At 39.3% G+C, this 57,671-nt stretch carries 61 protein-coding genes, 1 tRNA gene and 1 pseudogene (2 of these 63 only partly in view); 48 read left to right on the top strand and 15 right to left on the bottom strand.

The genetic code is table 11. From position 1 onward, the window contains the following. The 9 genes and pseudogenes from ssb to FGD67_RS09940 all read left to right on the top strand — a co-directional run. Positions 1–137, top strand: the end of a protein-coding gene (ssb, locus tag FGD67_RS09980) for a single-stranded DNA-binding protein (protein ID WP_306556796.1). 547 nt of this gene lie to the left of the window's left edge; 137 of the gene's 684 nt are visible here — the last part of the coding sequence; its start codon lies beyond the left edge, outside the window; it ends in the stop codon at positions 135–137. A 149-nt stretch (positions 138–286) separates the two neighbouring features. Beyond that, positions 287–1,630 carry a site-specific integrase gene (locus FGD67_RS09975; protein WP_257174853.1) on the top strand — a complete coding sequence of 448 codons (1,344 nt, stop codon included), beginning with the start codon at positions 287–289 and terminating at the stop codon, positions 1,628–1,630. Further along, complete coding sequence (locus FGD67_RS09970) at positions 1,620–3,227, top strand: site-specific integrase (protein WP_257174852.1); 1,608 nt, start codon at positions 1,620–1,622, stop codon at positions 3,225–3,227. Before FGD67_RS09975 ends, FGD67_RS09970 begins: the two co-directional genes overlap by 11 nt. Next, positions 3,220–5,463, top strand: coding sequence for a hypothetical protein (locus FGD67_RS09965; protein WP_257174851.1), 2,244 nt, complete (start codon positions 3,220–3,222; stop codon positions 5,461–5,463). Before FGD67_RS09970 ends, FGD67_RS09965 begins: the two co-directional genes overlap by 8 nt. Before the next feature lie 2 nt (positions 5,464–5,465). Continuing rightward, positions 5,466–5,963 (top strand): hypothetical protein, encoded by a 498-nt coding sequence (locus tag FGD67_RS09960; protein WP_257174850.1) that lies wholly within the window; start codon positions 5,466–5,468, stop codon positions 5,961–5,963. A gap of 469 nt (positions 5,964–6,432) precedes the next feature. Beyond that, on the top strand, positions 6,433–7,977 hold the full coding sequence (gene istA, locus FGD67_RS09955; protein WP_257173761.1) for an IS21 family transposase: 1,545 nt from the start codon (positions 6,433–6,435) through the stop codon (positions 7,975–7,977). A gap of 28 nt (positions 7,978–8,005) precedes the next feature. After that, entirely contained in the window at positions 8,006–8,770 is a 765-nt protein-coding gene (istB, locus tag FGD67_RS09950; protein ID WP_257172029.1) for an IS21-like element ISShfr5 family helper ATPase IstB, read from the top strand. Positions 8,771–8,937: 167 nt separating this feature from the next. Further along, positions 8,938–9,327, top strand: a complete 390-nt coding sequence (locus FGD67_RS09945) for a hypothetical protein (protein ID WP_257174849.1) — start codon at positions 8,938–8,940, stop codon at positions 9,325–9,327. Between the two features lie 94 nt (positions 9,328–9,421). Beyond that, positions 9,422–10,071 (top strand): annotated as a pseudogene (locus tag FGD67_RS09940) (transposase). Between the two features lie 59 nt (positions 10,072–10,130). Here the strand turns inward: FGD67_RS09940 and FGD67_RS09935 are convergent. Both FGD67_RS09935 and FGD67_RS09930 read right to left on the bottom strand, forming a co-directional pair. Beyond that, positions 10,131–10,568, bottom strand: a complete 438-nt coding sequence (locus FGD67_RS09935) for a hypothetical protein (protein ID WP_182760706.1) — start codon at positions 10,566–10,568, stop codon at positions 10,131–10,133. A gap of 281 nt (positions 10,569–10,849) precedes the next feature. Beyond that, a complete protein-coding gene (locus FGD67_RS09930) occupies positions 10,850–11,413 on the bottom strand; it encodes a hypothetical protein (RefSeq protein WP_257174848.1) in 564 nt (187 codons plus the stop codon). A gap of 429 nt (positions 11,414–11,842) precedes the next feature. On the opposite strand from FGD67_RS09930, the gene FGD67_RS09925 reads away from it, so the two are divergent. Beyond that, on the top strand, positions 11,843–13,351 hold the full coding sequence (locus FGD67_RS09925) for an ISNCY family transposase (protein WP_257173546.1): 1,509 nt from the start codon (positions 11,843–11,845) through the stop codon (positions 13,349–13,351). 123 nt (positions 13,352–13,474) lie between these two features. On the opposite strand, the gene FGD67_RS09920 is transcribed toward FGD67_RS09925, so the two are convergent. Further along, a complete protein-coding gene (locus FGD67_RS09920) occupies positions 13,475–14,653 on the bottom strand; it encodes a HEPN/Toprim-associated domain-containing protein (RefSeq protein ID WP_257174847.1) in 1,179 nt (392 codons plus the stop codon). A 352-nt stretch (positions 14,654–15,005) separates the two neighbouring features. Here FGD67_RS09920 and FGD67_RS09915 point away from each other — a divergent pair, with 352 nt between their 5' ends. From FGD67_RS09915 to FGD67_RS09905, 3 genes are all read left to right on the top strand, one after another. Then, positions 15,006–15,323 (top strand): hypothetical protein, encoded by a 318-nt coding sequence (locus tag FGD67_RS09915; RefSeq protein WP_257174846.1) that lies wholly within the window; start codon positions 15,006–15,008, stop codon positions 15,321–15,323. A gap of 159 nt (positions 15,324–15,482) precedes the next feature. Next, on the top strand, positions 15,483–15,923 hold the full coding sequence (locus FGD67_RS09910) for a hypothetical protein (protein WP_257174845.1): 441 nt from the start codon (positions 15,483–15,485) through the stop codon (positions 15,921–15,923). Beyond that, a complete protein-coding gene (locus FGD67_RS09905; protein WP_257174844.1) occupies positions 15,920–18,094 on the top strand; it encodes an ATP-dependent RecD-like DNA helicase in 2,175 nt (724 codons plus the stop codon). Before FGD67_RS09910 ends, FGD67_RS09905 begins: the two co-directional genes overlap by 4 nt. A gap of 702 nt (positions 18,095–18,796) precedes the next feature. Here FGD67_RS09905 and FGD67_RS09900 read toward each other — a convergent pair. The 5 genes from FGD67_RS09900 to fusA all read right to left on the bottom strand — a co-directional run bounded on the left by FGD67_RS09900 (position 18,797) and on the right by fusA (position 23,113). Continuing rightward, positions 18,797–19,375, bottom strand: a complete 579-nt coding sequence (locus FGD67_RS09900; RefSeq protein WP_306556800.1) for a methyl-accepting chemotaxis protein — start codon at positions 19,373–19,375, stop codon at positions 18,797–18,799. A gap of 122 nt (positions 19,376–19,497) precedes the next feature. After that, positions 19,498–19,929 carry a methyl-accepting chemotaxis protein gene (locus FGD67_RS09895; RefSeq protein WP_257174843.1) on the bottom strand — a complete coding sequence of 144 codons (432 nt, stop codon included), beginning with the start codon at positions 19,927–19,929 and terminating at the stop codon, positions 19,498–19,500. Between the two features lie 33 nt (positions 19,930–19,962). Then, positions 19,963–20,142, bottom strand: coding sequence for a hypothetical protein (locus FGD67_RS09890; RefSeq protein WP_257174842.1), 180 nt, complete (start codon positions 20,140–20,142; stop codon positions 19,963–19,965). 15 nt (positions 20,143–20,157) lie between these two features. Beyond that, positions 20,158–20,796 carry a PDC sensor domain-containing protein gene (locus FGD67_RS09885; RefSeq protein ID WP_257174841.1) on the bottom strand — a complete coding sequence of 213 codons (639 nt, stop codon included), beginning with the start codon at positions 20,794–20,796 and terminating at the stop codon, positions 20,158–20,160. A 220-nt stretch (positions 20,797–21,016) separates the two neighbouring features. Further along, on the bottom strand, positions 21,017–23,113 hold the full coding sequence (fusA, locus tag FGD67_RS09880; protein ID WP_257174840.1) for an elongation factor G: 2,097 nt from the start codon (positions 23,111–23,113) through the stop codon (positions 21,017–21,019). 529 nt (positions 23,114–23,642) lie between these two features. On the opposite strand from fusA, the gene rpsJ reads away from it, so the two are divergent. The 29 genes from rpsJ (at position 23,643) to FGD67_RS09735 (ending at position 38,575) form a co-directional block, all read left to right on the top strand. Beyond that, positions 23,643–23,954 carry a 30S ribosomal protein S10 gene (rpsJ, locus tag FGD67_RS09875; RefSeq protein ID WP_070375080.1) on the top strand — a complete coding sequence of 104 codons (312 nt, stop codon included), beginning with the start codon at positions 23,643–23,645 and terminating at the stop codon, positions 23,952–23,954. A gap of 13 nt (positions 23,955–23,967) precedes the next feature. Next, complete coding sequence (gene rplC / locus FGD67_RS09870; protein ID WP_257174839.1) at positions 23,968–24,606, top strand: 50S ribosomal protein L3; 639 nt, start codon at positions 23,968–23,970, stop codon at positions 24,604–24,606. Positions 24,607–24,621: 15 nt separating this feature from the next. Next, on the top strand, positions 24,622–25,227 hold the full coding sequence (gene rplD / locus FGD67_RS09865) for a 50S ribosomal protein L4 (protein ID WP_257174838.1): 606 nt from the start codon (positions 24,622–24,624) through the stop codon (positions 25,225–25,227). Further along, positions 25,224–25,526, top strand: a complete 303-nt coding sequence (gene rplW, locus FGD67_RS09860; RefSeq protein WP_081179727.1) for a 50S ribosomal protein L23 — start codon at positions 25,224–25,226, stop codon at positions 25,524–25,526. The genes rplD and rplW overlap by 4 nt, the downstream gene beginning before the upstream one ends. 12 nt (positions 25,527–25,538) lie before the next feature. After that, a complete protein-coding gene (rplB, locus tag FGD67_RS09855; RefSeq protein ID WP_126667307.1) occupies positions 25,539–26,363 on the top strand; it encodes a 50S ribosomal protein L2 in 825 nt (274 codons plus the stop codon). A 28-nt stretch (positions 26,364–26,391) separates the two neighbouring features. Then, positions 26,392–26,667: a 30S ribosomal protein S19 gene (gene rpsS, locus FGD67_RS09850; protein WP_077287496.1), complete on the top strand. Its 276-nt coding sequence runs from the start codon at positions 26,392–26,394 to the stop codon at positions 26,665–26,667. Between the two features lie 10 nt (positions 26,668–26,677). After that, positions 26,678–27,010: a 50S ribosomal protein L22 gene (gene rplV, locus FGD67_RS09845; RefSeq protein ID WP_077287494.1), complete on the top strand. Its 333-nt coding sequence runs from the start codon at positions 26,678–26,680 to the stop codon at positions 27,008–27,010. An 11-nt stretch (positions 27,011–27,021) separates the two neighbouring features. Next, positions 27,022–27,720, top strand: coding sequence for a 30S ribosomal protein S3 (gene rpsC, locus FGD67_RS09840; protein ID WP_126667309.1), 699 nt, complete (start codon positions 27,022–27,024; stop codon positions 27,718–27,720). 11 nt (positions 27,721–27,731) lie between these two features. Further along, positions 27,732–28,145, top strand: a complete 414-nt coding sequence (gene rplP / locus FGD67_RS09835; protein ID WP_077287491.1) for a 50S ribosomal protein L16 — start codon at positions 27,732–27,734, stop codon at positions 28,143–28,145. Next, positions 28,145–28,336: a 50S ribosomal protein L29 gene (gene rpmC, locus FGD67_RS09830; protein ID WP_126667310.1), complete on the top strand. Its 192-nt coding sequence runs from the start codon at positions 28,145–28,147 to the stop codon at positions 28,334–28,336. The genes rplP and rpmC overlap by 1 nt, the downstream gene beginning before the upstream one ends. Next, positions 28,336–28,587: a 30S ribosomal protein S17 gene (gene rpsQ / locus FGD67_RS09825; RefSeq protein WP_257174837.1), complete on the top strand. Its 252-nt coding sequence runs from the start codon at positions 28,336–28,338 to the stop codon at positions 28,585–28,587. Before rpmC ends, rpsQ begins: the two co-directional genes overlap by 1 nt. 403 nt (positions 28,588–28,990) lie before the next feature. Beyond that, positions 28,991–29,359, top strand: a complete 369-nt coding sequence (gene rplN, locus FGD67_RS09820) for a 50S ribosomal protein L14 (protein WP_257174836.1) — start codon at positions 28,991–28,993, stop codon at positions 29,357–29,359. A 12-nt stretch (positions 29,360–29,371) separates the two neighbouring features. Beyond that, entirely contained in the window at positions 29,372–29,686 is a 315-nt protein-coding gene (rplX, locus tag FGD67_RS09815; RefSeq protein ID WP_257174835.1) for a 50S ribosomal protein L24, read from the top strand. A 12-nt stretch (positions 29,687–29,698) separates the two neighbouring features. Then, positions 29,699–30,244, top strand: coding sequence for a 50S ribosomal protein L5 (gene rplE, locus FGD67_RS09810; RefSeq protein ID WP_257174834.1), 546 nt, complete (start codon positions 29,699–29,701; stop codon positions 30,242–30,244). Positions 30,245–30,248: 4 nt separating this feature from the next. Further along, positions 30,249–30,554 (top strand): 30S ribosomal protein S14, encoded by a 306-nt coding sequence (rpsN, locus tag FGD67_RS09805; protein WP_126667315.1) that lies wholly within the window; start codon positions 30,249–30,251, stop codon positions 30,552–30,554. Positions 30,555–30,573: 19 nt separating this feature from the next. Beyond that, positions 30,574–30,963 (top strand): 30S ribosomal protein S8, encoded by a 390-nt coding sequence (gene rpsH / locus FGD67_RS09800; protein WP_143323570.1) that lies wholly within the window; start codon positions 30,574–30,576, stop codon positions 30,961–30,963. An 11-nt stretch (positions 30,964–30,974) separates the two neighbouring features. Then, complete coding sequence (gene rplF, locus FGD67_RS09795; RefSeq protein ID WP_257174833.1) at positions 30,975–31,508, top strand: 50S ribosomal protein L6; 534 nt, start codon at positions 30,975–30,977, stop codon at positions 31,506–31,508. A 9-nt stretch (positions 31,509–31,517) separates the two neighbouring features. Next, the gene (rplR, locus tag FGD67_RS09790; RefSeq protein WP_077287473.1) at positions 31,518–31,871 is read left to right on the top strand and encodes a 50S ribosomal protein L18; all 354 of its coding nucleotides are present in this window, start codon (positions 31,518–31,520) and stop codon (positions 31,869–31,871) included. Between the two features lie 9 nt (positions 31,872–31,880). Next, on the top strand, positions 31,881–32,390 hold the full coding sequence (rpsE, locus tag FGD67_RS09785; protein WP_077287471.1) for a 30S ribosomal protein S5: 510 nt from the start codon (positions 31,881–31,883) through the stop codon (positions 32,388–32,390). A 6-nt stretch (positions 32,391–32,396) separates the two neighbouring features. Next, a complete protein-coding gene (rpmD, locus tag FGD67_RS09780) occupies positions 32,397–32,576 on the top strand; it encodes a 50S ribosomal protein L30 (RefSeq protein WP_077287469.1) in 180 nt (59 codons plus the stop codon). Between the two features lie 2 nt (positions 32,577–32,578). Then, positions 32,579–33,013: a 50S ribosomal protein L15 gene (rplO, locus tag FGD67_RS09775; protein WP_077287467.1), complete on the top strand. Its 435-nt coding sequence runs from the start codon at positions 32,579–32,581 to the stop codon at positions 33,011–33,013. 6 nt (positions 33,014–33,019) lie between these two features. After that, complete coding sequence (gene secY, locus FGD67_RS09770) at positions 33,020–34,345, top strand: preprotein translocase subunit SecY (protein WP_257174832.1); 1,326 nt, start codon at positions 33,020–33,022, stop codon at positions 34,343–34,345. Positions 34,346–34,373: 28 nt separating this feature from the next. Next, a complete protein-coding gene (gene rpmJ, locus FGD67_RS09765; protein WP_077287462.1) occupies positions 34,374–34,487 on the top strand; it encodes a 50S ribosomal protein L36 in 114 nt (37 codons plus the stop codon). 154 nt (positions 34,488–34,641) lie between these two features. Then, positions 34,642–34,998: a 30S ribosomal protein S13 gene (rpsM, locus tag FGD67_RS09760; RefSeq protein ID WP_081151060.1), complete on the top strand. Its 357-nt coding sequence runs from the start codon at positions 34,642–34,644 to the stop codon at positions 34,996–34,998. 13 nt (positions 34,999–35,011) lie between these two features. Beyond that, on the top strand, positions 35,012–35,401 hold the full coding sequence (gene rpsK / locus FGD67_RS09755; RefSeq protein WP_076420861.1) for a 30S ribosomal protein S11: 390 nt from the start codon (positions 35,012–35,014) through the stop codon (positions 35,399–35,401). Positions 35,402–35,434: 33 nt separating this feature from the next. Beyond that, complete coding sequence (rpsD, locus tag FGD67_RS09750; RefSeq protein WP_257174831.1) at positions 35,435–36,055, top strand: 30S ribosomal protein S4; 621 nt, start codon at positions 35,435–35,437, stop codon at positions 36,053–36,055. Between the two features lie 24 nt (positions 36,056–36,079). After that, positions 36,080–37,069: a DNA-directed RNA polymerase subunit alpha gene (locus tag FGD67_RS09745; protein ID WP_257174830.1), complete on the top strand. Its 990-nt coding sequence runs from the start codon at positions 36,080–36,082 to the stop codon at positions 37,067–37,069. 42 nt (positions 37,070–37,111) lie between these two features. Then, a complete protein-coding gene (gene rplQ, locus FGD67_RS09740) occupies positions 37,112–37,519 on the top strand; it encodes a 50S ribosomal protein L17 (RefSeq protein WP_257174829.1) in 408 nt (135 codons plus the stop codon). A gap of 156 nt (positions 37,520–37,675) precedes the next feature. Beyond that, positions 37,676–38,575, top strand: coding sequence for a phosphoribulokinase (locus FGD67_RS09735; protein WP_257174828.1), 900 nt, complete (start codon positions 37,676–37,678; stop codon positions 38,573–38,575). Positions 38,576–38,694: 119 nt separating this feature from the next. Here the strand turns inward: FGD67_RS09735 and FGD67_RS09730 are convergent, their stop codons facing one another. Next, complete coding sequence (locus FGD67_RS09730; RefSeq protein ID WP_257174827.1) at positions 38,695–39,105, bottom strand: OsmC family protein; 411 nt, start codon at positions 39,103–39,105, stop codon at positions 38,695–38,697. A 114-nt stretch (positions 39,106–39,219) separates the two neighbouring features. Further along, positions 39,220–39,296, bottom strand: a tRNA-Arg gene (locus FGD67_RS09725). Positions 39,297–39,582: 286 nt separating this feature from the next. Here FGD67_RS09725 and FGD67_RS09720 point away from each other — a divergent pair. From FGD67_RS09720 to prsR, 4 genes are read left to right on the top strand one after another with little or no spacing between them, the layout of a single operon-like run. Continuing rightward, on the top strand, positions 39,583–40,575 hold the full coding sequence (locus FGD67_RS09720; protein ID WP_257174826.1) for an efflux RND transporter periplasmic adaptor subunit: 993 nt from the start codon (positions 39,583–39,585) through the stop codon (positions 40,573–40,575). A 5-nt stretch (positions 40,576–40,580) separates the two neighbouring features. Then, a complete protein-coding gene (locus FGD67_RS09715) occupies positions 40,581–43,616 on the top strand; it encodes an efflux RND transporter permease subunit (RefSeq protein ID WP_257174825.1) in 3,036 nt (1,011 codons plus the stop codon). Positions 43,617–43,619: 3 nt separating this feature from the next. Then, positions 43,620–45,677: an XrtA/PEP-CTERM system histidine kinase PrsK gene (gene prsK / locus FGD67_RS09710; RefSeq protein ID WP_257174824.1), complete on the top strand. Its 2,058-nt coding sequence runs from the start codon at positions 43,620–43,622 to the stop codon at positions 45,675–45,677. Between the two features lie 13 nt (positions 45,678–45,690). Then, positions 45,691–47,040 carry a PEP-CTERM-box response regulator transcription factor gene (prsR, locus tag FGD67_RS09705; protein WP_257174823.1) on the top strand — a complete coding sequence of 450 codons (1,350 nt, stop codon included), beginning with the start codon at positions 45,691–45,693 and terminating at the stop codon, positions 47,038–47,040. 94 nt (positions 47,041–47,134) lie between these two features. Here the strand turns inward: prsR and FGD67_RS09700 are convergent, their stop codons facing one another. The 5 genes from FGD67_RS09700 to FGD67_RS09680 are packed head-to-tail and all read right to left on the bottom strand — an operon-like array spanning position 47,135 to position 52,877. Next, positions 47,135–48,175: an XrtA/PEP-CTERM system-associated ATPase gene (locus tag FGD67_RS09700; RefSeq protein WP_257174822.1), complete on the bottom strand. Its 1,041-nt coding sequence runs from the start codon at positions 48,173–48,175 to the stop codon at positions 47,135–47,137. 4 nt (positions 48,176–48,179) lie between these two features. Further along, complete coding sequence (locus tag FGD67_RS09695; RefSeq protein ID WP_257174821.1) at positions 48,180–49,802, bottom strand: TIGR03016 family PEP-CTERM system-associated outer membrane protein; 1,623 nt, start codon at positions 49,800–49,802, stop codon at positions 48,180–48,182. Further along, a complete protein-coding gene (locus tag FGD67_RS09690; RefSeq protein ID WP_257174820.1) occupies positions 49,765–50,619 on the bottom strand; it encodes an XrtA-associated tyrosine autokinase in 855 nt (284 codons plus the stop codon). The genes FGD67_RS09695 and FGD67_RS09690 overlap by 38 nt, the downstream gene beginning before the upstream one ends. Before the next feature lie 3 nt (positions 50,620–50,622). After that, the gene (locus FGD67_RS09685) at positions 50,623–52,215 is read right to left on the bottom strand and encodes an XrtA system polysaccharide chain length determinant (RefSeq protein ID WP_257174819.1); all 1,593 of its coding nucleotides are present in this window, start codon (positions 52,213–52,215) and stop codon (positions 50,623–50,625) included. Positions 52,216–52,253: 38 nt separating this feature from the next. Next, complete coding sequence (locus tag FGD67_RS09680; RefSeq protein WP_143323569.1) at positions 52,254–52,877, bottom strand: XrtA/PEP-CTERM system exopolysaccharide export protein; 624 nt, start codon at positions 52,875–52,877, stop codon at positions 52,254–52,256. 248 nt (positions 52,878–53,125) lie between these two features. Here FGD67_RS09680 and FGD67_RS09675 point away from each other — a divergent pair, with 248 nt between their 5' ends. Together FGD67_RS09675 and FGD67_RS09670 are read left to right on the top strand one after the other, a co-directional pair. Continuing rightward, a complete protein-coding gene (locus tag FGD67_RS09675) occupies positions 53,126–54,535 on the top strand; it encodes a TIGR03013 family XrtA/PEP-CTERM system glycosyltransferase (protein WP_257174818.1) in 1,410 nt (469 codons plus the stop codon). 45 nt (positions 54,536–54,580) lie between these two features. After that, positions 54,581–57,671: the 5' portion of an Ig-like domain-containing protein gene (locus FGD67_RS09670; protein ID WP_257174817.1), read on the top strand. It continues 665 nt past the right edge of the window; the window shows 3,091 of its 3,756 coding nt (coding positions 1–3,091); it begins with the start codon at positions 54,581–54,583; its stop codon lies off the right edge, out of view.

Below are 57,671 nucleotides of genomic sequence, written 5' to 3'. Positions count from 1 at the left end.
AATCAGCACCACAACAAAGTGGCGGTTATCAGCAGCAATCTGCAGCACAGCAAGGTGGCGGTTTTCAACAGCAGTCAGCACCTAAGGTAAATCCACAAGAGCCAACGATAGACTTTGATGACGATATTCCGTTCTAGACAAAGACAAAATATCAAATGTTGAAAAATAATCTTAAAAGCCGCTTTTTAGCGGCTTTTTTAGTTTTATTAGAAAATTAATGTTGAAAAGTTTAAAATATTCACTATATTACTTTATAACAAATATAAATGTTTATTAGTGGGTGTTCATGAAAGTTGCTGTAAAGAAATTTAAAAGTGGAGAGCGCTACGCCTTTTTATTAGGAGAAGATGGCGTTCCCGATTTTTGGGTCACTCATTTTGTTACGCAAAAACTGCGAATGACTAAAGCTGCAACATCAATTGAGCAATACCTGAAAGACATTAAACATTTGAAACGCTGGGAGGAGATTAACGGTAGGGATCTGCTTGAGGAAATATATAACGGTAAAGTACCTAACCTTGATGATATTAATAAACTTAAAGAGCACTGCTCATATCAGGCTAAAGTGGTTAAAGATAAACCAGCAAGTAACGTGGTCGATATGGGAAAGTTTTATTTATCAAAATCACAAGACAAACCGACTATTGGTAAATCTCAATATATATCCCGTATAGCTCACATTGCAGAGTTTCTTCACTTTATAGGGCAAGAAAGAGTCAAGTATAAGCCAGCAGCCGCAGAACTTTTTGAGGCGCTGGATAAGATGAAAACTCGACTTAAGAGTGGTAAGCCAAAAGGAAAATCGAAGAAAGTTTCCTTAGATAAGTCTGGTATTCCAGATGATGTATTTGATGACTTTGTTGAGGTAGCTAAGCCTGATTCACATTACAACCCGTTTAAAAACCCAGTTATCAAGTTTAGAAACTATCTCATTGTTCAAGTTTTGTATGAAACAGGATTTAGATGTGCTGAGTTATTAGCGCTTCGAATTAGCGATATTGGAACAGATATTGACAATCCAACATTGTCAGTTGTTAGAAGACATGACAGTAAGGATGATCCTAGGGTAAAAGAGCCAACAGCAAAGACCCTCGGCAGAGCGGTTTCTATTACAAAAGAGCTTAGAGACTTACTAAACACTTATATCAAGATTCATCGTGCTGATACAAAAGTAGCGAAAACACACCCATTTATTTTTGTTTCTCACAAAGATAAGGAGGGACATTACCAGTCTGGACAACCGCTCATTCAACAAACAATTAACGATATATTTAAAAGCATTAAAGGTGTGAACCCTGAGCGTTTCTGGGCTATTACACCTCATTCTTATAGACATTATTTTAATGATCAACTGTCAGATCAGGTTGATGAGGAAAGAAGGGCTGTCAGGCAAGAAGTAAAACGATTGGAACAGGCGGGGCTGCATCAAGCTGCAAAGCAATATGCAGACGAAAATAAGATTACAAAGCAGCGAGAGCTGGAGATAAGAGCCGAATTAAATGGACATTCATCTCTTAAATCAGGTGAGATTTATCTCAAGCGAACTGCAAGAAAACAGGCGCAAAGGATACGCCAAAGAATGCAATCGCGGATGAAGCACAAAACAGACGGGGACTATCATGGTAGCTAAAGCAAAAAAATTACACGGCTCAAAAAGCGCTAGAACAAAGTCGGATAAGCGATACAGTAAAGCTAACTATGAATTTGATGTGTATGACGATCTTTGGCAATTAGATGCAAATAAGTCGTTGAATTTTGAGTTGCTCGCTTCGCTAAATTTAGATCCTAAGTTCGAAAGTAATTTTCGGTTAGCATTAGCTGATTATGCATGTGAATTTTCATCTTCTTATACAGATAATCTGTTTCGATATTGTCGGTGGTTCTTCGCTGTTGGCGTTACGGGCAAAATAAATGAAGAACATGTAATAAATTACAAGGCAACACTAACCAAAAGCACAGAGTATAAGCTGGGTTACATTCGTGCATTCTTATTAGACTGGCACGACAAGGAAATCAAAGGAGTTGATAAAAAAACGGTTGAGTTGCTTAACTCACTTAAACTGTCTGGCAATGAAAAAGGAAAAGCCGTAGCTTTAGGTTGCCCTTTCAGCGGTGCCTATTCATTTGAAGAACAAACAGCATTTATAAACTGGTACGTTGATGCCTTTACTGAAAGGCTGATCTCGTTGATTGATTACGCCTTTATCATGGCACTACAACAAACGGGTGCTCGTCCTGTGCAACTCACGTATCTCTACTATAGAGATTTAATAACAAGGGTTGAAGAAGGTGTTGAACACTTTGATTTACAGCTTCCAAATGCCAAAAAACGTGATGAGCATTTTAGAGGCTCTTTTCAAATCAAGAAGGATTCTGGTGAAGATTTAATGCTAGTGCTAAAAACACAGGCAAATCAATCCATCAATGCTGTTGAAACACAATTCGATATTAAATTGACATCTAGACAAAAGAACCAAATTCCTATTTTCCTCAATACACGAGAAATGTCTAAACTCGCTAGTTTTGATGAATTTGAACAGCTACAACAAAAAACGCCTGACTTATTATGTTTACGAACAAAAATTGGAAATCCATCAGTTGATGAAATAATCAGGCGCTTGTCTCGACTTTGCCCTTTAAAAACAACACGGATTAAGTTAGATGATGGGTTTGGTGACCTGCATATCAATCCAAGGAGATTCCGCTATACCCATGCGACCAATATGGCAATGCTAGGTGCAAGTGACTATGCAATAGCCGAAGAACTAGGCCAGTCAGATACCCAGCAAGTCAAAGTTTATACAGAGTTCAACGAAGAAATGGCTGACAGAATTGATGAAGCGCTTGCAGCGGATCTTACGCCATTGGCGCAAGCATTTTCAGGAACTTTGATAGATGGTGAAAAAGACGCAATTCGAGCTAATGATCCTCGCAGTCGAATCAACAACAACGATGGCAATCCTGTCGGAAGCTGTGGAAAGTTTGGCTTTTGTGCTAATGGCACAATTCATTGTTACACCTGCAATAAATTCCAACCTTGGTTAAATGCACCTCATACAGAAGTTCTGAAAAGTGTCATTACTGAGCGTGATCGTAAGCGTAAGATGGGTGCAAGTGAGTTTGTATTGCAAGGTCATAATCGCAGTATTGATGCAATCAAAGTCGTTATTCAAAAGTGTCATGTTAGAAAGCAAGAGCTGGAAAAAGAAGGAGCGTTAAATGTCTGATGTATTGGTATTTACACCGAAGCATAAACTTGATTTCCAGAAAAACTACGCGGAGTTCATAGCATTTGCAAAAAACGATTTAACGCTTTTTGAGGATGTTGACTTTGAAAGCCCTAGCGGAATTCAAAAGGGATGGGAATGTGATAAGTGGTCTTGGAATACAGCAAGAGGAAAGAAATTAACCATCGTATTTGGTAACAGCGAAAATCATTCGAAATATACACCATTTAAGCAGCCATTTGCTGACTTTGCCAAAGCCTATGTACGATACCAACAGTCGCTCAATCACAAAGACTCAGTTATGTGGGCCTCTTCATTGGTATGGCTTCACAATGCATTAGAAGAAAATGCGACTCAAAATGGTAGAGTAGCCATTGATATTATGTACCTCAATAACACGGTAATTAATCGTGTGGAAGAGCAGATTAAGAACAGCGGATTGAGTGCTGGAGGCAAGCGCAATATTGGCCTGTCATTTGAAAAAATATTGAAGTTTATTAAGGACAAGCGATTCAAACTAGATTTACAAGAGTGGTCAAATCCTTTCCCTCGTCCATCCGATTCCAGAATTAAACTTGATGAAGACAGTCGTAAAGAAGAAGTGGAGAAATGTCCTTCTGACTATCAAATGCTTCAAGTGGCGGATGCCTTTCATAAAGCTAAAACACCTCGTCAAAAATACTTCACCAGTCTATGTGTAATGTTGATGTGTCAGCCAAGCAGAAATACAGAACTTAATGGTTTAACAATAAACTCACTACAAAGAAGTGAAAAGGGACGTTTATATCTAATGTGGCACCCCGCAAAAGGAGGAGACCCAGTTAAAAAGTGGGTGCCTAAACTACTAGAGGATGTCGTACAGCAGGCATTTGACAGACTCATTGATATTTCTGCTCCCGCTAGAGCTGCGGCGAAATTTGCTTTTGAAAATCCCAACATTTTTATGACGCATGAAGAGTGCATTACACTTACTGATTTCCCGCATGACAAACCGTTAACATATAATCAATTTGCAAAAGCAATGTGCTTAAAGACTGGTCTGGATTCAAACGGAACACAGATGAGTTGGACGCATAATGGTTCACTAAAATGGTTACGTAACTTAATAAGCCAAATCAATCATGTGGCAGATTGGAAGAAGGATTTATTGAATGGGTGTAAAGTTTCGCAGGATAACGAAATACTGACTAAACACACTCATAACCCTACTGGGATTAGTATAAAATTCCCTAGTTATAGAGATCTTCGCTCTGTTGTTGACCAAAAATATAAAACAAAAGACTTTCCCAATTATGGTGATGTGAAGCTTTGGGATTGCATTACCTTAGTTCGCGAGAATGAGTTTCACAAAGAGTTTGATGTTAAGCCGTTTTCTTGGGTAATGGTCGGTCATGGAGCTGTGAGTGATGCTATGGGGTCAGATCGCCCTTCAGGAGAAGAAACAATCGAGTCAATCTTTGATGAATTGGCAATCACAGACGAAGATGGCACGCGGTTACAATTGAATACACACCAACCTCGGCATTGGTTGAATACTAAGTTGAAACTGGCTGGTGAAGAAGATTGGCTGATTGCCAAGTGGTCAGGTCGAGCGGATATAGAACAAAATAAAGCTTACGATGGTAGAACTCAAGAGCAAAAGTCACGGTTAACCAAGCGTATAGGCCATGTTGCAAATGGTGAAGGTGTTATGACGGTTGCTCAAGCTAATCAGTTTTTATCGCCATACACATCAGAGTCGCCACCTCCTGCAATCGTGTTGCATGATTTAGGCTTACCAGTCTCTCTCAAGTCACTTGGGATTAATCGCTCAGGTGTCGCTCAGTTCACAGGGTTAGGTTATTGTGTCCACAATTATGCAGAAAGTCCGTGTGTTAAAAATGGCGATTGTGCGGTCTGTAGCGACCATGAATGCCTTAAGGGGCTGCCAAACACTCTAGAAGAGCTTAAAAACCTTGAAAAGCTTAATAAGGAGCAATTAGAGGATGCAATCGTTAAAGCAGGAGACAAAGTTTTCGGTGCTGATCGTTGGGTAACTGCCTCAGGCTTTAGGTTATCAAAGATTAAAACCATTATTGCTATGATGGAAGATCCAAACAGACCTGATGGCACACCTATCAGAATTCCTGACGAATTAGACCCTTCCCCTGTTAAACGGTCACTTAATATTGATGAGCAAAATGTTATACCAATCTTCGACCTTACTGCCTTGGCATTATCTGGTATGGAGGAGTGATAATGGCTTTTGTAACAGATAATAAAGAAACGATTCTAGCGATCATTGATGGTTGGAGCGGTAAGCTTACATATGATCTTCTTTCTGAAAGGCTTCAATCAGAATTGGGCTTAAAACGTCCCCCATCAAGGCACACTTACACAAAGCATGATGAAATCAAACATGCATTTGGCTTAAAGAAAGAAGAGCTTAGAAACAAGAAATCAATTGCTATTGAAGAGGCTAAATCGATATTCGATAGCTCTGATAAATTAAGCCAGCTTTTGGAAAATTTGGACAATGATGATGCAACCATTGCTGAACTTATAAAGCGAGTTGAAAAGCTTGAAAACGAGAACGAAAGGCTTTCTTCAGAGAACAATAGGTTAAGTACCCATAATGACATGTTGCTTGAAAGGTTTGCTAGGTGGCAGCATAATCTTCAGAAGATGGATGGTGTTGATTTGAATAAGCTTGCTGCAACTATTGATAGTGGGTTACCAGCAAAGAATCGAAGTTAATTTTAGCTACATTAACTTACTCCGTTTGTAACAGTACATCAGTTCAGATTAGATAGCGTTCTAATTCAATCAAACTAGCATTGTATTCTTTTAAGAAATAGCTTTTGACTGTTTAAATGAGTTCGCAATCGAATTTCCATCACGAGCTGAAGATGTTGATGAAAATTTAAATGTGTTTGAATTTAAAAACTCAGGATTAGATCCACGTATTTGATATGTTTTTAAAAAGTTATTGGATACCATGATGTTTTTGCATATTCTCATGCATCGCGATCACCTAATACCATCTAAGCCGATCACTTAATACTATCCATCGCGATCACTCAATACCATCGATGCAGATCACTTTTTGGTCAAAATGGTATTGAGTGATCGGCTTGAATGGTATCGTTCAATTTATACTCATTTTTGTCTATCCAGTAGGTGTTTCTAACCGTTATTCTTTTCATTTTTGATGATGAGAATAACCATGCCAACGGCACCTATTTCAATGCGTAAACTTAAAGAGATTTTAAGACTAAAATACGACTGTAAACTCAGTCATCGAAAGATAGCAAACAGCTTATCTATTTCACCTTCAATTGTTTCTAAATATGCCTGTAAATCAGCAGAGTTAGGTATCACTTGCTGGCCGCTTGATGAAAAATGGGATGATCATTCTCTGCAACGAGCATTCTTCAAAACAAAGCCCCGACTAAAAGGCTTTAGTATTCCTGACTGGTTGTTAGTTCAGCAGGAGCTGCGACCCAAAACCATGACGCTATTGCTGCTTTGGCAAGAATACAAAGAGCGACACGAGGAAGGATTTTACAGTTACACCCACTTCTGCCGACAGTACAAGGCATGGCTTAAATGTCAAAAACCGTCCATGCGACAAAACCATAAAGCAGGTGAAAAACTGTTTGTTGATTACTGCGGCCCAACTATGAATATTGTTGATGCTAGTACAGGTGAATACCGTACAGCTCAAGTGTTTGTCGCAGTTATGGGCGCATCTAATTATACGTATGCGGAGGCAACGTATAGCCAAAAGCTAGAAGATTGGGTGATGAGTCATGCTCGCTGTTTTGAGTTTCTTGGTGGTGTGCCAGAGCTGGTAATCCCTGACAACTTAAAAAGTGCGGTAACTAAACCTTGTCGATATGAGCCTGATTTAAATCCAACCTACCAACAATTGGCGACACATTATGATACGGTCATTGTGCCTGCTAGACCTTATAAGCCCAAGGATAAAGCCAAAGCAGAAGTGGGTGTGCAAATTGTCGAACGCTGGATAATGGCACGGCTTCGCAATGAAAGCTTCTTTAGCTTGCGCCAATTAAACCTAAAGATACAAAAACTGCTTGTCGACTTAAACCAGCGGAAAATGAAGAAGCACCCTGGTTCAAGGCTCAGTCAGTTTGAATCCATTGATAAACCTGCTCTCAAACCACTACCCACACAGGCTTACAGTTACACCTTAGTCAAACAAGTAAGCGTGCATATTGATTATCATGTCGAAGTTGAAAAACACTACTACTCAGTACCTCATACCTTGATCAAACAAAAGCTTGAAGCCCATGCCACAGGTCAACTGGTGACACTTTACCATCAGGGTGTTCAAGTAGCCGTTCACCCAAGATCACACCGAGAAGGTGCACACACCACGCTTGATCTACATATGCCAATAGCTCATCAAAAGCAGCAGCAATGGTCACCACAACGGTTCGAACGTTGGGCAGCTAAGTTCGGTGGTTCAACGGAGCAGTTTGTTATGCAATTGATGCAAGCTAAAAAGCATCCAGAGCAAAGCTACCGTGCTTGTATGGGGTTATTAAGCCTAGGTAAGAAGTTTACTGACCAACGTCTTGAAGCAGCCTGTCATCGCGCATTAGCCACAGGTGTTACTCGCGTAAAACAAGTAAAAAACATTTTAGAAAAGGGCTTGGATAAGCAACCCTTGCCACAAGCTCAAGGTGATTTACTACAAGATATTGATCATAAAAATATCCGCGGCAACAACTATTACCATTAATCAAAACTAACAAACCAAAGGAAATCTTATGCAAAATATCAATCAACAAGTCAATAACCAGTTAAGTAACTTAAAGCTAAGCGGTATACGTGATGCACTATTGCAGCAATATGAGCAACCCAATCTCTACGTTGAACAAAGCTTCGAAGAGCGACTAAGCTTATTGCTTGACCATGAAATAACTCAGCGTGATCAGCGTAAAATTGACCGCCTAACTCGACAAGCAAAGTTCAGAGTTGGCGGTACGCTTGCTCAACTCAACTATGGCGCAGCACGACAACTAGATAAAACTCAGATCCGTTCATTAGCACAAGGTGAATGGCTACGCCTTCACCAAAACATTTTGATCACGGGAGCAACGGGGTGTGGCAAAACTTACCTCGCTTGTGCTCTTGGTCAAAACCACTGCCAACAAGGGAGTAGCGTTTATTATTTTAGGCTTAAAGAGCTATTAGAAAAGATGTTCTTAGCGCAAGCCGATGGTAGTTATCGAAAACTGATCAACAAGCTTAGCTCTGCCAATTTACTGATCCTAGATGATTGGGGATTAGAGCCATTAACAGCTCAACAACGCAGTGATTTACTGGAATTAATTGATGCGAGATATGACACAAAATCGACCTTAATTGCCAGCCAATTACCGATAGAAAATTGGTATGAAATGATCGGAGAATCGACACATGCTGATGCGATCCTAGATCGGCTTGTTCACGGAGCAATAAAGTTGGAATTAAAAGGCGAATCGATGCGAAAAAAACTAAATTCCTTGACTGATGGCGATCACTCAAGTTAGATTTTACTAAGGTCTACTGGCAGACAAAAAAGTGATCGGCTTGAATAGTATTGACCGATCGGCTTCATGATATTACGCAGTTTTACTAATGTTGGAAATGAATTGAAATGTTCCAATGTTATTAATTAATAGAGTAAATAATATTACTAACAATTAAGGAGTGTGATGTGGATAGTCAAGGTAGAACTGGCGTAGACAATATTATGGATATGTCAGATGAAGAGTTAAAAGCCTTTGTAAAGGGACGTCTGAATCAATTTGATGGTGTAAAAAGTACTAAGCTTCGATTTGATATGAGTGGTTATGAGAGCAACAAAGGTGCATGTACGGTGCATAATATAAATGTATTAAACCTTTTTGCTGATTTAGGGGTTTATGACTACACAGAATACTTATTCTTGGATTTTTATAAGGGTTGCGGAACAATATATTTTAAATACTGGGGTGATAATAAAAACCATGAGGTGGAAGTTAGCGGTTACACAACTTCTGGTATTATTTTAAAAATAGTTCAGTTGACAGTGTTATCAGGCAGAAATACGAGACGCCGTAGTTAGACCAATAAGTGGGGACGTTGGAGCTTTAATGCTTTTCGGGTAGTGTTTAGAAATCTGTGTCATTTCAATATTATTAAGAAAACAGGAGTGACACATAACTCAATCTTTCGACTTCAACAAAGCATTAACTGAACTTCAAGCTGGTAAAGGTCTTACTGGCGAACAAACAACTCACTGAAGCGGCTCTTAAAGCCGAATTGAGCAGCACCTAGCATCTGAGACTCAAGTTAACCGTAAAAATGGTTCAACCAAAAAAACAGTTAAGTCATCTATAGGTCAATTCGAACTTGAAACGCCCAGAGACCGCTCAGGCACGTTTGAACCTCAACTAGTTAAAAAGAACCAAACCAAATTAACGCCCGAAATTGATGAAAAAATCCTACCTATGTTTGCTTTAGGTATGAGCTATCGAGATATTCGAGGCCACCATCACTGCCGTGACAGACCAGCTGATTCGAGTCTTGGCGTCGTAAGTGGGGCAATCTGTCGGTTTACTTCAAGTATCCAGATTATGTGCGTAAAGCTATTTATACCACGAATGCGATTGAAGCTGTACATCGTCAGTTTAGGCGACTCACCAAGATTAAGGGAGCATTCCCTAATGAAAACAGCTTGATGAAATTATTGTATGCAGGTATATTGAATGCTTAGAAATGGACAATGCCAATCCATAATTGGAATCTGACATTGTCGCAATTGGCCATCCACTTCGAAGGTAGGTTAGATGGTGTGCTAGATATTTAGCAATTTAGGCTGACACAGAATTCTGAACGTCCTCCATGAAACTAATCGTTAGTACTGCATCATACTTCATCTTCAAATAACAAGTATCCCAAAAACTTCGCTGATTCTTCATGAATAGTATGGGTTATATCTGACGCCTCTTTCTCTATTTTTAACAAACGTTCGTCAAGAGAAGCGGCTTGAAGCCCTTGGTAACCATTGTGCGGGTCCATACACGATGCAATTGCTTTATGACTTAGAAAGTTTCGTTCGTCTTTAAACTTGTTGAGACGTTTAATAAGTGTTCCATTGTCGGAAAACTTCTTAAATTCAGTAATCAGTCTCTCTAGAGAATGGTTTTGAAAATCGTCGCCTGACATTCCACAAAACATTCGATTGCCCAAACGCTTATTTATGAGAGCGACAGCATTAGACAAGTAGAGCTTCAACTCCATTTCTATCATCTGACATCCTGACAATGCTCTCGAAACCTTGAGAAAAAACTCATCTTTCTCCATATACCCTCTGCATAGCGAACATTTTATTACTTATACGATACACAGTTATTGCATAATCGCTCTGTTACTACCCTCTGAATATCCATATTGAATTTAGAAAGTATTCACCTATATACGTAAGTGTTCGAATAATAAACATCAGTTGATTTCCTGACTATTAAAGAAGCTTATTCAATCGGAAATACTGAAAGCAAATTTTAAAAAAAGGTAAAGCACCGTAACCCACTGGTTTCAGAATACTGTTTACTGCAACTTTTGACATTGGCGGCTTTGCTAAGTAACTACCTGACATACGGTTCAAACCTTTGTTGCATTTCTTGGAGGTTATCCCTTATTTCTGCCTTTTTGGCTTCGATAGCAGAATTAATCACACTCCAGCTACCAACAAAGATAATACCTATAAGAATACCTGCTATCAAACGATTAGTTAGCCCGTAGTGCTTACGTTTGTACAGGTAAACTGGGTAACCAATAATCCAGAGCAAAGAGATAATGAAAAACCACGAAGTAGCACTATAAGTGCCTTTCTTTCGATCCGTTTTCATTCCGACTTTACTTGCTTCCATTGCGGCAACAATTGCTGTGCCTAGTACAGTTGTCAACATTAGAAGCACCATTGTTTCGCTGGGTGACTGGAATAAATTCATGCCAGACACCCAAAACCAAATTAGCATTGTTGTCACTACAGGGATTGCTAGCAGAAAGATACCGTAATCAACAGCTGGTTTTGTGGATGCTTTATCTGTTGCATCTTGTTCAAGATCAGAGCGGCAATGTTTGCATATCCTTGCAACAGCTAATATTTTTTCGCCACAGAATGGACAATTCTTGACTTCATCGGTCATTACTTATTCCTTTATTTTGTTGCCTAACGTCCTAACTAAAACTACCAATCAACTTTAATTGATCTTTGAAAGTTGTTCCACTAAATTCAATTTTAAGTTTAGGGGGATAGCCTATTACTTACAAATACTTGATACATTATTCAAACAATAGCCTCGAAGGAAACCGAGTTTAGCCTTCAAACATCATAATCTATCACTGTCCGCTTGTCGCTCATAGCTGTCTGTCAGATGAAGTCTAAACCTATTCATCGAAACTGTAAGATCAGATATGAGCTACTACATCTAATTCTGTTAACACCAAGCGACTTTGTCGTATCTTAATTACCAAGCAATTCTGTCGTAATTGCTAATTACCAAGGGAAACTGTCGGTCTCTTTTTTACATGTTTGTTAGTGTTCTTGTTTTTGAATACTAGAAGGCATGTTGAGGATGATTGTGATGGATTCTAAAGCTCAACTAACCGTTGATATAATTGCCAAAGTGGTTGAAGGCAGAATAACAATTGCCAATGCTGCTAAGTTACTCAGTAAGTCTAGACGTTCAATAGAACGCTATGTGAAGAGATATCAGAAAGTCGGTATTCAGTTTGTTGTGCATGGTAACAGTGGCAAAGCCCCACCCAACAAAACGCCGGTATCAATAAAAAAAGCGGTTCAAAAATTGATTCAGGAAAAATATTACGATTTGAATCTGTTGCACTTGGCTGAACAATTAGCTACGAATGAGAACATTGTTATTAAGCGTGAAACCCTTCGCGGTTGGGCACATGATATTCATCACGTTAAACGAGCCAAACGAAGACGTAGCAATGTTCGAAAACGCAGAGAGCGTATGGCAGCGCCGGGCTTAATGATGCAGATGGATGGTAGTCCCCATCGTTGGTTTGGCGATAAGAAGCATTGTTTGATTGCGATGATTGATGATGCCACCAGTGAAGTACATGCAGAGTTCTTCCCATCTGAAACCACCGCTGGTTGTATGAAAGTCATGCGAGATTGCATCGAAACTAAGGGCGTGTTTAAAACGCTGTACGTGGATAGAGCGGGTATCTTCGGCGGCCCTAAGCGTTGCAACTTCTCACAAATGCAGCGTGCATGTGAAGAATTGGGTATTGAGATTATCTTCGCCAATTCGCCTCAAGGTAAAGGCCGTGTTGAACGTGCCTTTGATACATTTCAAGACCGCCTTGTACCTGAGCTAAGGCTTAACAATATTAAAGATATAGCCAGTGCTAATGCATACCTGAAACATGTATTCATCCCACAATTCTGGCAGTCTAGAATTCAAGTGAAATCAAAGCAAGCGCCTGAATTTACACCATTATCGAAACACACCAACCTTGATGATATCTGCGTCATTAAAGACCATCGTAAGATCCGCAATGACCACACCTTCAGCTACGGTAACAAGTTCTATTTGATTGATTCACCGCTAAAACATTCCATAGCTAATCAGAAAATTGAGATCCGAAACACCAGCAAGAAAGGCTTCACCGCACACTTCGCAGGGCGGCAACTCAAGGTATCTGAAGTAAATGAGCCAAGTAAGCTTGAATCAGAAGACTTAACAGTACAAAAGAAACTAGAGGTGTTGGCATTAATCGAAAAGCTTGGAAGTATCAGTGCAGCTTCACGACAAAGTGGCGTCTCACGAGACACTATTCACCGACACTTAAGACTGGTTAAGCAAGGCGGTCCTGATGCCTTAAAACGCCAAGAAACTCCCGATATAAGACATAAAAACTGTGTAGATAAAGCCATCGAAGATGCAGTCGTAAAATTCTCCGTTGAGCATCCCCACCTTGGTCAACAGAAAGTGGCCATCAAGCTGACTGAAGCCCTCGGTATTGATATTAGCGCAGGCGGTGTGCGTAGCATGTGGTTAAGAAACAATTTGAATACCACTGCACTGAGAGTTGCAAGGTCGCAAGCGTTGTAAGAATAGGCATAAATCATAGCCAGTTTAACAACTGGCTGATATGCTATTTACGACAAAGTCGCTCGGTAATTAGACCGACACAATCCCTTGGTAATCACACTACTACATCTAATTCAACTACACTTACACCAATATTCCATCAACGATTTGAGAATCCACAGACGTTATGATATCCAGCACTAATGTGGATACAGCTTTCACATCTGCCAAAGTTACTTCGTTGGACTTCCCATCTTTAGTTCTCCCTGCGCGATGAACGATATCGTGCCGAGTAATTTCTGCTACAGCAAGGCGATCGCTTAAATCATCTGAAATTTTAACCAATAAAACAGAGGGAAAGAATGCTTTAATAGTCTTCACATTATGGAAAGACAAATTGTCTAGGCACTCTATAATCTGATTATCAAGTTGCTCCATCCAAAAGAAGACCTCTGTTACTTTTAAGTTTTTCTGGTTTTTCGAAAATGCGTCGAAGTTTTCAACAAATCTTCTCTTAATGGAATCTTTATTAAGCACCTGTCGTTTTGCTATGTCCGCTAAATAAGCTTCAAGTATTGTAACCAGCCCGCTATAAGAGAGACGTTGTAACACATTATTATCTTTAAACGATTCACTAAGCTTAGTTATATCCTGAATTTCAATCTTTGCTCTTTCGGAAAACTTGGTTTGCCCTGCTTGATACTCTGCAAGATCTTCAAAATCGTCAACCCAACCACTGTCAATTAATGGTGATATATCCAGCTCACAAACTGAATTTGGGGTAACAAATTGAAGAATTGCCCATGCATAACTGTATGATGAGAGACAAGGAAAGTGATAGCCTCCGGCAGTGTAATTAGGGTATTCATCGTATTCAGAACACATGAACTTTAGAAGGTTTTGCTCTGCTTTAGTTAACGATGAAAGTAATTTACTAGGTTCATCACAGCTTCCTGTAATCTCATGTTTTTGCATTGATGCTGCTATGGGGATAAGCTTCAACCAGCTATTCAAAGAGCAACTCTTAAGTCCGTCAATGTAGCATGAATATTCTTCACGGTGTTTAGTGGCAAGTGTCTCGGTTAATAGATCTTCCATATCTTTTATCCATAAACCTTTGAACTCGTTAACCTCTAGTTCAACTGATGCCCTATTAACTCCTTGAAGTTCTAATCTGCGTTTGAGCGTTTCGGTGTCTATACGGTAACCAATAAAGTCTCCTTCTCTGACGCGATCAGCATCATTGAAGAGCCACTTATGATACGTATTTTGCCATTCCTCGATGGAATATTTCCCAAAATCAATTCCAGCCCAAGTAGACATCGCGATCGACTCCTTTTAACAACGATTGTTTTTGATTAATAACTCAGTAATCAGAGATGAACTAATTAAGCTAAACCGAGTAGTATGGTTTAAGACTCATGCCTCTAATTAAAGCTATTATGAATCAATAAATAAACAAGTAAATCCCTTAGCTTTGTAGGCTAATGCAAATTCTTATCACTATGTATACAGCATATGAAAAATAAACTACTCACTGTGATTGCAAAATCTACTTTATTCCCTTTATTTACTGCACCATAGAAAAAAGTCAGGATTAGATCCACGCTTTGGTTATGCTTTTAATTCCGATTTTTTTATCATATATCCTCACGCTAACTTCGAGGAGAGGCTTTTGAACACCACTGTAAAAAATTGGTATATTGTTGGTGTCATGGATGGGAGACAATTAATAGGAGAAGTGTTATATGCTACAGTACAACACGATCAAACTTTTCGCTTTTTCGAAGGGGACTACGTGACAACATCGCGGATCGTATCGATGGATATAGGGGCGCAGCAGGTTATTACATCCAGTCACTCACAGTATCAGCTCATTGGAAAAGGAAAAATGGCAATCATCGATTTAGATGATTTTGAATTACTTCGGCACGGCTTTTCGCCAGAGCAAATTCGGACGTTAAACAGCTCATCGCCTCTTTTAGCCCATTAACTTTTGGTATTCTCAATAAAAAGCATATTGATATTAGAGCTGAGAAAGGCGCACCGTCAGAAAATAAACTTAACGCTATTCAAAAGATAATTATTTTTTGGTTCTCAAAGGAGTATGGTGTTAGGACTACGATAAGACACATCGTGGGTGGAGGTTAAGATGAGTAAAGAAAGAGGCAAGCGTAACAGAGATTTATTTCTCGGTTGGGTTGCAGAAATGAAATCGAAAGAGTCGCCTAATTGGTTGGATTATTGGCATGGTGATACGTTAAGTCCCAAAAAAATTGCTGATGAGCTTGGTTTTGATTCCTCTGCATTTAAGGAAAAAAGAAATAAAAAGCTCTTTGATTTGTTGCAAGAACTTAAACAAGAACTTGCTACCTCAGGGGTTTACCAGCAACGTAAGAAAAACCTGCCTCTCGATAAAGAGATCATTGATGTATCAAAAGAAACTGACGAAGACATCAAAGATAGCGCTAGAGTCAGAGACCTAAAAAGAACAAACCGAAGACTACAAAACGAAAATGCTAAGTTAGCTGCCGAAGTTGCCAAGCTATCTGAATTTAAAGATGTACTGATTGAAATGGGCTTGTGGAAATGAAGAGTAGTGCTTATCTGGTAAGGATCACCAGAATATACCAGTACCACCCGGATAATGTCCGGCTGGGAGCTATTTTTGTTAACCACAAAGCAGGTGCGCATCGTATTGAGATTCTGACTACTCAAGACAAGTTAAATATTGATCCGAAAGTCGGGCAGCAATGGAAAATCCTTAAAGAGCAAAACTTCAGTATCAGACAGCAACAAGTCAGCACAGGTAGGTATGTTGATGTATGGCGCTTTATGGAGCCGACACTGAAATGTATTATGCCAGATAATGGTGCTGGCTTTGTAACCTTTTTAAGCACAGAGAAAGTATTTGAAGGCATAGGTAAAGTAAGTGCTCAATTACTCTGGATTGAATTTAGAAGCGATATATTCAACATCCTAGAATGTGATAAATATGCCCCATACGAAAAAGACCAATCAAAAACAAACTTTCAAGCTGTCAGGGAAGTGCTGCTTAAAGACAAAGCGGTACATGGGCTTTGGAATGGCTATAAAGAGTATTCAAATCTAAAACATTCAGCGCAGTTGGTTGAATGGGAAATAGAAGCCCCTATTCAGCGACAATTGTTCAGATTTGCCGATCAGGATGCTATCAATTTTCTTACCCAGAACCCGTATCGGTTGTTTTCGCTGGGAATGCGGTTTCCGAAGGTAGATGCTATTGCTCAAAAGCACTTTGGTATAAAACAGGACGAAAAAATTAGACTAGTCGCAATCGTTGAGCAAGCATTGAGGTCATGGAGTGATGAAGGTAATACGGTTGCAGATTGGCAAGACATCGAATCATGTGTCTCGGACTCGTTAAATAAAGACGAGCACCTAGTTTCTAAGGCAAAAGAACTCAATGGCGATATCATAGGATTTGTTAAGAAAAACAACCAATACTTTGTTTCTGGCAATTATATATTTGAGAAAACAATAGCCAAACGTTTTGGTAACCTCAGAAAATTAGACAATCGTTGGTCGAGCGAGTTAGAAGAGGCTTTTATAACCTCATTTCCTGCCGATTGGCCCATTGAAAAAGCACAAGAACGTGCCGTAAGGACAGCATTAGTCAGCCATGTCTTCGCCCTTACAGGCGGAGCTGGAACAGGCAAAACAACGACTACTAAGCTGATTGTAAATGCTTATCAAAAATTAGGTTATACGATATACCCCGTTGCACTTTCGGGAAAGGCAGCCCGTAGGCTTCAACAATCAATCGGTAGTGAAGCGAAAACGATTGCAAAACTGTTGCGAGAAACTGATCTTGATGAAGATAAGGCTGTATTACTTGTGGATGAAGCCTCCATGTTGGATGCATATACCATGTGGCGTTTAGTTACTTTGTTTTCTGATAAAGTTCGAATCTTGTTAATTGGTGATCCTTATCAGCTTCCACCGATTAATGCGGGGTTGATTTTAAATGATGTCATTAAAAGCGGTGCAATAAACCATGTGGAACTTGATGTCGTGAAACGACAGGGAGCAGATAGTAGTGTACCTGCATATTCCAATGCAATACGGCACGGCATAATGCCAGAGTCATTAACTACTGCTGATATTACGCTTCAAGAATCTACAGGGAACATTCTGCAAGACGCAGTAACTGCATATTTTGAGTATGACAACGCTATGATAGTCGCTCCTACCAATGATACAGTAAGAAAAGCAAACATTATGCTGCAAGGCGTTGTGAACCCTAATGGCAAGATTCTTGACCTTACGGATATGCCTATTACTAAAGGAAGCTATGATTTCAGGGAAGGTGACCCTGTTGTCATTACCCTGACCAGTTACAAACACGATGTTCAGAATGGTACATTGGGTGTCATTAAGAGTGCTGAACCTACAGATGAATATGCTTGTGTTATTGAACTTGAAGACCTTGATGAAAAAGGTAATAAACGTTTGTTAGAAGTGGATTGGCAATTATTTGAATATATCGATCTTGCTTACTGCTTAACTTTGCATAAATTGCAGGGGTCACAAGCACCGAATGTAATTGTTTTACTTGAACGAGGAAGGTTGCTTGATCGTAGTTGGTTGTATACGGCTGTGACAAGAGCAGAAGATAAAGTACATATTATTGGCAAGGAAACGGATTTTCGTTATGGTGTTAACAAACAAGGCGCAGTTGATACTCGTAAAACCGCCTTGGCAGAAATGTTGAAAAATGTTTAAATTTAACCGTAATTGGTAGAAAATAGCGCAATTAATCTACATTATTGTATTTTAATGTTTAAAAAAGTATTAGGGTCATTTGGTAAAGACCCTTTTATGGTAAAGGTTTTGTTTCTGTACTGACCCTGAATTTATGTATTTTGTCTTAGATAACCGTTCTAGCTTACGCTTAATTAAAAAGTGTTAATATAAAAACATATTAGCCATAAATAAACATCAAACCCAGCGTAATTGCTGGGTTTTTTGTTTTTATACTTGCGGAAAATAGTTATGGTATATTTGATTTTAAGAGCCGGCTTTTACAGGGCTATTATACCAAGTTTATTAAGTTTGTTTCCTGAGGGGATTTTAAAAGGCTTACAGGCCGTGCTATTGATTTCGATAAAGCTTTCATAGGGATGTGAGTCATTAGAACAACGCAGGAGCAGTTGTCGAGAATAACCATTATCTTCAACCAATGCCTTGCCTGCATGGATGTAGGTACTTAGGTTCAGTCTGGAACTATGAACCTGTGCCGCTAAGCCTGTTAAATTTCACTGAGTGGGAAGAAATTTATTAACATTGCTATAATATTCTTAACAAGGCGCTCCAACTCTTTTTTGTTCTAGAGCTATCTGTTGGCGCAGTTACAGTTAGCATATGGTGTATGTGTTGTCTTATCTAGCTTGTAAGATAACTTGAGGTAACATCGAGTTATGTAAACTAGACTCTAAATTGTTTGACGATCATTGAGAGTGAACTGGATTGGTTTGATAAGCTAGTTAAACTCGCTTGCATTGTGCTTGCCGCCTCAACTGTCTCATCGGTTAAAGCTCTGACGTTTTCAATATTTTTAGACACCTCTTCAGCAACATGAGCTTGTTGATCTACTGCATTGGCTATTTCAAAGATTTGGCTTTGAAATTGCCCAATCACCTTGGCAATGTCAGCTAATACCTGTTGTATTTGCTGAGTTAATTGCACGCTATTTTCTGCTTCTAGGCAGCTCGACTCCATAACGCCGACTGCATTAACAGCTGTCGCTTGAAGTTCTTCAATGATTCGTTTGATATTGGCAGTTGACTCTTGGGTGCGAGAAGCAAGTGTTCGCACTTCATCCGCAACAACAGCAAAGCCACGACCTTGCTCACCAGCTCTCGCCGCTTCAATAGCAGCATTCAAGGCTAATAGGTTAGTTTGTTCAGCAATACTACGTATTACGGTAACTGCATCACCAATGCTTTGTGTGCCAGACTTTAACTTTTCTACAACTTGAGAGACATTATCGACATTATTAGACAGTTGCTGGATGCCATGAGTTGCTTAGTTAACAACCTCTGAACCAAGCGATACTTTCTCTTCTGCACTAGTAACTAGCTCTTTTGATTGATTGGTATTATTGGATATATCGATACTGGTTTGAGCTAACTCTGTTGCGGCAGTTGCAACAAGGTCAATTTCTGTTTTTGAGCTTCAACGATATTAGCTGTCTCGCTAGCAATATTTTCTGCTGTTTTGCTAGAAGTAGAGACATCCTTAGTAATAATGACCGTTTGTCTGACTAGTTGTTGAATCGAATCGATAAAGCTATTAAATTCATCTACCAGCTTACCGATTTCGTCGTTCTTTAAAGGCGCTATTCTCTGCGTTAGATCACCATCACCTTCAGCGATGTTTTTCATGGCATTCTGCAGCCTAGTTATCCGTTTAACAAAGGGTAAGACCGTTAACCATACAACAATGGCAATCATTAGAATAATGGCGATAACAATGGCAATTGAAAATCTAAATGCTTCTTCAACCGGTTGTGCTATCAATTGTTCTGGCACGAGGAAGCCTAACTTCCAATTCAGCAAAGGATATTCACTTTTAACTTGATTAAAAATGACCTAATTGTTACCGCGCCAGGCAACTTGGGCAAGGCCAGTTGCATTTTGTGCGACAGTAGCTTGTAATTGCTCAAAGTCTGATGTGTTAGCAAAATGGTCATCGACACTGGCCATAGTATCGCCGGGTTTGAAAGTGTCATTAAATCCAGGGAAGAATACGAGTTTGCCGGTATCTGTCACGAAGAAGGCTTCACCTTAATTTTTATATTTAATATGGGTGAGTAAATCTTTACCTATGGTAGTGATTAATATATCCATGTCACCAATGCCAAGAAGTTTGCCATTTGGCAAGTAATAGGGAGATGTTATGGCAGCCGAAACTGAACCGTCGTTATTATCTACAGCTGGGTCGGTAACGTACATTTTTCCTTTACTTAGTCCTTGTTTCCACCGGGGACGCTGATTGGTGAAATACTTGGCATCATCATAACGACCGTTTAAATCAAAGTATTCATGGGTATTTTCACTACCAAAAAGTACACTTTTTATCGCCGGATCTTGTTCTGAAAAATATTTAAAATAGCGAGTCACGTCCTGATACGGTTTGTTAGTGCTAATATTTGCTAATCGCAGATCGTAATCACTAAACCAGTCAATAACCAGTGGGTTTGAAAATACACTATGATTGATTTGACCTTTAGCAACAAAGAAGTCTTTTACTTTTGTCGATTGTATTGTGACGATATTCTCTATATCAGATATAAGTTGTTTACGGGTATTATCACTGACATTAGATAAAACGAAAAAGGAGGTAATGATAAGTAAAAAAGCGACCGTGCTTGAAATGGTAATAACCAATTGGCGCATTATTGAACGGCTTAAAAAATTAAACATCTTGGTAGCTACCTGCTAAATTATTGTTCTTATTAGGTGTGGTTTAAGAGCGCAAAGTTAGCAAATATTCAAAAAACATAAGTACTTAACTAAAACTTTATCACGCGCTTTAGTAATGGCTATATTTTGCATGCGACAAATTTAGAAAGTTTTAGATAATAAAAAAGGATGCCGAAGCATCCTTTTTTGAACTTTCTTTAAAAAGAGTGGTTATAAATAACTATTTCTTTTTAGCCGCTGCTTCACGTTCTTTAACTTCAGCAATTACTGCTTCAGCTACGTTATTTGGACAAGGTGAGTAGTGAGAGAATTCCATAGAGAATTGCCCACGACCTGATGTCATTGTACGTAAAGATCCGATGTAACCGAACATTTCTGAAAGCGGTACGTCAGCTTTAATACGAACACCAGAAACACCAGCTTCTTGGTCTTTAATCATGCCACGACGACGGTTTAAATCACCAATAACATCACCAACGTGATCTTCAGGAGTGAACACATCAACTTTCATGATAGGTTCGATTAACTGAGCACCAGCTTTTGGAATTGACTGACGGAAAGCGCCTTTAGCAGCGATTTCGAAGGCAACAGCAGATGAATCGACAGCATGGAAACCACCATCGAACAGTTCAACTTCAACATCTAGTACAGGGAAGCCAGCAAGTACACCAGTATCCATCATGCTTTTGAAACCTTTCTCAACAGCAGGGAAGAATTCTTTCGGTACGTTACCACCAACAACTTTAGAAGTGAATGTGAAACCTGAGTTTGGCTCACCTGGACGGATACGGTAATCAATTTTACCAAATTGACCAGAACCACCTGATTGTTTCTTATGCGTGTAGCTATCTTCAATTTCTTGAGTAATAGTTTCACGGTAAGCAACTTGTGGTTTACCAACAGTTAAATCAACACCGTATGTACGCTTAAGAATATCAACTTTAATGTCTAAGTGAAGTTCACCCATACCACGTAAAATTGTTTCACCTGAATCAATATCAGTTTCCACTTGGAATGTTGGATCTTCTGCAACCATTTTACCGATAGCAATACCCATTTTCTCAGAACCACCTTTATCTTTAGGTGTTACTGAGATAGAGATTACTGGTTCAGGGAAAACCATCGCTTCTAATGTACATGAATCTTTAGGATCACATAGCGTGTGACCTGTTTGGACGTTTTTCATACCTACGATAGCTAAGATATCACCAGCTTGAGCAGAAGAAAGCTCAGTACGGTCATCCGCTTGCATTTCAACCATACGGCCAACACGTTCAGTTTTACCTGTGAACGAGTTTAATATGGTATCACCTTTATTTAAGGTACCAGAATAAATGCGGATAAAGGTAAGCGCACCAAAGCGGTCATCCATAATTTTAAATGCTAACGCTTTGAAGGTTTCTTTAGTATCAACGATAGCGAATTTACCAGTAGGCTCGCCTTCTTCATCAGTTAATGGTTGAGGATTAACTTCTGTTGGTGAAGGTAAGTAATCAACAACGGCATCTAGCACTAACTGCATACCTTTGTTTTTAAATGCTGAACCACAGTAAGTTGGGAAGAACATTAATTCACGTGTACCTTTACGGATACAAGCTTTAATTTGCTCTTCAGTAGGCGTAAGTTCGCCTTCTAAGTAATCCATTAATAAATCTTCATCTGCTTCTAGTGCAGTTTCGATCATTTGCTCACGGTATATAGCAGCATCATCAACCATATTGGCTGGAATATCTGTAATTTCGTAATTTTCTGGAAGACCTGAATCATCCCAAACGTAAGCTTTTTGGCTTAAAACGTCAACAACACCTACAAAGTCATCTTCTTCACCAATTGGTAAAGTCATAATAAGTGGGTGAGCACCTAATACTTTTTTAACTTGATCAGTAACACGGTAAAAATTAGCACCTAAACGGTCTAATTTGTTAACGAAGATTAAACGCGCTACTTTAGAGTCGTTGGCATAACGCCAGTTAGTTTCTGATTGTGGTTCAACACCACCACTACCACAGAATACACCAATACCACCATCAAGTACTTTAAGTGAACGGTAAACTTCTACAGTGAAGTCAACGTGACCAGGAGTATCAATTACGTTAAAACGGTGCTTTTTCCATTCACATGTAACAGCAGCAGATTGGATAGTAATACCGCGCTCAGCTTCTTGTTCCATGAAGTCAGTTGTAGACTCACCATCATGAACTTCGCCAGTTTTGTGAATTTTACCTGTTAATTTAAGGATACGTTCAGTTGTCGTTGTTTTACCAGCATCAACGTGAGCGAAGATACCAATATTTCTGTATTTAGCTAAATCTGCCATTACTTTACTCTATTTAATTGAATCACTAAAAAAGTGGAATTGTTGAAAATTTGCGCGCGAGTATATCATTACTTAACTAAAATCGACATAAAAAATTATTGAAGTTTACTAATTATCGCTAAACTAGGGTGAAAAATATAATCTTTAGGTAAAATTAGCTTTTACTCGGATCATAAGTTACCAAGCAGAATTAACTTGCTTTGCTTATATATAGGTAAGACGAATTATCATTTAATAAAAAGATCAGGCACGCCATCGTAGACTCAATATTGATAAGTTGCAGTGATAACTATTTACTATCCTAGCTGTTTTACAAAAATAGTTGAAATTATCGTCTGTCTCTGTATAATACCGCTCCACGTCGAGTTTAACTCTTCGTATTTTTAGTTAACGTATTAGTTTTTATAATTAATAGTTAACAACACAGCAACTCCGATATGGAGTTGAATGTTATAGCGATACTCCCCCCTTTACATAAAAAAGGTGATGGGCAGTATTTTGTTGTTCTTTAAAATGGGGATTTGTCTTAATGTCAAATCAAAGAATTCGCATTCGTTTGAAAGCGTTCGATCATCGTTTGATTGATCAATCAACAGCTGAAATCGTTGATACTGCTAAACGTACAGGCGCACAGGTTCGTGGTCCAATTCCACTTCCTACACGCAAAGAACGTTTCACTATCTTGACTTCACCACACGTTAACAAAGATGCACGTGATCAGTACGAAATTCGTACTCACAAACGCATGATTGATATCGTAGAACCAACTGAAAAGACTGTAGACGCATTAATGCGTTTAGATCTTGCAGCTGGTGTTGACGTTCAAATTAGCTTGGGTTAATAGGAGTTTTAACATGACTATAGGTCTAGTTGGACGTAAATTGGGTATGACTCGCATCTTCTCTGAAGATGGTGTTTCTACTCCTGTTACAGTCCTTGAAGTTGAAGCGAACCGTATTGCTCAGGTTAAAACTGTTGACAATGATGGTTATTCAGCGCTTCAAGTTACTACGGGTAGCAAAAAAGCTAATCGTACTAACAAACCAACAGCCGGACATTTTGCAAAAGCTGGTATCGAAGCAGGCCGTGGCCTGTGGGAATTCCGTTTAAATGCAAATGAAGGCGAAGGTCTTGAAGCTGGCAGTGAAATCACTGTTGAGCTATTCAATGACACGAAATTAGTGGATGTTACTGGCACCTCAAAAGGTAAAGGTTTCCAAGGTGGTATTAAGCGTTGGAATTTTTCAATGCAAGATGCAACTCATGGTAACTCACTATCTCACCGTTCAAACGGTTCGATAGGTATGTGTCAAACACCAGGTCGTGTTTTTAAAGGTAAAAAAATGTCTGGTCATATGGGTGCTGCGAAAGTAACTACGCAAAACCTTGAATTGGTTCGTGTTGATGCAGAACGTAACTTGCTCCTTATTAAAGGTGCGGTTCCGGGTGCAATCAACGGTAGCGTAATCATCAAACCAGCTGTTAAAGCCTAGTCCAGGAGATTTGTGATGGAATTAGCATTAAAAGACGCTTCAGGCGCTCTTGAAGTTTCTGAAACAACTTTTGGACTTGAGTTTAATGAAGCTCTTGTACACCAAGTAGTAGTTGCTTATGCAGCAGGTGCTCGTGCAGGTACTCGTGCTCAAAAAACTCGTTCAGAAGTTAGTGGCGGTGGCGCAAAACCATGGCGTCAAAAAGGTACTGGCCGTGCACGTGCTGGTACTAGTCGTGGTCCAATCTGGCGTACAGGTGGCGTAACATTCGCTGCTAAGCCACAAGATCACAGCCAAAAAGTTAACCGTAAAATGTACCGTGGTGCGATTAAAAGCATCCTTTCTGAGTTAGTTCGTCAAGAACGCTTAGTTGTGGTAGAAAATTTTACAGTTGAAACACCAAAAACTAAAGAATTAGTAGCTAAACTAAACGGTTTGGAGTTAAAAGACGTATTAATCGTTACTCCAGAACTTGATGAGAACTTGTTCTTGTCAGCGCGTAACTTGTATAAAGTTGACGTTCGTGACGTAGACGGTATTGACCCAGTTAGTTTGGTTGGTTTCGAAAAAGTTTTGATGACTGCGTCTGCAGTTAAACAACTTGAGGAGATGTTAGGATGATAAACGAAGAACGTTTACTGAAAGTGCTTTTAGCACCAAACATTTCTGAGAAAAGCACAATGGCCGCTGAAGCAAACAACACGGTTGTTTTCAAAGTTGTTACTACTGCTACTAAAGCTGAAATCAAAGCTGCTGTTGAGAAACTTTTCGAAGTTTCAGTTGACGGTGTTCGCACATTAAATGTTAAAGGTAAAGTGAAACGTACTGGTGCTCGTTTTGGTCGCAGAAGCGACTGGAAAAAAGCATACGTTACTCTTGCTGAAGGCAGCGACATCGACTTCGTCGGCGCGGAATCATAGGAGTTTACGAAAATGGCTATAGTTAAATGTAAACCTACTTCTCCGGGTCGTCGCCACGTAGTTAAAGTGGTAAACACGGAGTTGCATAAAGGTAAGCCTTACGCACCATTGTTAGACACTAAGTCTAAGTCTGGCGGTCGTAACAATAATGGTCGCATTACGGTTCGTCACATTGGTGGTGGACACAAGCAACATTATCGTATGGTTGACTTTAAACGTAATAAAGATGGTATCCCTGCAAAAGTTGAACGTTTGGAATATGATCCAAACCGTTCTGCTAACATTGCACTTGTATTATATGCAGATGGTGAACGTCGTTACATCTTAGCCCCTAAAGGCTTAAGCGCTGGAGATTCAATCCAGTCAGGTGTTGATGCTCCTATCAAAGTAGGTAATACAATGCCATTACGCAACACACCATTAGGTAGTGTTGTGCATGCAATCGAACTTAAGCCAGGTAAAGGTGCTCAAATTGCACGTGCTGCTGGTACTTACGCTCAGTTAGTTGCTAAAGACGGTGCATATGTCACTTTACGTCTTCGCTCTGGTGAAATGCGTAAAATTGAGTCTGACTGTCGTGCTACTTTAGGTGAAATCGGCAATTCTGAACACATGCTTCGCTCTTTGGGTAAAGCTGGTGCTTCAAGATGGCGCGGTGTTCGCCCAACTGTTCGTGGTGTTGCCATGAACCCAGTTGACCATCCACACGGTGGTGGTGAAGGTAAAACATCAGGCGGTCGTCATCCGGTATCACCTTGGGGTGTACCAACTAAGGGTTACAAGACTCGTTCTAACAAGCGTACCGATAAATTTATCGTACGTCGTCGTACTAAGTAATAGTACTTTTAATTAAAGAGGAATCACCATGCCACGTTCTCTCAAGAAAGGTCCATTTATAGACCTACACTTGTTGACGAAGGTAGAGACAGCGGTGGAAAGCGGGAATAAAAAGCCAATTAAAACTTGGTCCCGTCGTTCAATGATCATACCAAACATGATCGGATTGACCATTGCCGTCCATAATGGCCGTCAACACGTACCTGTATTTGTAACTGATGAAATGATCGGTCATAAATTAGGTGAATTTGCACCAACTCGTACTTACCGTGGCCATGTCGCGGATAAGAAAGCGAAGAGATAGGGGAAATTAGATGGAAGCTATTGCTAAACATAAATTTGCCCGTGGTTCAGCGCAAAAAGCACGTTTAGTTGTGGATCAAATCCGCGGCTTACACGTTGAAAAAGCACTTGAAATCTTAACATTCAGCAATAAATCTGCTGCTGTTTTGGTTAAAAAAGTACTTGATTCAGCGATTGCTAACGCAGAACACAATGAAGGTGCAGACATTGACGAACTTATCGTAAAAACTATTATGGTTGACGATGGTCCAACAATGAAACGTATTAAGCCTCGTGCGAAAGGTCGCGCGGATCGTATCCTTAAGCGTACAAGTCACATTACTGTGATTGTATCTGATAGCTAGGAGATATTAGAATGGGTCAAAAAGTCCATCCAAATGGTATACGCCTAGGTATCACGAAACCTTTCGCGTCTACTTGGTTTGCAAGTACTAAAGATTTCGCAGCTAATTTACACGGTGACCATTTGGTTCGTGAATATTTAACTGAAAAGCTTAAGCGTGCTTCATTATCAAAAATCGTAATTGAACGTCCAGCTAAATCTATCCGCGTTACAATTCACACGGCTCGTCCGGGTGTTGTAATCGGTAAAAAAGGCGAAGATGTAGAAAAATTACGTTTAGCGGTTTCTAAAATTGCTGGTGTTCCTGCTCAAATCAACATTGCTGAAGTGCGTAAACCAGAAATGGATTCGCAGCTTGTTGCTGACAGCATTGCTAGTCAATTAGAGCGTCGTGTAATGTTCCGTCGTGCGATGAAACGTGCTGTACAAAATGCTATGCGTCTAGGCGCAAAAGGTATTAAAGTACAAGTAAGTGGTCGTCTTGGTGGTGCAGATATTGCTCGTGCTGAATGGTATCGTGAAGGTCGTGTTCCACTACACACTTTACGTGCTGACATTGATTACTCAATTGCGCGTGCTGATACCACTTACGGTGTTATCGGTATCAAAGTATGGATCTTTAAAGGTGAAGTAATTGGCAAAATGCCATTACAAGCTGAGCAACCAGCAGCTAAGCCTAAAAGAAAACCTAACCGCAAGACCAGTAAGTAGAGGAATAAGTAATGTTACAACCAAAACGTACTAAATTCCGTAAGCAATTTAAACTGCGTAACCGTGGTCTTGCACACACTGGTAGCTCAGTTAGCTTCGGTACTTTCGGGTTAAAATCAATGGAACGTGGTCGTATGACTGCGCGTCAAATTGAAGCAGCTCGTCGAGCAATGACTCGTCACGTGAAGCGTCAAGGTAAAATCTGGATTCGAGTATTCCCTGATAAGCCAATTACCAAAAAACCTCTTGAGGTTCGTATGGGTAAAGGTAAAGGTTCAGTAGAATATTGGGTATGCCAAATTCTTCCTGGTCGTGTTCTTTATGAAATGGAAGGTGTTTCGGAAGAGATTGCACGCGAAGCATTTGCTTTAGCAGCAGCCAAACTTCCTTTCAAAACTACTTTCGTAACTAGAACGGTGATGTAATGAAAGCAAGCGAATTGAAAGAAAAAAGCATTGAAGAGCTAAACGCTGAATTGCTTGAATTGCTACGCGAACAGTTTAACTATCGCATGCAAGCAAGCACTGGCCAATTAGCACAAACTCATTTGCTAAGAAATGTACGCCGTAATATCGCGCGTGTTAAGACTATCATAACTGAAAAGGCAGGTAAGTAATGAGCGAAGCAAAAATTCGTACACTACAAGGTCGTGTCATCAGTGACAAAATGGATAAGTCTATCACTGTCCTGATCGAACGTCGTGTTAAGCATCCTATATATGGTAAGTTCATGACGCGTTCAACTAAGTTGAAAGCGCATGATGAAACTAACCAATGTACAACGGGTGATTTAGTAGCTATTCGTGAATGTGCACCAATTTCTAAGACTAAGTCTTGGGCATTGGTAAGCGTATTAGAAAAGGCTTAACCGCTTAATCTAATTCACAAAAAGTACTATTAATAAGGCTCTGCTTCGGCAGGGCCTTTTTATTATCTGAAGAAAGTTGTCTTATTTCGGATTATAACCCTAAGTTAGTTGATGCTTTTGAACCGCTAGAACGGTTACTATCACGGACATTATCTTTTTACTGAGCTTTATTTATGAACAATAAAAGTTATTGTTGGCAGTAGTTGGACTTAGTAACGGGTATATTAAACTCACTTTAGTGTTCATTTTTTAGCTAAATTTAGTATCACTTTATAATAACCGGTGTTATAATCTCGCGCCCGCTCGTTATGGGTGGGTAGTAAAAGGCAGTGACGGGTCTAATTTTTGGCCTTAAATTTCTATCTTTTCATATGTGTAAAAGATAATTAGCGGAGCAATATAAATGATCCAAATGCAATCACAATTGAACGTGGCTGATAACAGTGGCGCTCGTCGTGTACAATGTATAAAGGTTCTTGGTGGCTCGCACCGTCGCTACGCACGCATTGGTGACATCATCAAAATTGCAGTGAAGGAAGCAAATCCTCGCGGCAAGGTTAAGAAAGGTGATGTATTAACTGCGGTAGTGGTGCGCACAAAGAAAGGTGTTCGTCGTTCAGATGGTTCAACCATCCGTTTTGATGAAAACGCGGCTGTAATGTTAAATGCTAACTTACAACCAATTGGTACTCGTATTTTCGGGCCTGTGACACGTGAACTTCGTAATGAAAAATTTATGAAAATCGTATCATTAGCACCAGAAGTACTATAAGGAGTCACGATAATGGCATCTAAGATTCGTCGTGATGATGAAGTAATCGTACTTGCAGGTAAAGACAAGGGCAAAACTGGTAAAGTGACCAAAGTTCTTGTTGAAGAAAGCAAAGTATTTGTTGAAGGTATCAACTTAATCAAGAAGCACACTAAGCCTGTACCTCAGTTACAGCAGCCTGGTGGGATTGTTGAAAAAGAAGCACCTTTAAATGTATCCAACGTTGCGATTGTTAACCCAAAAACTGGGAAAGCAGATCGTGTTGGTTTTAGAGATGAAGACGGCAAAAAAGTTCGTTTCTTCAAATCTAATAACGAATTAATTTAATTGGAGTAAACGATGGCGAAACTGCATGATTTTTACAAAGATACAATTGTTGCAGAGCTTCAAAAGAAGTTTGAATACAAAAGTGTCATGCAAGTCCCTCGGATTGAAAAGATCACCCTCAACATGGGTGTTGGCGAAGCTATTGCTGATAAAAAAGTATTAGAACATGCCACAAATGATCTTACTGCAATCTCAGGTCAAAAGCCGATCACGACAGTTGCACGCAAATCAGTTGCGGGCTTCAAAATTCGTGAAGGCTATCCTATTGGCACAAAAGTAACTCTACGTGGCGAACGTATGTGGGAATTTTTAGAGCGTTTAATCTCTATTTCTATTCCTCGTATCCGCGATTTCCGTGGCTTGAATCCTAAGTCATTCGATGGTCGTGGTAACTACAGCATGGGCGTACGTGAGCAAATCATTTTCCCTGAAATCGATTACGATAAAATCGATAAAATTCGCGGAATGGATATCACTATCACTACAAGTGCGAAGGACAATGAAGAGGGTCATGCATTATTGACTGCCTTCAACTTCCCATTTAAGAAGAAGGTGTAGAGTTATGGCTAAAACGTCAATGAAAGCTCGTGAAGCTAAAAGAACCAAATTGGTTGCACAATATGCTGAAAAGCGTAGTGCACTTAAAGCTATCATCTCTGGTGTAGATTCTTCTGAAGAAGAACGCTGGGATGCAGTATTGAAACTTCAAGCATTACCTCGTGATTCGAGCAGTAGTCGTCAACGTAATCGTTGTAACATTACTGGCCGTCCACATGGGTTCTTACGTAAATTCGGTTTAAGCCGTATTAAATTACGTGAAACTATGATGCGCGGTGAAGTTCCAGGTCTTAAGAAAGCTAGTTGGTAATTCACGGGAGTAAATGGTTATGATGACTGATCCTATCGCGGATATGTTTACACGCATTCGCAACGGTCAATCTGCAGCAAAGACTGCAGTAACAATGCCATCTTCTAAGGTTAAAGTTGCAATTGCCAACTTACTTAAAGAAGAAGGTTACATTTCAGAGTTTTCAGTTGCTGAAGGTGCTAAACCTGAACTAACTGTTGAATTGAAATATTTTGAAGGTAAAGAAGTAATTGAAGTGATCAAACGTGTTTCACGTCCAGGTCTTCGCGTATACAAAGGTGCTCAAGAGCTTCCTAAAGTATTAGCAGGTATGGGTATCGCTATTATTTCTACTTCTAAAGGTCTAATGACTGATCGCGCCGCTCGCAATGCGGGTCTTGGCGGTGAAGTTCTTGGTTTCGTAGAGTAAAGGAGCAGAATATGTCACGTGTTGCAAAAGCACCAGTCGCAATCCCTGCAGGCGTTACTATTACGTTATCAGGTCAAGACATTAAAGTTAAAGGTCCAATTGGCGAACTATCTCACACGATTCATGATGCGGTTGTTGTTTCTCAAGAAGAAAACAATATCATCACTAATATCGTTGCTGACGTTAGAGGCGCTTGGGCTCAAGCCGGTACTGTTCGTTCTTTAATCAATAATATGGTTGAAGGCGTAAGTAAAGGTTTTGAAAAGAAATTATTGTTAAACGGTGTTGGTTACCGTGCTAAAGCTGCAGGTAAGAACTTAAACTTATCTCTAGGCTTCTCGCATCCGGTTGATCACGCAATTCCTGAAGGAATTACTGTTGAAACTCCTAGCCAAACTGAAATCATACTGAAAGGTGCTGATAAACAGTTGGTCGGTCAAACTGCAGCGAACGTTCGCGCATACCGTAAACCTGAGCCTTACAAAGGTAAAGGGATTCGTTATAGCGATGAGAATGTACGTCGTAAAGAAGCTAAGAAGAAGTAGGGTAATACTATGGATAAGAAAACATCTCGTTTGCGCCGCGCTAAACGCGCTCGTGCAAAAATTAGCGAGTTGGGTGCGAATCGTTTAGTTGTATTCCGTACTCCTCGTCATATTTACGCGCAATTGATCGCTCCAACAGGTTCTGAAGTAATCGCAGCAGCGTCTACTTTAGACAAAGAAGTTAGTGCTCAGTTAGAAAAAACAGGTAACGTTGAAGCAGCTACGGCTGTAGGTAAGGCAATTGCAGAACGTGCAGTCGCTAAAGGCATCACTAGTGTTGCTTTTGACCGTTCAGGTTTCCGTTACCATGGTCGCGTGAAAGCGTTAGCAGATGCAGCTCGCGAAGCTGGTCTTCAGTTTTAGGGGTTGATAATGGCTAATCATAATCAAGAAAACTCACAACAAAGTGATATGGCTGAAAAGCTAATCGCAGTTAACCGCGTATCAAAAGTGGTTAAAGGTGGTCGTATTTTCAGTTTCACAGCACTAACAGTAGTTGGTGATGGCGCTGGTCGCGTTGGTTTTGGTTACGGTAAAGCACGTGAAGTGCCTGCTGCAATCCAAAAAGCAATGGAAAAAGCACGTCGTAACTTAGTAACCGTTGATTTGAAGGGTACTACTCTTCAGCATGCTATCAAAGGCAAGCACTCTGGTTCTAAAGTTTACATGCAACCAGCTTCTGAAGGTACAGGTATCATCGCCGGTGGCGCGATGCGTGCAGTACTTGAAGTTGCAGGCGTTCAGAACGTATTGTCAAAAGCATACGGTTCTACTAACCCAATCAACGTAGTTCGCGCTACTGTATCTGCTCTTGCGAATATGCATTCGCCTGAAGCTGTTGCAGCTAAACGTGGCAAAAGCGTTTCAGACATTTTGGGGTAATTGAGCATGGCTAAAACAGTTAGAATAACTCAGTTAAAAAGTTCTATCGGTCGTTTACCGAAGCATAGAGCTACATTAAAGGGTCTTGGTTTACGTCGTATTCGTCATACAGTAGAGTTAGAAGATACTCCATCTGTACGCGGTATGATCAATCAAGTATCTTATATGATTAAGGTGGAGGATTAATAATGCATTTAAATACTTTATCTCCTGCACCAGGTGCTAAGAAAGCCAAGAAACGCTGTGGTCGTGGTATTGGTTCTGGCATAGGCAAAACAGGTGGTCGTGGTCACAAAGGTCAGAAGTCTCGTTCTGGCGGTAGTGTACGTCCTGGTTTCGAAGGTGGTCAAATGCCATTGAAACAACGTTTACCTAAGTTTGGTTTCACGTCACGTAAATCTTTAGTTCGCGCTGAAGTACGTTTACATGAACTAAATAACATCACAGGTGATGTTGTCGATATCTTTGCCCTTAAAGATGCTAACTTAATCACACGTAACATTGTGTCTGTGAAAATCATGCTTTCTGGTGAGATCACTCGTCCAATTACTGTTCGTGGTTTAGGTGTTACTAAAGGCGCTCGTGCAGCTATTGAAGCTGCTGGCGGAAAAATCGAGGAATAGTACAGAATGGCTAAACCAGGAATGGATAATAAAGCGCAAGGCGGATTGTCTGAGCTTAAACAAAGGTTATGGTTTGTATTCGGGGCATTAGTTGTGCTTCGTTTAGGAACATTTGTGCCAATCCCTGGTATTGACGCCGCTGTATTAGCTCAGTTGTTTGAACAACAAAAGGGCACTATCGTAGAGATGTTTAACATGTTCTCCGGTGGTGCACTTGAGCGAGCCTCTGTATTGGCACTAGGTATTATGCCGTACATCTCAGCTTCAATCATAATGCAATTAATGACGGTCATGCACCCGAGAATGGCAGAATTGAAAAAAGAAGGTGAAGCTGGACGACGTAAGATCAGTCAATACACCCGCTACGGCACTTTAGTTCTAGCGACTGTACAATCAATTGCAATTGCAAGAAGTTTACCGGGAATGATGCCAGGTCTAGTAATGGATGCAGGTTTCGGTTTCTACTTTGCTGCGGTAGTAAGTTTGGTTACTGGTACCATGTTTTTAATGTGGTTAGGTGAGCAAATTACAGAACGCGGTATTGGTAATGGTATTTCGATCTTAATATTTGCAGGTATTGTTGCTGGTATGCCGTCAGCTGTTGGTCAAACAGCAGAGGCGGCGCGTCAAGGTGAATTGCACTTATTAGTATTGTTGCTAATTGGCGTAATTATATTTGCTACAACTTTCTTTGTAGTATTTGTGGAACGTGGTCAACGACGTATTGTTGTTAACTACGCTAAGCGTCAGCAAGGCCGTAAGGTTTTTGCCGCGCAAAGCACACATTTACCTTTAAAAGTGAATATGGCAGGTGTTATTCCACCAATCTTCGCTTCAAGTATTATCTTGTTCCCTGGCACGCTTGCGAGCTGGTTCGGACAAGGTGATGGTATGGTTGCTGATTTCCTTCAAGAAGTATCAATTGCTATTTCTCCAGGACAGCCGCTATATGTCATGTTACTTGCAGCAGCGATAATATTTTTCTGTTTCTTTTACACGGCTCTTGTTTTCAATCCGCGTGAAACGGCAGATAACCTGAAAAAATCTGGTGCGTTTATTCCTGGGATTCGTCCTGGCGAGCAAACGTCTAAATATATCGATAAAGTTATGACTCGTTTAACCTTAGCGGGTGCGATGTATATAACCTTTATCTGTTTAGTACCTCAGTTTATTATCATGGCATGGGACGTCAATTTTTACTTTGGCGGCACATCACTACTTATTATTGTAGTTGTGATAATGGATTTTATGGCACAAGTACAGACCCATTTGATGTCACATCAATATGATAATGTACTTAAAAAAGCAAACCTTAAGGGCTATGGTCGTTAGGCTGAGTCATTAGGTAACGGAGTATAAAATGAAAGTACGTGCATCCGTAAAAAAGATTTGTCGTAACTGTAAAGTTGTTAAACGTGCTGGTGTTGTTCGTGTAATTTGCGAAGAGCCAAAGCATAAGCAACGTCAAGGTTAATATTAACCTAAGCGAAAGCTAAATCTTTTAGAAGTGGTATTATGTAGATAATTCTGTATAATGCCGCTTCGATTTGCAAAGAAATGCGGCTGGTTGAGTATCCTAACGGGCTTTTCAACTGGCAAATTTTAATTAAAAGTAGGAGATGTGTTTAGTGGCCCGTATCGCTGGCATTAACATCCCTGATCGTAAGCATGCAGTAATCGCCATTACTGCGATCTTCGGTATCGGAGCAACACGTGCGAAAGCAATTTGTGTTGCAACTGGTATTGCAGAGTCAACTAAGATCAGTGAATTGGACGAAGCTCAAATTGATTTGCTTCGTGCAGAAGTGGATAAATACACCGTAGAAGGTGATTTACGCCGTGAAGTTTCAATGAACATTAAACGTCTTATGGATTTAGGTTGTTACCGTGGTATTCGCCACCGTCGCAGTCTTCCTCTACGTGGTCAACGCACTAAAACTAATGCGCGCACCCGTAAAGGTCCTCGTAAGCCAATTAAGAAGTAAGAGGAACTAGACAATGGCTAAAACACCTGTACGTACGCGTAAACGCGTAAAAAAACAAGTTGCTGACGGCATGGCTCATATCCATGCATCTTTCAACAACACAATCGTAACTCTTACAGATCGTCAAGGTAACGCCTTATCATGGGCGACTGCTGGTGGTTCAGGTTTCCGTGGTTCACGTAAATCTACTCCATTTGCTGCGCAAGTAGCTGCAGATCGTGCTGGTAAAGCTGCACAAGAGTTTGGCTTGAAGAATATTGAAGTGTTCGTTAAAGGTCCGGGTCCAGGTCGTGAATCTGCTATCCGTGCTTTAAATGCTGCTGGTTTTAAAATCACCAACATTACTGACGTTACACCTATTCCTCATAATGGTTGTCGTCCTCCTAAGAAACGTCGCGTTTAATCGTACTTTTTTTAGGATAGTTGGAGAAAGAAAATGGCTAGATATTTAGGTCCTAAGTTAAAGCTTAGTCGCCGCGAAGGTACAGATTTGTTCCTTAAAAGCGGTGTTAGAGCAATTGACACTAAATGTAAAATCGAAACAATACCAGGTCAACATGGCGCCCGTCGCGGTCGTTTATCTGACTACGGTATTCAACTTCGTGAAAAACAAAAAGTTCGTCGTATATATGGCGTACTAGAAAAACAATTCCGCAACTACTATAAAGAAGCGGCTCGTCTAAAAGGCAATACAGGTGAAAACTTGTTGCAACTTTTAGAGAAACGTCTTGATAACGTAGTATACCGTATGGGCTATGCCAGCACTCGTGCTGAAGCTCGTCAACTAGTTAGCCACAAAGCTATCGTAGTTAACGGTGTTGTTGTTAATATTCCATCTTTCACTGTTAAAGCCGAAGATGTAGTTTCTATACGTGAAAAATCTAAAACTCAAGCGCGTATTATCGCTGCTTTAGAATTAGCTGAGCAACGTGAGAAGCCAGTTTGGGTTGAAGTAGATAACAAGAAACTTGAAGGCGTTTTCAAACGTGTTCCTGATCGTTCTGACTTGTCTGCCGAAATTAATGAACAGTTGATTGTTGAACTTTACTCTAAGTAAAGTTGCACTTTAAGAGAGGACATAATGCAGGGTTCTGTAACCGAATTCCTTAGACCACGATTGGTTGATATCGAAACTGTTAGTGCTACTCGCGCTAAAGTAACTTTAGAGCCATTAGAGCGTGGTTTTGGTCACACTTTAGGTAATGCGTTACGCCGCATTCTTTTATCTTCAATGCCAGGTTGTGCTGTAACTGAAGTTGAAATTGACGGTGTACTTCATGAGTACAGCAGTAAAGAAGGTGTGCAAGAAGACATCATCGAAATACTGTTAAACCTTAAGGGACTAGCTATAAAGTTAGAAGGCAAAGATGAAGCTGTTCTTACCTTAACTAAGTCCGGTGAAGGCCCTGTAACGGCTGCCGATATCCAACATGATGGTGATGTAGAAATTGCAAATCCAACACATGTAATCTGTAATTTGACAGGTGATGGCTCTATCAGTATGCGTATAAAGGTTGAAATGGGACGTGGTTATGTTCCTGCTTCAGCTCGACGCGATGCCGAGGAAGAAGATCGTGCAATCGGACGTTTGTTAGTTGATGCTTCATTCAGTCCCGTTGTAAGAATTGCCTATGATGTTGATTCTGCACGTGTTGAACAGCGTACAGACTTGGACAAACTGGTTTTAGACATGGAAACTAACGGTACGTTAGACCCTGAAGAAGCAATTCGTCGCGCTTCAACAATTTTAGCTGAACAGCTAGATGCGTTTGTAGAGCTTCGTGATGTAACTGAAGTAGAGCCAAAAGAGGAAAAACCACTGTTTGATCCTATTTTGCTTCGTCCTGTTGATGACCTTGAACTTACTGTTCGTTCAGCAAACTGCCTAAAAGCAGAAGCAATTCAATATATTGGCGATTTAGTACAGCGTGCTGAAGTTGAGCTTCTTAAAACACCTAATTTAGGTAAGAAGTCTCTAACTGAAATCAAAGACGTTTTGGCGTCTCGTGGTTTGTCTCTAGGTATGCGCCTAGAAAACTGGCCACCTGAAAGCATAGCTGATAACGACTAAGTCGATCATCGTTTTTTTAATAGTTGAGAGAAGGATTAACTTATGCGCCATCGTAAAAGCGGTCGCCAGTTAAACCGTAATAGCAGTCATCGTAAAGCGATGTTCCGCAATATGGCAAGCTCTTTAGTGAAGCACGGTTTGATTAAAACGACTGTAGCTAAAGCTAAAGAACTACGTATGGTTGTAGAGCCATTGATTACATTGGCTAAGACCGACAGTGTTGCAAATCGCCGTTTAGCGTTTGCTCGTACACAAGATAAAGAAGTAGTAGGTATTTTATTCAACGAACTTGGTCCTCGTTACCAAGAACGTCCAGGTGGTTACACTCGCATTTTAAAATGTGGTTTCCGTACTGGTGATAAAGCGCCTATGGCTTACGTTGAACTTGTCGACCGCCCAGCAGCTGAAGAAGCCGCTGAAGCAGTTGAAGAGGTTAGCGCAGAAGCATAATTTAGTTTTTACTAAATTTATTTCTGTCGGAATTGAAAGCGGAGCCTAGGCTCCGCTTTTTTGTGCCTCAAAAACACCGACACGAGCTAAAAACTTGACCCATCAAGTAATACCTCGTATAACAATTACCCACGTAAAAATAGGCAGATACACTTTATGTCATCACGTAACCCGATCATTGCCGTCACAGGCTCTTCAGGAGCTGGTACTTCAACGACAACCGAATCGTTTGAACATATATTCCGCACGCAAGGTATTACTTCAGCGACTGTTGAAGGTGACAGCTTTCATCGTTATTCGCGCCCAGAAATGGATTTAGAGAAGCGTAAGGCGAGAGAAGATCAGCGTAATATTAGTTATTTTGGTGATGCAGCTAATGACTTTGATGCCTTAGAAAAGCTATTTAAGGACTATTCTGAAACTGGTCGGGGGAAAATGCGTAGATACCTGCATACCTTTGATGAAGCCGTACCTTATAACCAAATGCCAGGCACATTTACTCCTTGGGAGGAGCTTGGCGATGGCACAGACTTACTTTTTTATGAAGGCTTACATGGCGGCGTAGTAACAGAAAAAAATGATGTCGCTAAACATGTAGACTTACTTATTGGCATGGTACCGATTGTTAACCTTGAATGGATACAGAAAATAATACGTGATACCAATAAACGTGGTCATAGTCGAGAGTCTGTTACGGCGAGTATTGTTAGAAGTATGGAAGATTATATTTCTTTTATCACCCCGCAATTTTCGCGTACTCATGTTAATTTTCAGCGCGTTCCTACCGTCGATACTTCAAACCCGTTTAGTGCGAAAGCAATCCCGACATTGGACGAAAGCTTTGTGGTGATCCGATTTAGAGATTCAACTAATGTCGATTTCCCTTATTATTTAAGTATGATTGATGGTGCATTTATGTCTCGCATGAATACCCTTGTGGTACCTGGTGGGAAAATGGGTTTAGCAATGGAGTTGATATTAACCCCGTTGATCACTGAGTTAATGAATAAGAAAAATAAAGCCAATAAGCAACTTGATTGGATGAGTGACTTATAAATTTATCACCTTGGGGGAGCTATCTCACTGAATGTTGCGAATATTTGATAAACATTAGGAGAGATAGCTAGCAAGGTCAATCTGGCCTGATAAGTGTTTTAGCTGCCGACAGCTAAAGGTTATCGTTGCAAAACTTTAATCTCAAAATCATGGGTTATTTTGACCGATTTATTAAGCATCAAGGCCACAGAGCAATATTTATCAGCAGATAAACTTACCGCTCGCTCAACATGTTTTTCACTGATATTGTTGCCCTCAATAATGAAGTGTAAATGAATATCAGAAAATAATTTAGGCACTGTATCGACGCGCTTAGCTGTGATCTCTACTTTGCAGCCTTGAATCTCTTGGCGTGCTTTTTTTAATATACTGACGACATCAACTGATGAGCATGCACCTAAAGATAATAGCACATTTTCCAATGGACTCGGGGCTAAGGCTCCGGCATTTGCATCTAACACTAGCGTATGGCCACTTTCAGATGTCGCCATAAATAATTCATCACCGATCCACTTTATTTCTGCTTTCATTATGTCTTCCAAAATACGTTGAGTATTAATATTGTATGGAATTCGCTCGCTATTAGCTAGACTGCCCTATAGATAAAATAGTGGGAATTTTCGTGTTGTATTAATAAGGGAATGTGGCGCACCCAGCAGGAGTCGAACCTGCGACCTCTGCCTCCGGAGGGCAGCGCTCTATCCAGCTGAGCTATGGGTGCATAATGAAATGATTTAAGCGCGGCAAATAGTATAGAGTATCGTTGTTTATGTCTAGCAAGAATATGGATTTATTGACTAGCCTCTCAAATGTTATTAATTTCATGAGATTAACAATTTAGCGATGATTGATATTGAGTTGAGTGCTTGTTGTACTTTTTATTGTGTTGCATTTATATATTTATTGCAGATCCTAGCATTGAAAAAGATGTACTTTCGTTGTGAAGATGCCTAAAGTAAAGGCTAGAATATCATTTATCTCAATATCCTATAAGCAAACACTCGGCTATGAAATTATTCCTTATTGTACTTACTTTACTACTTATCTCATTGACAAAACCGTTAATAGCTCAATCATTTGACACCGAAATGATCAGTGCTGAGCTTTATACTAACACCATACAGAGAACGGGTAAGTTAGATTATAAAAGGACATTAAGCTTGTCATTTAAAAGTGCGGGCTACTTAGCACTCCTTAGCGTCGATGAGGGAGAGGCCTTCGATCAAGGGCAATTGCTCGCTGCACTTGATGTTACGGAATTAAAAGAAAATAAAAACTCATATTATGCGCAATTAACGCAAGCCAAAAGAGATGTAAAGCGAATTAGTGGTTTATTAGATGAAAAATTGGCCTCTGAACGTGATATGGATACGGCAATTACACAGGTCGAAACTATTCGCGCGGCTTATCAAGTGGCTTATTATAATTTAGAAAAAGCACAAATTTATGCACCTTTTTCCGGTGTTGTGCTAGCTCGCAATACTGAGTTGGGTGAATTACAAAGTCCTGGCCAAGAAGCTTTGAAAGTTGCCAAGCTCGACTGGGTGGTCAAAGTTGCCTTAACAGGGCAAGAGATTAGTCAAGTCTATTTAGGGCAAAACGTAAGGGTGTCGATAAGCCATATGGGTATTGTTGATGGTACTGTCAGTAAAATTCCTGCGCTTGCCAATAGTGGGGATAATTTATTTACTATTGAAGTCTTATTGCCGGAAATGAACATCACTAGTGCAATGATAGCAGGGCAACTTGCAGGTGTTAGTATTGCATTTGAAAGTGATAAGTTTGTTTATCGACTGCCCATAGCTGCGCTAGTTGCGGTTGATGATGATGGTAAAGCCATTGTTATTGCTCAATCTCCAGAAAGCTCTGATTTTAAGCAATATCGTTTTTCTGTGCTTCAACTGGACAATGATTATGTTTACTTGCAAGCTAATCGCAATGATGAGGCTTTAAAAGTCGTTACTAAAGGTTGGCAAAATTATTCTTTGGCTAGGCCATAGTCATTATGTTTCTTCCTCGTATGGCAATTAATAATGCTCAGTTTACCTTTACTGTTGTTCTTCTTTTGGTGCTCGTGGGCATTGTGTCATACTTTCACATGCCTCGTTCTGAAGATCCACAATTTGATATTCCAATCACTTTACTGGAAATTGTCTACCCAGGTGCATCACCGACAGATATTGAAACTTTAGTTGTTGATCCGCTTGAAGAAGAGTTTGCCGATATCGAAGGCATCAAAAAAATTGAGTCACAAATTAAGAATGGTGGTGCTCGGATTGAAGTAACATTTTTATATGGTAGCGATCCCAATACTGCCTATAACGAAGTGAAACAAGCCGTATCAACGGTAAAACCAACACTACCAGCAGGTGTTCAAGATGTTTTAGTGTTAAAGGCTACGCCAACCAGTGTCGCTATTATTCAGCTAGCGCTTTGGAGCGACTCGACTGATTATAAAAAAATGGAATTTCATGCCAAACAACTTGAGAAACGTTTAGAAGCTATTGAGACGGTGAAAAAAGCTGATATTTGGGGCTATCCTACTCAAGTCGTTGCAGTCGATTTAAACCTAGCTATGTTGAAGCATTATGGTATCAGTGTAGCAACTATTAATAACTTGCTGCAAAAGCGAGCTATAAACATTACTCCTGGTTTTGTTGATGCAAACACGCGCCGGTTTAATGTTAAAACCAGTGGTAATTTTCAACATATTGATGAACTTAATGATACGGTGGTTTTTGCTAATGCCAATGCTGTTATTCGTTTGAAAGATATTGCACGGGTTGAGTTTTCCAGTCGTGAAGCTAGTTATTTGGCTTATTATGATGGTAAACCAGTAATATTTTTAACCGCTGAACAGCGAAAGCATACTAATATATTTGCCCTCACTGAGGCTATTGAGCAAGAGATTGCTGCATTCAAGCAGACTTTGCCCGATACGATCAAAATAGCCACGCTTTTTAAACAGTCTGATGGTGTTGAAAGTCGGGTGAATGGTTTTTTTGATAATTTATGGCAAGGTCTGATACTAGTCGGGTTAATGTCATTAGTATTTTTAGGGCTACGAGAAGCGATTGTCATCATTATCGCTATCCCATTATCCTTTTTAATTGCTATTGGTTGGCTTGATTTTTCTGGCTTTGGTTTGCAACAAATGTCTATTGTTGGTTTAATTATTGCGTTGGGCTTATTGGTTGATAATGCCATTGTAGTAACCGAGAGCATTCACCGAGAAAAGCACAAAACCAGTAACTTGGCAGGTGCTTCAGCATTAGGAGCCAGCAAAGTCGGTTGGGCAATTACTAGCGGCACAGTAACCACTATGTTGGCTTTTTTACCTATGCTGATGTTGGCCAGCGATACCGGGGATTTTGTTCGTTCTATGCCGGTAACGGTTGTGTTAGTGCTCTTGGCATCTTTACTGATTGCATTAACGCTGACACCATTACTTGCAAGTAAATTTTTTAGTCGAAAAGAGAGTAAAGTTAAAACCTTACAATTTTATGTTAATAGTTTTGCTGAACGATACTATGTTGCCTGGTTAAGTCGTTTAATGAGAGCTAAGTTACTTATGCTAGTAAGTGCTTTTATTGCTTTATTTGCTATGGCATCACTTTTTGGCCAAGTCGGTGTTAGTTTATTTCCTAAAGCCGAGAAATCAATGTTACTGATCGATGTTGAAACCCCAGCTAATTCTTCATTGGATTACACTAATGAAGTCATGCATTCGATGACTGATTTTATTGAAACTCAACCTTTTGTGGAAAAAATCGCCCTTAACGTTGGTAATTCTAACCCTCGTATTTACTACAATGAAATACCTAAACGTGGGGTTGCAAGCTATGGTCAGCTGCTGTTGGTATTAAAAGCTTATAATGAAAAAGAAGTTAATAGGTTGGTAGCTGCATTGCGAACAGAGTTCTCAGCGTGGCATCAAGCAAAGATTACCGTTAAAGAGTTTACGCAAGGCCCGGTTACCGATCAGCCAATTACCGTTCGATTAATTAGTGAGTCATTATCAGATCTTGAGCGTGTTGCTGCAGATTTAGCAGCTAAAATAGCGGCAATACCGGGAGCTATTAATTTAGATAGCCCAATCGGGATTGCAAATACCGAATTAGCGTTAGCGATAGACTATGATAAAGCCGCACTTTCAGGGATCGACATCAACCAGCTAGATAGCAGTATTCAAACCGCGCTTTCAGGAACCTTTATTGGTCAATTTAATGATAGTAATGGTGAAAATTATCCGATTCTAGTCCGCCGCCCAAAAAGTGATTTGGCTGGACTCTCTGATATAACGATTGTTAATCAACAAGGTGAAAATGTCCCAATCGGGCAATTTGTAGAAATAAAGCTGCAGAAAGGGCGAACAGATTTTTTTCATTATCAAAAATTGCGTATGGCTCGGGTATCTGCTGATGCGGCTAAAGAGTATTCTGTTCAGCAAATAACCACTGAGGTTGTTAGCTATCTTGACAATTATCAATTACCTGCAAGTATGTACTACCTTTTAGGTGGTGAAGAGGAGTCTCGGCAAGAATCTTTTGCTGGTTTGTCGCAAATTATGCTGATCACCGCTATTGGTATCTTCGCTATTTTGGTTTTACAATTCAAATCATTTCTTCAGCCGCTAGTTATCTTCACCTCCATTCCATTTGCTATGACTGGTGCTGTGCTAGGCTTGTATATAACCGGCTTGTCATTTTCTATGATGGCATTTATAGGTTTAATTAGTTTGTTCGGTATTGTGGTCAATAACGCCATTATTCTCGTCGATACCACCAATAAAAACTTGGCTGAGAATATGGCTAAGAAACCGGCAATATTGTTAGCCAGTTCAACCCGTTTTACACCAATATTATTAACAACAATAACCACTATAGGTGGTTTATTACCATTAACTCTCTTCGGTGGTAGTTTATGGCAACCATTAGGCGTGGTGATTATTTCAGGTTTATGTGTCTCTGCCATCGCTAGCTTTATTATCGTGCCAATATTGACCGAGTTATTTACTAAAACTACAGGTAGCGAATTATAGATTATGGATTTTATTGGTTTAATTGGTTTTTCTTTAGCAAGTGCAGCATATGCTTTATTTTCCCTGTTGATTATAGCGGCTCGCAATAACAGCTTACTAGCGCGCTGGGTGTTATTTTGCACTTTAATAACGCTGGGCAGTAACTTAGTCTCTGCACTACAGATCAAGCTGGGCTTTAGCTTGCAGTGGACGATGCTCTCGGATGGTATTGAGCTTGCCTGTTGGTCTTTGTTAATTATATTATTTAATACTGAGCATCGTAACTTAAGATCGTTGGTGAGTAATTACTATGTTCGACAATATCTTGCTGTTTGGTCACTGTTAATGTCTGGGTGCTGGCTGGCAAGTTACTGGTTAGATTATGCTTATGAATATATATTTTTACTCTTTATTGTGCTCAATCTTTGGATGTTAGTGCTCTTAGAGCAATTATATCGCAATGCAAATTTACAAGTACGCTGGGCTATTTGGCCATTAGTTATTGCCTTAGCCAGTGTCACCATTTTTGATTTTGTACTCTATGCGCAAGCGACTATGGTGGGCAATATTGATTTTGATTTTTGGTATAGCCGTGGTTATTTGGCATTATTTGTTGCACCATTAATACTGATTAGTACACGGCGAGTAAAAAATGGTGAAGTACGTATTTTTGTTTCCCGTAATGTGGTGTTTTATAGCTCCATGTTGATGATCGCCGGCAGCTATTTATTACTGATGGCTTTCGCGGGTTATGTGATTAATTATATCGGCGGCGAGTGGGGCAGTTTAGTTAGTATTGGTTTTCTAATGCTCAGTAGCATTGTATTAATTGCCCTTTTGATTACTGAGTCTTTACGTCGAAAAGTTAAAGTTTTCATTGCTAAAAACTTTTTTGCGAACAAATATGAATATCGAGATGAATGGCTAAATCTTATTGAAAAAATTGAAACATCAAGTGGTGAGAGCCATTATCAAATGGCAACACATATTATGATGTCAAAAGTTGATGCTTTAAAAGGCGCTATAATAAAAAAAGTCTCGAATCAGCATTATCAAGTGCAATATAGCGATGGACTTGATATTGATGAGGATGTTGAAGAGCATTTATTAGAGGTTGGCAGGTTTTGTCAACAGCAAGGTTGGATTATTGATGTTAATGAATACGAAGATGCGCCTCTTATATATCCTAACTTATTATTAGATATAGCTTTATGTCGAAGTAAAAATATTCAAATCATTGTTCCTATTTTTATTGGTAAAGCCTTTTATGGTTTATTTTTATTGGCTGATGCGAACAAAATTAGGCAACTTAATTGGGAAGATAGAGATCTATTATTTGCCGTATCTAAACAGTTAGGTAATTTCATTTCTTTGTATGAAGCCACTGATAAGCTGAGTGAGTCAAAGCAGTTTGATGCCTTTAATCGTATGTCAGCATTTCTGGTCCATGATCTAAAAAATGTCCAAGCACAATTAGCACTTATTACGGCTAATGCAGAAAAGCACCGAAATAACCCAGCATTTATTGATGATGTTTTTGAAACGGTAGAGTCGGCAACGCAACGCTTAGAAAAAGTCTTATCGCAACTGAGAAAAAAACAAGTTGAGCAGTCTTCACATAGCCAAGTCAATTTAGCAACAATCGTTACAAAAGTAGTATCGCAGTGTAATATAAGGCTACCCAAGGTTGAAGTTACACAACAGGATCTTTGTGAAACTTTTATTGATAGTGAGTCGTTCCAGTCGGTGATACAGCATTTGATACAGAATGCGCAAGAAGCAACAGCCAGCGATGGTTGGGTAAAAGTGTCACTAATTAAGAAGAAACGCATAATTAGAATTATCATTGAAGATAATGGCTGTGGTATGAGTGAAGAGTTTATTAATTCGCGCTTATTTCGACCTTTTGATACCACCAAAGGTAATGCGGGTATGGGCATTGGTGTCTTCGAAGCCAAACAATTCTTCGAAAGTATGGCCGGTATTATTAAAGTGGAGAGTAGACCTAAACAAGGTACAATTTTTACTATTGATTTACCATTAAGATTAACTGGCTCCATAAGTAGTCAAGATTTACTATAAGGATTTTATTAAAATGGAAAAGTTGCTAATCGTAGATGATGATAAAGGTATCCAGAAACAATTGAAATGGAGCTTATCGGACTACGACGTTGTACTAGCAGATGATCGCCAGAGTGCTATTGCAGCAGTGCGGCGCCATGAACCAAAAGTTATCACTTTAGATTTGGGCTTACCGCCTGATGAAGCCAATGCTTCAGAAGGCTTAGCGGCTCTACAAGAAATTTTAACTATTGCTCCACACAGTAAAGTTATCGTTATTACCGGTAATGACGATCGAACGAATGCCCTAGCCGCTATTGCTGCTGGCGCATATGATTTCTATCAAAAGCCGGTGGACACTGAAGTGATCAATGTCATTGTTGCTCGAGCGTTTAGTGTTGCGGCAATTGAAGACGAAAATCGTAAAATGCGTGCTGTTGCAGGTAGCGATATTGGTATTATTGGTAACAGCGAAAGTATTGACCGCTTACGTATGATGGTGAAGCGTATTGCACCAACAGCAATAACGGCTTTACTGTTAGGAGAGAGTGGCACAGGCAAAGAAGTGACCGCGAATGCGGTACATTTAGCCAGCGATCGTAAAAATAAACCGTTTATTGCCATCAATTGTGCGTCTATTCCTGAAACATTATTGGAAAGTGAATTATTTGGCTTTGAGAAAGGTGCTTTTACCGGTGCACATCGTACGACCAAAGGCAAAATAGAATGTGCAGAAGGCGGAACGTTATTTCTTGATGAAATAGGAGATATGCCATATAGCCTACAAGCTAAATTACTACGCTTTTTACAGGAAAAGTGTATCGAACGCCTTGGTGGTCGCCAAGAAATTGCTGTTGATGTAAGGGTTGTTTGCGCAACCAATCAAAACCTTGAGCAAATGGTTGCAGATAAAACCTTTCGAGAAGACTTATTTTATCGGGTCAGTGAAATTACCTTAAATATTCCACCGTTACGAGATAGAGATGAGGACGTTATCATCCTTGCACAGTATTTTCTTCAACATTACGCTAAAGAGTATAAGCGTAACGTTAAAAGTTTCTCTGTGGATGCCTTAAGCGCTATAAAAGGCCATAAATGGCCAGGTAATATTCGTGAATTGCAGAATAAAGTCAAAAGCTCGGTAATTATGACGACGGGGACACAGGTTACTGCAATAGATTTAGGCTTTTTTGATCAGCAAGATGCTAGCTTTGAATTATCACTTAATTTAAGGGTTGTGCGTGAACAAGCTGAATCAATCGCTATTCAAAAAGCTTATGCTTTAGCTGATGGCAATATGTCTAAAACGTCAGAGCTGTTAGGTGTTACTCGTCCGACCCTGTATTCTCTGATTGAGAAATATGAGCTAGCGATTAATGATTAGTTGTAAGCGCTTTTTAAATTAAATCCTGAAGCATAAAAGCCGCTTAACGCGGCTTTTATATCAATATGTATTTATCATGCTCGGGTATGAGTAATTATTCTTCTTTTGTTGTCTCGGTAGCGTCAGTATCAGTATAAATACGGCTCTTATGTTTGAGCATTTTATCGACATAGCGGGCCATTTTGATTTTTTGTTTGATGTTACTTTCTAAAATATCTTCGACTTCTCGCAATATTTCTTTAATGTTTTCAACTTTTTCTGCAGAATTGACTACTACTTGATGAGGTTCGTTACTGGCGAGATCAGTGGCATTAAGTGAGCCGGTTAGCTCAACTTCCATTTCCTGTGCCACCTCATTGATCGCTTCAGCATTGATACTTTCAAGCTCCTCTAGAAAGCCAAATAAAAGTAACCTATCGACAAAAATATTGATTTTACGTGGTACACCAAGTGTCTTATCATGAATAAGGTCAAATGCGGCATCTGAAAATAGCGCGTCCTTATTACAACCCGCTTGATGTAATCTATGATTAATATATTCTTTAACTTCTTCTTTGGACAAGGGCTTTAAGTGTGCTGAAGCGATAATACGTTGACGAAATTGCTCCATATTTGGCGCTTGAATAATGGCTTTTAATTCTTCTTGGCCAAGCAGAAAACTTTGAATTAAAGGTTTATTGTCTAACTGGAAGTTAGACAGCATGCGTAACTCTTCAACCGTTTCACTGGGTAAGTTTTGTGCTTCATCGACAATTAATAAAGCTCGCTTGCCCTGTTGATGTAATTGAATCAAAAATTTTTCAATAGCTTGTAACAGATCTGCTTTGCTATCACCGACAACAGTAATGTTAAACTCTGAGACCACTAACTCAAGTAATTCTTGTGGATTGAGTTTAGTTGTCACCAGCTGTGCTGCAACAATACTTGTGTCACCGAGATTATTTAATAAATTGCGAGCGATAGTGGTCTTTCCGGTGCCTACAGGGCCCGTCACCACAATAAAACCTTCACCTTGATCTAAACCGTACTGGAGGTATGACAGCGCTCTTTGGTGATGGCTTGAGGCAAAAAAGAACCTTGGATCTGGACTCAATTGAAACGGTCTTTCTTTAAAACCATAGTAATTTTCATACATACTGCTAAAAGCCTTTGGTAATTTTGGCGCTGATGCGACCTTCTTGGTAATTTAGTATCGAACTGTTAGAGTTTCTGTCTAAATAACTTATTGCTAAATTAACCAATAATGCGCTATTTAATGATTTTTGGTAAGCTATTTGGTAGCGTCTGTAGCGATCGATACGTTCTAACTCGGTATCAATTTGTAGGTTAGTTTCCGTATAAGATAAATCTAAACTGAGGTTTGAACGACTACTAATGTCACGCTTGAAATTTAAGCTTGCAGCACTGGTTTCATCTTTAATGCGAGTTTCGAGGTTATCTCTTTTTTGTCTATTAACATTTAAAGTAATAGTTGTGCGTGCTAGTGCTAATGTCGAGTTCCAAGTTAAGGTTTTATTAAGCGAAAAAACATTATCTTCTACTAAGATGAAATCTTGGATCGGAAAAATTTGATAGCCGGGATTATCAGGGTCACTTGGATTGTCAGGGAATATATTAGTACCGTCTTCTAGAATACAATCTTCGGTTGAGCTAATACTACTACTTGGGCAGAAGTAATAGCCGATAATATTTGCTGAAAAATTATTTCGAGTTAGTGTTTGGATATCTTCGATATAACTAACCGTGTTGGTTAAACGTCTATTCCGGTGGGTAAAGTTAAGACCATAGCTATCACCATAAAAACGTTCAGAAAAGCTAGCCTCTAAACGGGTACGAGATGATGGCTGCCATGTTATCTCGGCATTAATATATTCTTTTTGTGCATTACCGTCTAAATCTAACTTATTACCAATCGGCTTGTTATATGAAGTATCTAGATAAAGTCTGGGTGAAATTAACCAACGAAGGCCTAAACCGTATGAACTTGATTCAATAGTACGATTGGGATTAGTTATATTACCACTATTGTCTTCATTATAGTAACGAATGAAAGGGTTAATTTTATAGTCGGTAATCAAGCCAAACTTAGCTTCACTTTCGCTCAGTTTGCCCTCTTGACTATTGTTTTTAAGTTCTTGATAGCTATGTTCTAAGTCCCAAAAAAAATCTCGGGCGCCTTTGCCATTAGTGCTGTTTATATTAGCGATTACACCTTCACTATCACCAATATCATCTTCTGATTTTGTTTGGTTATAGCCCAGAGCTGAATTTACAATAAAGACACTATTGTTGATATTATACTCAATGCCTCCTCTGTAGGTTCCTACCTGTACCGTGTCTGCTGATACTATGTCAGCTAAAGCATTTTTACTGCCATTTCTTGACTGATTACTGATATCAGCAGAGCCGATTAATATAATACCGTTAGGCCAAAGCTGTAACCTAAAGTCACTGGCAATGGTGTGGAAGTCATCATCAAGGTCATGGTTATGGCTATATGTCGCATAGGTACTTTTTGATGAAAAATTAAATATAGCATTACGCGCTTTATACGTAGAGTCTATATTGATACCTGCTTGATTGACAAAACTAGACTTTTCGTTATTGGTAACTAAGCCAACATTATTTGTATAAGTTTCATCGATTAAAATGCTTGGTTCAAATTGCCATTCACCAGCAAAGGCAATATTGGAACAAACTAATGAGAGGAAAATCGCACTAAATTTAGTCTTTTGCGCCATATCCGTAACCGTAATAGCCATACAAGTCCTTATGAGATCTGATTGCTTTATTGAGTACTAGCCCTAGTGCCATATCTTCATTGAGATGTTCTGTCGCAAACTTTATGTCAGCGATAGAGGTCTTTGATTCTTCAACAACAATTATTGCTTGTCCCATTAAGTTAGCTAATACCAATGTTTCAGTAACACCAATCAATGGTGGGCAATCAAAAATAACAATACGATCGGGATAACGAGTGGCTAATTCATTCGCTAATGTCGCCATTTTCTCACTGGCTAATAACTCGTTTGATAGATGATGGGGCTTGCCAGCAGGGATGAGTTTAAGTTTATCGATATCGGTATTGTAAAGTATGTCACTAACCTGTTTCGATTTACCAAGCAAATAGTCGATAATCCCGGGTTGCTCTTCAATACCTAACTCGCGAATTACACTAGGTCGTAAAACATCAGCATCGACTAATAGCACGGTTTTATCTTGCTCTAAGGCAATACTTAAAGCTAAATTGATAGCAACAAAGGTTTTCCCTTCGTTCGGTTTAGCGCTACTCACCATAATCAAGTTACTATGTTCAAGAGTTTTAGAGGCGTTACCAAAAGCGTTATTTAATAGTTTGCGCTTAATCTGACGAAATTCATCCTTGATACTCTTTCGTGTACCATTATCAATTAAATAACCACGCTCGGCTAAGCCAGTTTTATCAAGTGATAAGACTGCTTTTTGATCTACTTTTATTGCTGTTTCATTGTTGCTTAACTCCTGAATTTCAGGTTCAACTAAAGGTGAACATTCAGTCGCTTTTTGTTGTTTGGCTAGCGCTTTTTCTATGATACTCATAATTTATAAAATTCCTCTGAACGGCGCTAATATGATATTAGGGGCTATGGCATAAAGTATGAAAAACGCTAGCATTATTAGTAAAACACTATTAGAAATTATAAATATTAATGTTTTCTTTTTGTGCCATTTTTGCAAGCCAAGGTTTTCAGACGCTGAAACAATTCCAAATACAGGAATACCGGTTTCTTTGGAAACTTGCATGCTAGAAGTAACCACAGGGTTAATTTGGCTAAATAGCAGTGATAAACCAACACCGACACCAAAAGCAAAGATTGTTGAGCCAATTAAAAATAGAATACGTTTTGGGCCAGCAGGCTCAGTAGCTGCTCTTGGGGGATCAATAACCCTGAATTGAATCGGATTAGTCGTTTCATCGGCTTGTTGAGCTAATTGTGCCGTTTCCTTACGATTAAGTAACTCCTCATATTTATCTTTAGTAATTTCATAGCCACGATTAAGTGAAGTCAATTCAGCTTCAATTTCTGGCAGAATATGTATTTTACTTTCAAGATCTTTAACTTGCTGGCGATAGTCGCTTGCTCGTACTTTGGTTGATGCAATTTGGTTTTCTAATTGATTTACTTGAATTTGTAATTGTTGAATAACAGGGTTCTGACTCGTAGATAGTTTACTGTTGCTACCATCTTTAGTTGCATTTAAATATTCTTCAATTTCCTTACTTCGCTGTTGCGTTAGGTGCTCTAGTCTGCGCTTAACTTCTTTTACGTCAGGGTGCATTTCGGTGTAACGTAACTGTAGTGAATCTAAAGAAGTTTCTAACTCTGAAATACGATCATCATAAGTGGTTTGAATACTATTAGAATTCATGATTTTATTTTGTGAATTAGTTGTATCAGCAGGGGATGTACTCAATTGCGCTTTTGCAGATTTTAATTGGGTTTCTTGTTCCAATAAATTCAACTCTACTATTTTTAATTGTTCTTTTACTATATTGAGTTTTTGATAATAGCCACCATACTGACCAGGTAATACACCACTATACTTTTGCTTAAAGCTAGTTAGTCGAGATTCAGCAGCTAATAGTCTATTTTCATATTCTTTAATTTGAGTGTCTAAGAACTTCTGCGCAGAATTTGAGTCGCTGCGATTTTCGCCTAAGGTATTTTCAATAAATACTGTTAAGGCAGAATTAACAACATTTTTGGCCATTTCAGGATCTTTGTTTTTATAGGTGATGGTAAAGATGTTCTCATTTCGTCCACCCGTTTTTCTAATAATAATATCCGTTTTTAAGTCTTCGATTAATTCTTCATAAGCTTTAGGCGTATTAGCTTGTACATCTAAGTCTGTCATACGAGTAATGCGTTCAAGGTTTGGGCGACTTAACAATGTCTTAATCATTAAGCGAATTTGCACCTCGGGATCAGTTTTGACCGTCAAACCTTTCAATAGCGGCCCTAAAATCGACTGTGTGTCAGCGTAGATTCTAGCTTCAGATTCATAAACATTATCAAGCTGTGAAATAACCAGCCAAGCTAATGGACATATTAACCAAGTTGAAATAATGATAAATCGACGTTTAAGCCAAATACCTTTAAGGTAATCTACAATTTGCTCTATAATTTCTTGCATTCCCGACCTCTAAAACAGGGTAAATAACTCTATTGCGCTTAAAACCATGTCTCAGGTATTACAATAATATCACCAGGTAATACATCAACGTTTGCTGATATCTCACCATTTTTAATTAAATCTTCTATAAAAATATCGTATTGTTTTTGTTTACCATTTTCTACTCGCACCAATACCGCCCCGTTGCCATTGGCAAATTCTGTTAAACCACCAACGCGGATCATTACGTCTAATAATGTCATATGCTGAATATAATTAACGGCTTGAGGTTCAGTTGCTTCACCAATAACACGTATTTGCTCACTGAATGGTCCAACAAAATCATTTACGGTGACTGTCACAACAGGATCTCGTAAATAGGTGGCGAGAATTTGTTCAATTGAACGAGCCAATTCTGTGGGTGTTTTTCCTGATACTGGAATATCTTCGACCAGTGATGTAGTGATCATACCGTCAGGTCTAACTATAAATGTGCCGGAAACTTCAGGGTTGCGCCAAACAAAAATATTAACAACATCACCAGCACCGATAAGGTATTTGTATGAATCAACGTCAGTGGTGGTAGATTGATGAATTTTTGCCGGTGGCAGTGTGGCTGAACTACACCCAGCTACTATGTAAGCCAGTGTAAGAAATAGAAGCGCTTTTAATGTATTAGTCATGCTTTTTTCCATGGTATTAACCTTTTTATTTACAACTGTTTTTATATGTAAGCTTACCGATTGTATTTGATTTTTACATTTGATGCACATTATAAATTTTTGTAAATAATGTGTCATCGCTGTATTTTAAATATGCGATGTTTACATTTACCTAGTAATCAATTCTAATATACAACTTAAACAACTTAAAAAGTAAAAGTGTCTAATGCTGGTTTATTTTTCTCACTAGAAAGGAACTTTCTAACCATATGTCTAGCCCTAATTTCCGTGATTTATCTGCGGGTAGCAAATCTTTAGTCTTAATTGAGTTTGTCTGCTTTGCAAGTGCCCTATTGTTGAGCTTATATCTCAATAACTTATTAAATTTTGTTACTTTTGATATCGAAAGCATTGCCCTTAATATTTTATTTATTCATGCCATAGTTTTTGCTCTAGTCGTGCAATTGTCCTCGCTAGCAATGGGGCTTTATAACTCAAAATTAAGAGAAAACTTTAGAGGTGTGGTGAGACGATTATTAGTTTCTGTTGCAATAGGCTTCTTTATTGTTTCCTTAATTAATCCATTTTACGGTTCGGGTTCACTTGCCATTGAACTACTTGCTACATCATCTTTAATTAGCCTGATTATCGCTAGTGGAGTAAGGTACTTAACGCTTCAAATTGATTTTTTTGGCTTCAACAAACGTAATGTTCTTGTGCTAGGTGCTGGCGAACGGGCATCAATCATTGAAAAACGTATGCGTCGTGATGTCGATCGTCAAGGCTTCTTTATGCACGGTTTCGTTATCATGAATGGTGATACTGAAAACGGTATTGTCAATGAAAATAGAATCACTTTAACCACCTCGTTAGTAAATTACGCTCTAGAGCATCAAATTGATGAAATCGTTGTTGCCAATGATGAACGACGCGAAAACCTACCTGTTGATGAACTCTTTGCTTGTAAGATAAGAGGAGTCGAAGTTACTGAAATTCTAGATTTTATAGAGCGTGAGACCGGCCAAATAGCGGTCAATCTAATTTATCCTAGCTGGGTGATTTATTCTAATGGCTTTGCGTCGGCTAATCACCTTCGCAATACATTGGATTGGGTTTTTAACGCCACTATGGGGTTCTTTTTATTCTTAGTTACTTGGCCGGTAATGCTAATTACAGCTTTACTTATTAAGCTTGATGAGGGCTTTAAAGCGCCAATATTCTACTCCCAAGAGCGTGTCGGTTTAGATGGCCAAGCATTTAGTATTGTTAAATTTAGAAGTATGCGTATCGATGCTGAAAAAAATGGTGCGCAGATGGCATCAGAAAATGACGATAGAACCACGAAAATTGGTAAATTTATACGTAAATATCGTATTGATGAATTGCCACAGATTTATAATGTTATGCGTGGTGACATGGGCTTTGTAGGGCCACGTCCTGAGCGACCTGAATTTGTTCAACAGTTAATTAAAAATATTCCTTATTATAATGAACGCCATAATGTGAAGCCAGGCTTAACTGGTTGGGCACAATTGAAATACCCTTATGGTGCTACTGAAGAAGATTCATTAGAAAAGCTAAAATACGACCTATACTATATTAAGCACCGTAGTTTTTTGCTCGATCTCTTGATATTAATTCGTACTGTAGAAATTGTACTTTTTGGTAAAGGCAGATAATAGTTCTCGAGCACTTTTTATTTAAATAGAAGAAGGCTGATAAACATGGCTATATATCCAATTTTTTGCTCATTTTTTTTAGGTATTATAGCGCTTACCGCTTGTGGTGGTTCGAGTAAAGCTGAATCAAATAATAGTAACCTAGCGCCTATCAAGGTTGCTATACCTGGGCCGAGATTACCAATAGCAAAGTCGGATATTATGGTTGAAAGCACGTTCCCGAACGACGAACAAAAAAATGTTGATATAGATAAATCAATCGTTATTAATTTTTCTAAAAACGTACTTGCACAAGATATAGCTATTGTTGTGAATAGCGCCACATCTAAAGAGCCTATCGATGGAGAACTTAGCATTTTAGGTGATAAAGTGTCTTTTCTTCCAAAAGAACATTTCAGATATGATAGTGAATACATCGTCAGCATATCAGCGGCTGTGACAGCATCATTATCGGTAGAAAATCATAACTTTTCGTTTAAAACCATTGCAGCCCAGCCTAGTACTAGTTTTCACCCATCATTAGTCCAACAGGGTACAACTGACTTTTTACTTATTCCTATCGAAAGTACTGTGCCTGAAGTGTTAACGAAAATTTCATTTGGTATTCCTTTTCCAAAAGATTTTTTAACCAACATCGAACAATTTAGAATTATTGATGATCAAGGTAATGAACTCGCTATTTTTGCCAAAGAAATATTACCATGGCGTACTCACAACCAAGAAGACGAAAGCATTCGCTCTGCGATAGTACAAACCGAAGTTCTATTTGAGAAAGATAAATACGGTAAGCCAATCTCTAAAAAATTAACATTAGAATGGGGTACACCTAGACAATTTATCAGCGAGACATTAGTGCCGGTTAAAGACATTTGGGTATTGGTAAATGATTCACATTATACGATGCAAGATAATGTATTTGAACCAAATGTTTATGCTGTATTTTCAGCGCAATGGTACGGGGATAGTGTTATAAAAACACGCACACTTCCGATGGGAACGCATGAAGATTTTTCGGCATATGATACTGCATTTGAACTGTTTGGAAATACCGCCATAAACTATGTTGATCCCAGAGTTATCGATGACAACTTAATTCCCCATCGTTCTAGTTATGCTGCTTGGCTATTCGATAGAGCGACTACCATCTACCAACTTGCTTTTAAAACAGGTGAATTTAAATTTTTAAGGGCAGGACATCGTGCGGTTCAATTCTACTTAAACCATATTAATGAAAGAGGTTTTTTTGGATTAAAACAATACGATGATATGAAATATAGTTATGGTGAAAGTTTAGTTACAAACTTTATCCTAACTGGTGACAGTAAAATACCTAATATTATTACCGCTATGGTACCCGCCTGGGACAGCTTTAATAGTGACTATAACGTAACAACAAATTTTTGGACTGAGCGTCATGCTGCTTTTCAGCTCAAAGGGTACACATCGGCATATGAGTTAACAGGCGATCTTAGTTTTAAGGAAAAAGCGTACAGCACATTTAATAATCTGTTGAAAATGCAAAATACACCAGAACCAGGTGTTCCTTTAACTGGTGGGCTAATGCATACCTCGGAATCTCATGGTGAAGGGGGCGATCAATTTATTGCTAGTCCTTGGATGTCAGCTATATTAGTTGATGCTGTTGAGCGTTTTTATATTCAGTTTCAGGAGCCTGAAGCGATTGGTTTCATTTTAAAGCTGGCAGATTTTTTTAAACAAGAGGGTATTGCTTTATATGAATGGAAAGGCTACCACGGAAAAGATAGCTTTTATGTCCCCTATTATCTTGCGGGTAGCAATTTGACCTTACAGCAGCGTGGAGGAGACGGAGGAAGTGATCTAGAGCATGGTCTTGATGTATCAAAGATATTTTCACTAGCTTATTATTTTAGCTGTTTAAACGACTCATGTGACGCAAGTTATTTAGCTCCAATTAGCAAGCTGTATAAAACCGCAACAGTGTATACACTACCTTATTGGATGAGAACTGCGGCACCTAAAATTGGCAAGGCAAGTTATCGTTTAGCGCCTCCACGTAAATTTAATTGGTGGTTTAATACAACCAGTAATATGGACTTTCTGCTGTTTAATACCTCCTTAACTAATACGACACCCAACTTGAATATTGAAAACTTAGTTGAATGGCCAGAGTTTTATTATCCAGGTCAAGAGTTTGAAGTCAGGCTGAAAGTAAAAAATATAGATGCTATCGCTGCTAAAAATATCGTTGTCGATAATAAAATATTAAAGTCTAGCGTAACTGAATTGTTAACTATTAGTGATATTAGTGATGGTGGCATACTAAACCCTGAAGGTGTTGCATGGTATATACCTGAGTTAGCAGGTGGTGCTGAATCGATTGAGATGTCATTTAAGGTCACCGTTGGACAGTTTCCAACCATACAGTCAAGTACTCGACCCTTAGCAAAGATTATATCGCGGACTCATCTCAGATATTGTCACTATTTAGATAGCGCCGATGCTTGTAATTCATGGGTAAATTATTGGACTCAAGGTAGTCAAACGATAGAATCTCTTGTGCAATGGTCATCGATAGCTGCAACGCCTCCAGATACACCACCTACAATCAATATTATTACGCCGTTAGATAACGATACAGTTACTGGAATGACTACTATATTAGCGGAAGTTAGCGATGAAGACGATATTGCAAAAGTCGACTTTCTTCTACAGGGCGAGTTAATTAGTTCGCTTACCGCGGCGCCGTTTGAGCATATATTTAACAGTGACGTTTTATCTGGTGAACCTCATACCTTAACGGTGAAAGCATGGGATAGCTTCGGCAGTTTAGCTGTAAAATCACTAACCTTAACTCCCGGAACTCCTGATATTAAAAAGCCTGAAGTCAGTATTCTAAGTCCAACATCTAATCAAGAGTATTGTGGTGCCACTACTATTGATTATATAGCACGAGATAATTTTTCTATTCAATCATGTGAGCTGTTATTAGCAGGCGCTAATGTTGTATTACCCAATTGTGGTCAATATACACTCTTTCCTGCGATAGCTTTATTTTCATCTAAAGCTCACCTAGCTTTAGATGAGCTTGAGTCGTCAGTGAGCAGTCAAGATGGCATTAACTTATTGGGAACTCCACATAATATAACCTCTGAAC

The organism is Colwellia sp. M166 (assembly GCF_024585285.1).
Taxonomy (GTDB): Bacteria; Pseudomonadota; Gammaproteobacteria; order Enterobacterales; family Alteromonadaceae; genus Cognaticolwellia.
Note: the sequence above shows the minus strand (reverse complement) of the source record. Positions and strands in the feature narration are given on the sequence as shown.

What these genes read in the sequence shown, in the direction of transcription:
- FGD67_RS09975 (WP_257174853.1), top strand. Translation starts at nt 287, where the DNA reads ATGAAAGTTGCTGTAAAGAAATTTAAAAGTGGAGAGCGCTACGCCTTT.
- FGD67_RS09970 (WP_257174852.1), top strand. Translation starts at nt 1,620, where the DNA reads ATGGTAGCTAAAGCAAAAAAATTACACGGCTCAAAAAGCGCTAGAACA.
- FGD67_RS09965 (WP_257174851.1), top strand. Translation starts at nt 3,220, where the DNA reads ATGTCTGATGTATTGGTATTTACACCGAAGCATAAACTTGATTTCCAG.
- FGD67_RS09960 (WP_257174850.1), top strand. Translation starts at nt 5,466, where the DNA reads ATGGCTTTTGTAACAGATAATAAAGAAACGATTCTAGCGATCATTGAT.
- istA (WP_257173761.1), top strand. Translation starts at nt 6,433, where the DNA reads ATGCCAACGGCACCTATTTCAATGCGTAAACTTAAAGAGATTTTAAGA.
- istB (WP_257172029.1), top strand. Translation starts at nt 8,006, where the DNA reads ATGCAAAATATCAATCAACAAGTCAATAACCAGTTAAGTAACTTAAAG.
- FGD67_RS09935 (WP_182760706.1), bottom strand. Translation starts at nt 10,568, where the DNA reads ATGGAGAAAGATGAGTTTTTTCTCAAGGTTTCGAGAGCATTGTCAGGA.
- FGD67_RS09930 (WP_257174848.1), bottom strand. Translation starts at nt 11,413, where the DNA reads ATGACCGATGAAGTCAAGAATTGTCCATTCTGTGGCGAAAAAATATTA.
- FGD67_RS09925 (WP_257173546.1), top strand. Translation starts at nt 11,843, where the DNA reads ATGATTGTGATGGATTCTAAAGCTCAACTAACCGTTGATATAATTGCC.
- FGD67_RS09920 (WP_257174847.1), bottom strand. Translation starts at nt 14,653, where the DNA reads ATGTCTACTTGGGCTGGAATTGATTTTGGGAAATATTCCATCGAGGAA.
- FGD67_RS09910 (WP_257174845.1), top strand. Translation starts at nt 15,483, where the DNA reads ATGAGTAAAGAAAGAGGCAAGCGTAACAGAGATTTATTTCTCGGTTGG.
- FGD67_RS09905 (WP_257174844.1), top strand. Translation starts at nt 15,920, where the DNA reads ATGAAGAGTAGTGCTTATCTGGTAAGGATCACCAGAATATACCAGTAC.
- FGD67_RS09885 (WP_257174841.1), bottom strand. Translation starts at nt 20,796, where the DNA reads ATGTTTAATTTTTTAAGCCGTTCAATAATGCGCCAATTGGTTATTACC.
- fusA (WP_257174840.1), bottom strand. Translation starts at nt 23,113, where the DNA reads ATGGCAGATTTAGCTAAATACAGAAATATTGGTATCTTCGCTCACGTT.
- rpsJ (WP_070375080.1), top strand. Translation starts at nt 23,643, where the DNA reads ATGTCAAATCAAAGAATTCGCATTCGTTTGAAAGCGTTCGATCATCGT.
- rplC (WP_257174839.1), top strand. Translation starts at nt 23,968, where the DNA reads ATGACTATAGGTCTAGTTGGACGTAAATTGGGTATGACTCGCATCTTC.
- rplD (WP_257174838.1), top strand. Translation starts at nt 24,622, where the DNA reads ATGGAATTAGCATTAAAAGACGCTTCAGGCGCTCTTGAAGTTTCTGAA.
- rplW (WP_081179727.1), top strand. Translation starts at nt 25,224, where the DNA reads ATGATAAACGAAGAACGTTTACTGAAAGTGCTTTTAGCACCAAACATT.
- rplB (WP_126667307.1), top strand. Translation starts at nt 25,539, where the DNA reads ATGGCTATAGTTAAATGTAAACCTACTTCTCCGGGTCGTCGCCACGTA.
- rpsS (WP_077287496.1), top strand. Translation starts at nt 26,392, where the DNA reads ATGCCACGTTCTCTCAAGAAAGGTCCATTTATAGACCTACACTTGTTG.
- rplV (WP_077287494.1), top strand. Translation starts at nt 26,678, where the DNA reads ATGGAAGCTATTGCTAAACATAAATTTGCCCGTGGTTCAGCGCAAAAA.
- rpsC (WP_126667309.1), top strand. Translation starts at nt 27,022, where the DNA reads ATGGGTCAAAAAGTCCATCCAAATGGTATACGCCTAGGTATCACGAAA.
- rplP (WP_077287491.1), top strand. Translation starts at nt 27,732, where the DNA reads ATGTTACAACCAAAACGTACTAAATTCCGTAAGCAATTTAAACTGCGT.
- rpmC (WP_126667310.1), top strand. Translation starts at nt 28,145, where the DNA reads ATGAAAGCAAGCGAATTGAAAGAAAAAAGCATTGAAGAGCTAAACGCT.
- rpsQ (WP_257174837.1), top strand. Translation starts at nt 28,336, where the DNA reads ATGAGCGAAGCAAAAATTCGTACACTACAAGGTCGTGTCATCAGTGAC.
- rplN (WP_257174836.1), top strand. Translation starts at nt 28,991, where the DNA reads ATGATCCAAATGCAATCACAATTGAACGTGGCTGATAACAGTGGCGCT.
- rplX (WP_257174835.1), top strand. Translation starts at nt 29,372, where the DNA reads ATGGCATCTAAGATTCGTCGTGATGATGAAGTAATCGTACTTGCAGGT.
- rplE (WP_257174834.1), top strand. Translation starts at nt 29,699, where the DNA reads ATGGCGAAACTGCATGATTTTTACAAAGATACAATTGTTGCAGAGCTT.
- rpsN (WP_126667315.1), top strand. Translation starts at nt 30,249, where the DNA reads ATGGCTAAAACGTCAATGAAAGCTCGTGAAGCTAAAAGAACCAAATTG.
- rpsH (WP_143323570.1), top strand. Translation starts at nt 30,574, where the DNA reads ATGATGACTGATCCTATCGCGGATATGTTTACACGCATTCGCAACGGT.
- rplF (WP_257174833.1), top strand. Translation starts at nt 30,975, where the DNA reads ATGTCACGTGTTGCAAAAGCACCAGTCGCAATCCCTGCAGGCGTTACT.
- rplR (WP_077287473.1), top strand. Translation starts at nt 31,518, where the DNA reads ATGGATAAGAAAACATCTCGTTTGCGCCGCGCTAAACGCGCTCGTGCA.
- rpsE (WP_077287471.1), top strand. Translation starts at nt 31,881, where the DNA reads ATGGCTAATCATAATCAAGAAAACTCACAACAAAGTGATATGGCTGAA.
- rpmD (WP_077287469.1), top strand. Translation starts at nt 32,397, where the DNA reads ATGGCTAAAACAGTTAGAATAACTCAGTTAAAAAGTTCTATCGGTCGT.
- rplO (WP_077287467.1), top strand. Translation starts at nt 32,579, where the DNA reads ATGCATTTAAATACTTTATCTCCTGCACCAGGTGCTAAGAAAGCCAAG.
- secY (WP_257174832.1), top strand. Translation starts at nt 33,020, where the DNA reads ATGGCTAAACCAGGAATGGATAATAAAGCGCAAGGCGGATTGTCTGAG.
- rpmJ (WP_077287462.1), top strand. Translation starts at nt 34,374, where the DNA reads ATGAAAGTACGTGCATCCGTAAAAAAGATTTGTCGTAACTGTAAAGTT.
- rpsK (WP_076420861.1), top strand. Translation starts at nt 35,012, where the DNA reads ATGGCTAAAACACCTGTACGTACGCGTAAACGCGTAAAAAAACAAGTT.
- rpsD (WP_257174831.1), top strand. Translation starts at nt 35,435, where the DNA reads ATGGCTAGATATTTAGGTCCTAAGTTAAAGCTTAGTCGCCGCGAAGGT.
- FGD67_RS09745 (WP_257174830.1), top strand. Translation starts at nt 36,080, where the DNA reads ATGCAGGGTTCTGTAACCGAATTCCTTAGACCACGATTGGTTGATATC.
- rplQ (WP_257174829.1), top strand. Translation starts at nt 37,112, where the DNA reads ATGCGCCATCGTAAAAGCGGTCGCCAGTTAAACCGTAATAGCAGTCAT.
- FGD67_RS09735 (WP_257174828.1), top strand. Translation starts at nt 37,676, where the DNA reads ATGTCATCACGTAACCCGATCATTGCCGTCACAGGCTCTTCAGGAGCT.
- FGD67_RS09730 (WP_257174827.1), bottom strand. Translation starts at nt 39,105, where the DNA reads ATGAAAGCAGAAATAAAGTGGATCGGTGATGAATTATTTATGGCGACA.
- FGD67_RS09720 (WP_257174826.1), top strand. Translation starts at nt 39,583, where the DNA reads ATGAAATTATTCCTTATTGTACTTACTTTACTACTTATCTCATTGACA.
- FGD67_RS09715 (WP_257174825.1), top strand. Translation starts at nt 40,581, where the DNA reads ATGTTTCTTCCTCGTATGGCAATTAATAATGCTCAGTTTACCTTTACT.
- prsK (WP_257174824.1), top strand. Translation starts at nt 43,620, where the DNA reads ATGGATTTTATTGGTTTAATTGGTTTTTCTTTAGCAAGTGCAGCATAT.
- prsR (WP_257174823.1), top strand. Translation starts at nt 45,691, where the DNA reads ATGGAAAAGTTGCTAATCGTAGATGATGATAAAGGTATCCAGAAACAA.
- FGD67_RS09700 (WP_257174822.1), bottom strand. Translation starts at nt 48,175, where the DNA reads ATGTATGAAAATTACTATGGTTTTAAAGAAAGACCGTTTCAATTGAGT.
- FGD67_RS09695 (WP_257174821.1), bottom strand. Translation starts at nt 49,802, where the DNA reads ATGGCTATTACGGTTACGGATATGGCGCAAAAGACTAAATTTAGTGCG.
- FGD67_RS09690 (WP_257174820.1), bottom strand. Translation starts at nt 50,619, where the DNA reads ATGAGTATCATAGAAAAAGCGCTAGCCAAACAACAAAAAGCGACTGAA.
- FGD67_RS09685 (WP_257174819.1), bottom strand. Translation starts at nt 52,215, where the DNA reads ATGCAAGAAATTATAGAGCAAATTGTAGATTACCTTAAAGGTATTTGG.
- FGD67_RS09680 (WP_143323569.1), bottom strand. Translation starts at nt 52,877, where the DNA reads ATGACTAATACATTAAAAGCGCTTCTATTTCTTACACTGGCTTACATA.
- FGD67_RS09675 (WP_257174818.1), top strand. Translation starts at nt 53,126, where the DNA reads ATGTCTAGCCCTAATTTCCGTGATTTATCTGCGGGTAGCAAATCTTTA.